The 45,349-nt window shown below is 65.3% G+C and carries 44 protein-coding genes (1 of these 44 running past the window's edge); 20 read left to right on the forward strand and 24 right to left on the reverse strand.

Annotation, left to right across the window (positions count from 1 at the left end; translation table 11 throughout):
- The 4 genes from AC4FIJ_RS08160 to AC4FIJ_RS08175 all read right to left on the reverse strand — a co-directional run.
- Positions 1-82: the 5' portion of a translocation/assembly module TamB domain-containing protein gene (locus AC4FIJ_RS08160; RefSeq protein ID WP_490336218.1), read on the reverse strand. The gene continues 4,106 nt to the left of window position 1, outside the view; 82 of the gene's 4,188 nt are visible here — the first part of the coding sequence; it begins with the start codon at positions 80-82; the stop codon falls past the left edge of the window.
- A complete protein-coding gene (locus AC4FIJ_RS08165) occupies positions 82-2,277 on the reverse strand; it encodes an autotransporter assembly complex protein TamA (protein ID WP_490336219.1) in 2,196 nt (731 codons plus the stop codon). The genes AC4FIJ_RS08160 and AC4FIJ_RS08165 overlap by 1 nt, the downstream gene beginning before the upstream one ends.
- A 58-nt stretch (positions 2,278-2,335) precedes the next feature.
- Entirely contained in the window at positions 2,336-3,196 is an 861-nt protein-coding gene (locus AC4FIJ_RS08170) for an arginyltransferase (RefSeq protein ID WP_490336220.1), read from the reverse strand.
- A gap of 320 nt (positions 3,197-3,516) precedes the next feature.
- Positions 3,517-4,773: a threonine ammonia-lyase gene (locus AC4FIJ_RS08175; protein ID WP_490336221.1), complete on the reverse strand. Its 1,257-nt coding sequence runs from the start codon at positions 4,771-4,773 to the stop codon at positions 3,517-3,519.
- Between the two features lie 71 nt (positions 4,774-4,844).
- On the opposite strand from AC4FIJ_RS08175, the gene AC4FIJ_RS08180 reads away from it, so the two are divergent.
- The gene (locus AC4FIJ_RS08180; RefSeq protein ID WP_490336222.1) at positions 4,845-6,533 is read left to right on the forward strand and encodes an amidohydrolase; all 1,689 of its coding nucleotides are present in this window, start codon (positions 4,845-4,847) and stop codon (positions 6,531-6,533) included.
- Positions 6,534-6,814: 281 nt separating this feature from the next.
- Positions 6,815-7,039, forward strand: a complete 225-nt coding sequence (locus AC4FIJ_RS08185) for a hypothetical protein (RefSeq protein ID WP_490336223.1) — start codon at positions 6,815-6,817, stop codon at positions 7,037-7,039.
- A gap of 164 nt (positions 7,040-7,203) precedes the next feature.
- Here AC4FIJ_RS08185 and tatC read toward each other — a convergent pair whose 3' ends face one another.
- The 9 genes from tatC to AC4FIJ_RS08230 all read right to left on the reverse strand — a co-directional run bounded on the left by tatC (position 7,204) and on the right by AC4FIJ_RS08230 (position 14,618).
- A complete protein-coding gene (gene tatC, locus AC4FIJ_RS08190; RefSeq protein WP_490336224.1) occupies positions 7,204-8,031 on the reverse strand; it encodes a twin-arginine translocase subunit TatC in 828 nt (275 codons plus the stop codon).
- Between the two features lie 6 nt (positions 8,032-8,037).
- Complete coding sequence (gene tatB / locus AC4FIJ_RS08195; protein WP_490336225.1) at positions 8,038-8,508, reverse strand: Sec-independent protein translocase protein TatB; 471 nt, start codon at positions 8,506-8,508, stop codon at positions 8,038-8,040.
- Positions 8,509-8,544: 36 nt separating this feature from the next.
- The gene (gene tatA / locus AC4FIJ_RS08200; protein WP_490336226.1) at positions 8,545-8,793 is read right to left on the reverse strand and encodes a twin-arginine translocase TatA/TatE family subunit; all 249 of its coding nucleotides are present in this window, start codon (positions 8,791-8,793) and stop codon (positions 8,545-8,547) included.
- A 36-nt stretch (positions 8,794-8,829) separates the two neighbouring features.
- A complete protein-coding gene (gene scpB, locus AC4FIJ_RS08205; RefSeq protein WP_490336227.1) occupies positions 8,830-9,474 on the reverse strand; it encodes an SMC-Scp complex subunit ScpB in 645 nt (214 codons plus the stop codon).
- A complete protein-coding gene (locus AC4FIJ_RS08210) occupies positions 9,471-10,289 on the reverse strand; it encodes a segregation and condensation protein A (protein WP_490336262.1) in 819 nt (272 codons plus the stop codon). Before AC4FIJ_RS08210 ends, scpB begins: the two co-directional genes overlap by 4 nt.
- 2 nt (positions 10,290-10,291) lie before the next feature.
- Positions 10,292-11,317 (reverse strand): beta-N-acetylhexosaminidase, encoded by a 1,026-nt coding sequence (gene nagZ / locus AC4FIJ_RS08215; protein ID WP_490336228.1) that lies wholly within the window; start codon positions 11,315-11,317, stop codon positions 10,292-10,294.
- Positions 11,318-11,391: 74 nt separating this feature from the next.
- The gene (locus AC4FIJ_RS08220) at positions 11,392-12,078 is read right to left on the reverse strand and encodes an SPOR domain-containing protein (RefSeq protein WP_490336229.1); all 687 of its coding nucleotides are present in this window, start codon (positions 12,076-12,078) and stop codon (positions 11,392-11,394) included.
- 3 nt (positions 12,079-12,081) lie between these two features.
- The gene (gene argS, locus AC4FIJ_RS08225) at positions 12,082-13,869 is read right to left on the reverse strand and encodes an arginine--tRNA ligase (RefSeq protein WP_490336230.1); all 1,788 of its coding nucleotides are present in this window, start codon (positions 13,867-13,869) and stop codon (positions 12,082-12,084) included.
- 86 nt (positions 13,870-13,955) lie between these two features.
- Positions 13,956-14,618, reverse strand: coding sequence for a hypothetical protein (locus tag AC4FIJ_RS08230; RefSeq protein WP_490336231.1), 663 nt, complete (start codon positions 14,616-14,618; stop codon positions 13,956-13,958).
- A gap of 193 nt (positions 14,619-14,811) precedes the next feature.
- Between AC4FIJ_RS08230 and ispH the strand changes: the two genes are divergently transcribed.
- From ispH to rnhA, 3 genes are read left to right on the forward strand one after another with little or no spacing between them, the layout of a single operon-like run.
- Entirely contained in the window at positions 14,812-15,804 is a 993-nt protein-coding gene (ispH, locus tag AC4FIJ_RS08235; RefSeq protein ID WP_490336232.1) for a 4-hydroxy-3-methylbut-2-enyl diphosphate reductase, read from the forward strand.
- A 10-nt stretch (positions 15,805-15,814) separates the two neighbouring features.
- Positions 15,815-16,801, forward strand: a complete 987-nt coding sequence (locus tag AC4FIJ_RS08240; RefSeq protein WP_490336233.1) for a homoserine kinase — start codon at positions 15,815-15,817, stop codon at positions 16,799-16,801.
- Positions 16,801-17,250: a ribonuclease HI gene (rnhA, locus tag AC4FIJ_RS08245; protein ID WP_490336234.1), complete on the forward strand. Its 450-nt coding sequence runs from the start codon at positions 16,801-16,803 to the stop codon at positions 17,248-17,250. The genes AC4FIJ_RS08240 and rnhA overlap by 1 nt, the downstream gene beginning before the upstream one ends.
- A gap of 9 nt (positions 17,251-17,259) precedes the next feature.
- Here the strand turns inward: rnhA and AC4FIJ_RS08250 are convergent, their stop codons facing one another.
- From AC4FIJ_RS08250 to AC4FIJ_RS08260, 3 genes are all read right to left on the reverse strand, one after another.
- Entirely contained in the window at positions 17,260-17,439 is a 180-nt protein-coding gene (locus AC4FIJ_RS08250; RefSeq protein WP_490336235.1) for a YegP family protein, read from the reverse strand.
- Between the two features lie 89 nt (positions 17,440-17,528).
- Positions 17,529-18,635 carry an NAD(P)/FAD-dependent oxidoreductase gene (locus AC4FIJ_RS08255; RefSeq protein ID WP_490336236.1) on the reverse strand — a complete coding sequence of 369 codons (1,107 nt, stop codon included), beginning with the start codon at positions 18,633-18,635 and terminating at the stop codon, positions 17,529-17,531.
- Positions 18,632-19,645 carry an alpha/beta fold hydrolase gene (locus AC4FIJ_RS08260; protein WP_490336237.1) on the reverse strand — a complete coding sequence of 338 codons (1,014 nt, stop codon included), beginning with the start codon at positions 19,643-19,645 and terminating at the stop codon, positions 18,632-18,634. Before AC4FIJ_RS08260 ends, AC4FIJ_RS08255 begins: the two co-directional genes overlap by 4 nt.
- Positions 19,646-19,747: 102 nt before the next feature.
- Here AC4FIJ_RS08260 and AC4FIJ_RS08265 point away from each other — a divergent pair, with 102 nt between their 5' ends.
- The 7 genes from AC4FIJ_RS08265 (at position 19,748) to AC4FIJ_RS08295 (ending at position 27,014) form a co-directional block, all read left to right on the forward strand.
- Complete coding sequence (locus AC4FIJ_RS08265) at positions 19,748-20,266, forward strand: A24 family peptidase (protein ID WP_490336238.1); 519 nt, start codon at positions 19,748-19,750, stop codon at positions 20,264-20,266.
- Positions 20,267-20,368: 102 nt separating this feature from the next.
- On the forward strand, positions 20,369-21,364 hold the full coding sequence (gene cpaB / locus AC4FIJ_RS08270) for a Flp pilus assembly protein CpaB (RefSeq protein WP_490336239.1): 996 nt from the start codon (positions 20,369-20,371) through the stop codon (positions 21,362-21,364).
- Between the two features lie 68 nt (positions 21,365-21,432).
- Entirely contained in the window at positions 21,433-22,953 is a 1,521-nt protein-coding gene (locus tag AC4FIJ_RS08275; protein ID WP_490336240.1) for a type II and III secretion system protein family protein, read from the forward strand.
- Positions 22,954-22,976: 23 nt separating this feature from the next.
- Positions 22,977-23,663: a CpaD family pilus assembly protein gene (locus AC4FIJ_RS08280; RefSeq protein ID WP_490336263.1), complete on the forward strand. Its 687-nt coding sequence runs from the start codon at positions 22,977-22,979 to the stop codon at positions 23,661-23,663.
- 24 nt (positions 23,664-23,687) lie between these two features.
- On the forward strand, positions 23,688-24,959 hold the full coding sequence (locus AC4FIJ_RS08285; protein ID WP_490336241.1) for a CpaE/TadZ family protein: 1,272 nt from the start codon (positions 23,688-23,690) through the stop codon (positions 24,957-24,959).
- Positions 24,960-25,031: 72 nt separating this feature from the next.
- Positions 25,032-26,003, forward strand: a complete 972-nt coding sequence (locus AC4FIJ_RS08290) for a type II secretion system F family protein (RefSeq protein WP_490336242.1) — start codon at positions 25,032-25,034, stop codon at positions 26,001-26,003.
- A gap of 24 nt (positions 26,004-26,027) precedes the next feature.
- Positions 26,028-27,014: a type II secretion system F family protein gene (locus AC4FIJ_RS08295; RefSeq protein ID WP_490336243.1), complete on the forward strand. Its 987-nt coding sequence runs from the start codon at positions 26,028-26,030 to the stop codon at positions 27,012-27,014.
- 104 nt (positions 27,015-27,118) lie between these two features.
- Here AC4FIJ_RS08295 and AC4FIJ_RS08300 read toward each other — a convergent pair whose 3' ends face one another.
- Positions 27,119-27,586: a MarR family winged helix-turn-helix transcriptional regulator gene (locus AC4FIJ_RS08300; protein WP_490336244.1), complete on the reverse strand. Its 468-nt coding sequence runs from the start codon at positions 27,584-27,586 to the stop codon at positions 27,119-27,121.
- A gap of 390 nt (positions 27,587-27,976) precedes the next feature.
- Here AC4FIJ_RS08300 and AC4FIJ_RS08305 point away from each other — a divergent pair, with 390 nt between their 5' ends.
- Together AC4FIJ_RS08305 and AC4FIJ_RS08310 are read left to right on the forward strand one after the other, a co-directional pair.
- Positions 27,977-31,000 (forward strand): TonB-dependent receptor domain-containing protein, encoded by a 3,024-nt coding sequence (locus AC4FIJ_RS08305; protein WP_490336245.1) that lies wholly within the window; start codon positions 27,977-27,979, stop codon positions 30,998-31,000.
- A 106-nt stretch (positions 31,001-31,106) separates the two neighbouring features.
- Complete coding sequence (locus tag AC4FIJ_RS08310; protein ID WP_490336246.1) at positions 31,107-31,388, forward strand: hypothetical protein; 282 nt, start codon at positions 31,107-31,109, stop codon at positions 31,386-31,388.
- An 83-nt stretch (positions 31,389-31,471) separates the two neighbouring features.
- Here the strand turns inward: AC4FIJ_RS08310 and clpB are convergent, their stop codons facing one another.
- Positions 31,472-34,051: an ATP-dependent chaperone ClpB gene (gene clpB, locus AC4FIJ_RS08315; RefSeq protein ID WP_490336247.1), complete on the reverse strand. Its 2,580-nt coding sequence runs from the start codon at positions 34,049-34,051 to the stop codon at positions 31,472-31,474.
- A gap of 359 nt (positions 34,052-34,410) precedes the next feature.
- Here clpB and AC4FIJ_RS08320 point away from each other — a divergent pair, with 359 nt between their 5' ends.
- Positions 34,411-37,332: a M16 family metallopeptidase gene (locus AC4FIJ_RS08320; protein WP_490336248.1), complete on the forward strand. Its 2,922-nt coding sequence runs from the start codon at positions 34,411-34,413 to the stop codon at positions 37,330-37,332.
- An 89-nt stretch (positions 37,333-37,421) separates the two neighbouring features.
- On the opposite strand, the gene gatB is transcribed toward AC4FIJ_RS08320, so the two are convergent.
- The 6 genes from gatB to rpsU form a co-directional block, all read right to left on the reverse strand.
- Positions 37,422-38,912: an Asp-tRNA(Asn)/Glu-tRNA(Gln) amidotransferase subunit GatB gene (gene gatB, locus AC4FIJ_RS08325; protein ID WP_490336249.1), complete on the reverse strand. Its 1,491-nt coding sequence runs from the start codon at positions 38,910-38,912 to the stop codon at positions 37,422-37,424.
- Positions 38,909-39,148, reverse strand: coding sequence for a hypothetical protein (locus tag AC4FIJ_RS08330; protein WP_157668111.1), 240 nt, complete (start codon positions 39,146-39,148; stop codon positions 38,909-38,911). Before AC4FIJ_RS08330 ends, gatB begins: the two co-directional genes overlap by 4 nt.
- Entirely contained in the window at positions 39,145-40,629 is a 1,485-nt protein-coding gene (gene gatA, locus AC4FIJ_RS08335) for an Asp-tRNA(Asn)/Glu-tRNA(Gln) amidotransferase subunit GatA (RefSeq protein ID WP_490336250.1), read from the reverse strand. The genes AC4FIJ_RS08330 and gatA overlap by 4 nt, the downstream gene beginning before the upstream one ends.
- A complete protein-coding gene (gatC, locus tag AC4FIJ_RS08340; protein ID WP_490336251.1) occupies positions 40,629-40,931 on the reverse strand; it encodes an Asp-tRNA(Asn)/Glu-tRNA(Gln) amidotransferase subunit GatC in 303 nt (100 codons plus the stop codon). The genes gatA and gatC overlap by 1 nt, the downstream gene beginning before the upstream one ends.
- Before the next feature lie 59 nt (positions 40,932-40,990).
- Positions 40,991-41,509, reverse strand: a complete 519-nt coding sequence (locus AC4FIJ_RS08345; RefSeq protein ID WP_490336252.1) for an FKBP-type peptidyl-prolyl cis-trans isomerase — start codon at positions 41,507-41,509, stop codon at positions 40,991-40,993.
- A gap of 130 nt (positions 41,510-41,639) precedes the next feature.
- Complete coding sequence (rpsU, locus tag AC4FIJ_RS08350) at positions 41,640-41,846, reverse strand: 30S ribosomal protein S21 (protein ID WP_066842689.1); 207 nt, start codon at positions 41,844-41,846, stop codon at positions 41,640-41,642.
- A gap of 321 nt (positions 41,847-42,167) precedes the next feature.
- On the opposite strand from rpsU, the gene crcB reads away from it, so the two are divergent.
- From crcB to AC4FIJ_RS08375, 5 genes are all read left to right on the forward strand, one after another.
- The gene (gene crcB, locus AC4FIJ_RS08355; protein WP_490336253.1) at positions 42,168-42,587 is read left to right on the forward strand and encodes a fluoride efflux transporter CrcB; all 420 of its coding nucleotides are present in this window, start codon (positions 42,168-42,170) and stop codon (positions 42,585-42,587) included.
- On the forward strand, positions 42,587-43,813 hold the full coding sequence (locus tag AC4FIJ_RS08360) for an RluA family pseudouridine synthase (RefSeq protein WP_490336254.1): 1,227 nt from the start codon (positions 42,587-42,589) through the stop codon (positions 43,811-43,813). The genes crcB and AC4FIJ_RS08360 overlap by 1 nt, the downstream gene beginning before the upstream one ends.
- Complete coding sequence (locus tag AC4FIJ_RS08365) at positions 43,810-44,472, forward strand: HAD-IA family hydrolase (protein ID WP_490336255.1); 663 nt, start codon at positions 43,810-43,812, stop codon at positions 44,470-44,472. The genes AC4FIJ_RS08360 and AC4FIJ_RS08365 overlap by 4 nt, the downstream gene beginning before the upstream one ends.
- On the forward strand, positions 44,465-44,737 hold the full coding sequence (locus AC4FIJ_RS08370; RefSeq protein WP_490336256.1) for a hypothetical protein: 273 nt from the start codon (positions 44,465-44,467) through the stop codon (positions 44,735-44,737). The genes AC4FIJ_RS08365 and AC4FIJ_RS08370 overlap by 8 nt, the downstream gene beginning before the upstream one ends.
- On the forward strand, positions 44,734-45,349 hold a 616-nt coding region (locus tag AC4FIJ_RS08375), incomplete at its 3' end, for an ATP12 family chaperone protein (protein WP_490336257.1). The genes AC4FIJ_RS08370 and AC4FIJ_RS08375, both read left to right, overlap by 4 nt.

A 45,349-nucleotide genomic window follows, 5' to 3' on the forward strand; every position in this document is an offset into this window, starting at 1 on the left:
TGCGAATGCGCCAGTACCGGCCCCAGTCGCGTTTTGGCTTGGGCGGCGGCGTTTCGCCTTGCTGTTCGACGTCCTGCGCCATCAGAACGCCTGCCCCAGCGAGATATAGACCGCGATCCGGTCATCGTCCGGCCGCGGATTGATCGGGGTCGCCAGATCGACGCGCAGCGGGCCAAAGCTGGTGTGATAGCGCACGCCGATGCCCGCGCCATATTGCATGTCCGACAGGCCGGGCGTGCTGTCGTTCGCAACCGTGCCCGCATCGATGAACGGCACGATCGAGATCGCTCCGCCCAGCAGCCCGGTGCGATAACGCGCCTCCAGCGAGAATTCGCTGAGCGAGCGGCCGCCCGTCGGATCGCCCAGATCGTCCTGCGGGCCGATCTGCTGATAGCCATAGCCGCGCACCGATCCGCCGCCGCCCGCATAGAGCCTGCGCGAGGGCGCGATATCGCTGATCCCGGTGCCGGTGATCGTGCCGAATTTCGCGCGCCCCGCCACGACCAGCCTTTCGCTGACCGGCTGGTAATAGCGGCCCTCCAGCCAGCTGCGCAGATAGGTCGAGCGGTCGCCGCCGGTGTGCGAAATCTCGGGCGATGCGAACAGCGAGACGCGCCAGCCGCGCGTGGGGTCGAGCAGATCGTCGCTCTTGTCGTAGACGATCTCGCCCGGCAGCGCGGCCACGAAATAGGTCTCGCGCGGGCCGGTCAGTCCGCCCAGCGTCCCTTCGCGTTCCTGCGTGGCGACCAGTTCCAGCCCGACCGACCATGCCAGCACTTTCTGGAACAGCAGGGTCGACACGCGCTCGATCTTGGCGACGCCCGAAATGGTGCGCGCTTCGAAGGCGTCGCGGTCGATGGTGTTGGCGAAGACATCCAGCGTCAGCATCCGGTCGCGCCCGCGCCAGTTGTTGCGCCGGAAAGTCGCGCCGACCAGCTGTTCCTGCGTGCCGGCGATGGCGTGCAATTGCAGCATCCCCTCGGGCGGGAACAGGTTGCGGTGCTCCCAGCTCACCTCGGTCCGGATGCCGCGGCCCGTGTCATAGCCGACCGCCCCCGCGATGGTGCGCAGCGGCGCCGGGGTGATGCCGACGTCGATGTCGACGATGCCCGGCTCGCCAGCGACAGGTTCGCTCGCAACGCGCGGCGTCAGCGTGAGGGAAGAGACGAGCCCGGTGCCCAGGATCGCGCGCCGCAGGTCCTCCACCCCGCTCTGGCGGTAGAGATCGCCGACGTCGAATTGCGCGATTTCCTGCAAATGCTTGCTCGACAGGAAGTCGGGATCGCTGCTGATGACGTCGCCGAACCGGTACTTGCCGCCCGGCGTGACCGAAAGCGACAGATCGCCCTCGTCGCGCGAATGGTCGATCAGCAGGTCGGGCCGGGCCGTTTCGGCAAAGGCATAGCCGGTTTCGCCCAAGGCGACCTCCAGGTCGATCCGCTCGCGCACGATGCGGTCTTCCTGGATGAAATCGCCCGTTTCGATCTCGAACGACTGGCGCAGCGGTTCATAGTCTTCGCCCGTGTCCGCAATACCGGGAAGCGTGACCTCGCCATAGCGATAGCGCTGGCCGGGATCGATGGTGAAGATGAAACGCGCATCGCCTGGCACGATCGCCCCGTCCTCGCCCGAACCCTCGCCTTCGGGCGGGGTCTGGGTGCGCTGGCGCACATCGGCGTCGTAGAAACCATAGACCGCCAGCATGTCCGACAGCAGCGCGGCGTCTTCCTCGGCCCGGTTGGCAAGCTGTGCGAAATTGTCGTCGGAATCGCGCAAGGTCTCGATATCCGATAGCCCTGCGAACCGGTCGGTAAACTCGCCGAACGCACCGAACTCGGCAAAGGATGCCGGATGGCTGAGCGTGATCCGTTTGGACAATTGCGTCTCGACCAGCGCATCCTCTTCGCCGTCGTCCTCGCCGCCGCCGCGCTGCGACATTTCGGGCAGCGCGAGCTCCTGCGCAGGGATGCCGTTCTCGCGGCTGAGCAATTGTTCGAGGCGGGGGTCGGGTTCGATATCGTCGATCTCGACGGTGAAATCGTCCTCCTCGGGCCAGTCGAGCGAGAAGCCGGTGTCGACCATCGGCGAATCGGGATCATCTTCCTCGGCAACGATGGCGGTCGCCGCTTCGGTATCCATGGCCCAGCCTTCGGGATCGGTCACCGCGGAATCGGGGATCAGTTCTTCAAGCTCCGCATCGGCGTCCATGCTCTGCGCGCGGGCCATCGGCGGCACAGCCGTCTGCGACACAAGGGCGACAGCGGCCATCGCCAGCATGCTGGCGCGCCATGACGAAAATGGAGATGGAATAAGGCGAAAGCCCCCGGCGCCCGCCTCAGCCTTCGAGGATGCGATACCGATCCTGGGGACAGGGCATGCCGTCCTTGCTGCCGCCGGCCTGCGCCTTGTCGCTATCGGCGCGCGGCTGCGCAACCGTCGCGGCAATAAGCGCATCCTGCCTGCCCGCATCGAAACGTTCCCAGCCTTCGCGACCCAGCCGCTCGAGAGGCCGGTAACGGATCTTGTATTGCATGCGCGTCGACCCCTCGATCCAATAGCCCAGATAGACATAGGGCAATCCGGCCTTCGCGGCGCGGTCAATGTGGTCGAGTATGATGTAATTGCCAAGCCCCGATCGGTCGGGATGGTGGGGATCGTAGAACGAATAGATCATTGAAAGACCGTCGTTCTGGCGGTCCGTCAGGCAGGCCCCGACAAGCCGTCCGGGCCGTCCGTCGACGTCGGGTTCGCGATATTCCACGACATAGGAGGTGACGGGCGTCTGCTCGATCATGTCGGCATAATCCATCGAATCCATCGCCGACATGCCGCCGCCCGGATGGCGCGCCTTCAGATATTGCTGGAGAAGATCGTATTGCTCCACCGTCGACCAGGGACGGCAGGCCGATGCGACCAGATCGGCGTTCTTTGCCATGGTCCGGCTCTGCGTGCGCGACGGCACGAATTCCTCCGCCACCACGCGTACCGATACGCAGGCGTTGCAGCCGGCACAGCTGGGCCGATAGGCAACTGTCTGGCTGCGGCGAAAGCCGATCCGGCCAAGGGCATCGTTGAGAGCGTCAGAATCGGGTCCGGCGAGTTCCGTGAAGACCTTCCGCTCCTGACGACCCGGCAGATATGGGCACGGAGCCGGGGCGGTCACGTAAAAGCGGGGGAACCTCACGGGTGCGGACACGAACTGAGCCTGTACCTCTCAACCGTCGATCCGGTGGTCGACTGATGTTCCGGAATACCCGGCCGGTGAAAGCCAGGGTGGGCACCGCGCGGCAGGCGGCGACCAGGAAAAGCCAGCCATGCCGCGCGTAAGCACTATATGCCTGTCGCGGCTCAAAGATTAAAGACCGTTAACTACGAATCATGCAAAAATGTCTTTTTCAGGCCCGTCAGAGACGCTCTTTCACCCTTTGAGGGTACGCGAAACCTGCAAGCGGCCTGCCGAAAAGGCACCTGCGGTCGACCAGCCGGGCGAATCGCCGGCAGGGCCATCAACCGGCGTCAGGCCAGTTCGACCGTGCTCACCTGATAGCCCTTGGACCTGAGATCGGCGATCAGCCCGTCGATCTGCGCCCCGTCGCGGGCCTCGCATTCGATGTCGGTGATCAGCCCCTTGGCAGGCAGCGTGGTGAAGATGCGCTGGTGATAGATCTCGATGATGTTGACGTTATGCTCGTCGAACGCGTGCATCACGCGGTACAGCGCGCCCGGCCGGTCCTGCAGCGTTATGCGAAGCCGCGCCAGCCGGCCCGAACGGGCAAGATCGCGCAGCAGCACATTGGCGAGCAGACGCGTGTCGATATTGCCGCCGCACAGCACCAGACCGATTTTCTTGCCTGCGAACATCTCGGGATTCGACAGCACCGCAGCGAGGCCCGCGGAACCCGCGCCCTCGACCACCGTCTTCTCGATCTGCAGCAAGAGGGAAACCGCGTTTTCCAGCGCCCCCTCGTCCACCAGCAATATGTCGTCGACCAGCTCTGCGATCACGCGCGCGGTGATCTCGCCCGGCGCCTTCACCGCGATTCCCTCGGCCAGCGTATCGCCGCCGCAGACATGTTCCTCGCCCTTGATGCGCGCGAACATCGATGGATACAGCGCCGACTGCACGCCCACGATCTCGATATCGGGATTGAGGTCGCGCGCGATGGTGGCAATGCCCGAGATCAGGCCGCCGCCGCCGATCGGCACCACCAGCATGTCGAGGTCGGGCTGGTCCTGCAGCATCTCCAGACCCACGGTGCCCTGCCCTGCCGCGACGAAGGGATCGTCGAACGGATGCACGAAGGTCAGGCCAAGCTCTTTCTCAAGCTTGCGGGCATGGGCCGAGGCGTCGTCGAACGTCTCGCCCTCAAGCACGACCTTTCCGCCGACGCTTTCGGTCTGCATGATCTTCACCGTCGGCGTGGTGCGCGGCATCACGATGGTGACGGGCACGCCCAGCCGGGTGCCGTGATAGGACAGGCCCTGCGAATGGTTTCCGGCAGACGCCGCGATGACCCCGCGTTCGCGCTGCTCCTGCGTCAGTTGCAGCAAGGCGTTCAGCGCGCCGCGTTCCTTATAGGCGGCGGTGAACTGCTGGTTTTCGAACTTCAGCCAGATTTCCGCGCCCGAAATCTGCGACAGGGTCAGCGATTTCAGCATGGGCGTGCGCACGACCTGTCCCGCGATACGCTGCGCGGCGGCGCGCACGTCATCGGCGTTGAAGGGCATGGCGGTTTCCGCGGATCGGGCGGTGCTGGTCTGAAGGTCGGACATAGGGACAGCGCCCTATCGGATATGGCGCGGCTTGCAAATGCGGTTTAGACCCCCCTTCGATGACTAGCCCCATGACCGCTTGCCCGACAGCATCCGTTTCGCGCGCCGCCCGCCTGCTGGCCGCCGCCTGTTCCGCCTCTCTGATGCTCTTTGTCCCGCCCGCTCTGGCCGACACGCTGATCGAGGATGTGAACGGCATACGTTTCGACCGCGACGGCAATGTCGAACGGTTCGAGGCAATGCTGATCGACGACGACGGCAAGGTTGCCCGGCTATACCGCAAACGCGACAAGCGCCCGAAGGAGGTCGATTACAAGCTCGACGGAAACGGCCGCACGCTAATCCCCTCCTTCATCGATTCGCACCTGCACCTGATGGATACGGGACTCGCGGCGATGATCCTCGACCTGTCGGACACGACATCTTTGCAACAGGCGCAGGCCCGGATCGCCGAATATGCGGCGCGCTTTCCCAACCGCGCATGGATCGTCGGTCGCGGATGGAACCAGGAAAAATGGGGGCTGGGCCGCTTTCCCACCGCCGCCGACCTCGATGCAGCGGTCAGCGACCGGCCGGTCTGGCTGATGCGCGCGGACGGCCACGCAGGCTGGGCGAATAGCGCGGCGCTGACGGCGGCAGGCGTGACGGCAGAGACCGCCGATCCCGACGGCGGGCGGATCATTCGCGGCACCGGCAATGCGCCCGCGGGCGTGTTCGTCGACAATGCGATGGACAGCGTCGCCTCCCTCGTCCCCGAGCCCCGACCAGAGGAACGCGATCTTGCGCTGGAAAAGGCGCAGCAGATGCTGCTGGAGCATGGCATCACCGCCGTCGCCGATATGGGCACGACCATCGACGACTGGCAGGCCCTGCGCCGCGCGGGCGACCGGGGGCGGCTGCGCATTCGCGTGATGGGCTATGCCGCCGGCATCGACGAGATGGTCACCATCGCGGGCGCGGAACCCACCATGTGGCTTTATGGCGACCGGCTGCATATGGGCGGTGTGAAGCTGTATCTCGACGGTGCGCTGGGTTCTCGCGGCGCATGGCTGCTGGAAGATTATGCCGACGCGCCAGGCGAGCGGGGCCTGCCGCTGAAGTCCGGCACCCAGCTTCGCAACATGATGAGCCGGGCCGCGATGGCGGGGTTCCAGCCCGCGGTGCATGCCATCGGCGATGCCGCCAATCGCGAGGTGCTGGATGCCATCGCCGAACTGCGCGAGACCTATGAGGGCGACCGCCGCTGGCGCGTCGAACATGCGCAGATCGTCGATCCGGCAGACCTGCCCCGATTCGCGCAGCTCGACGCGATCGCGTCGGTCCAGCCAGTGCATCAGACGTCCGACCGTCTGATGGCCGAAGCGCGGCTGGGACCCGACCGGCTGCTGGGCGCCTATGCCTGGCACTCGCTGATCGAAAGCGGCACGCCGGTCGCGTTCGGCTCCGACTCGCCGGTCGAGCCGGTCGATGTCTGGTCGGGGATCGCCGCGGCGGTGACGCGGCAGGGCGCCGATGGGCAGCCCGCGGGCGGCTGGATGCCGCAAGAGCGTATCAGCCGCCAGCAGGCGTTTGCGGGATTTACCGCGGCGGGCGCCTATGCCGGCAAGGCCGAGGGCCGATTCGGCAGTCTGGCCGAAGGTGAATGGGCCGATTTCCTGTTCGTCAGCGCGGACCCGCTGGAAATCCCGGATTCTGAAATTCGTGACCTGCGGGTGGAACAGACCTGGATCGCAGGCGTTCGCGTCTATCAGCGCGATTAGTCAGGAATTATAAAAAGCTGTTGCGCAAATGCGGCAATCCCTTGCTGCAAGGCAAAAAAATGATGTCTGCCATGTGTTTGAAGGCATTAACGGCGTTGACACAAGACGATGAAAACGTATTTTCGTGCTGCAAATCCGGGTTGGCGCGTTGCGTCGCTTGGCCGGTGTCATGAATCCGCAGCTTGGGGGACATAGCTACGGACAAGTGACTGAGGTTCGGTTCGGGGCAGGGTTATCCCGCTCGAATTCGAAAAGAATTGAGCGAACAAGGAGATAAACTAATGATCCTCCGCAAGATGGCCACTGCCGCTACTGCGCTGGCACTCGTTTCGGCGCCTGTCGCCGCCATTGCAGCCGAAGGCGACCAGCGCGCTGCTGCGCCTGCTGCCAAGACCAGCGAGATGGGCGGCGGTTCGCCGATTCTCGCCGTTCTCGCTGCCGTTCTCATCGGCGTCGGCATCTACATTGCCGTCGACGGCGACGACGACGATCCGATCAGCGTCTGATCGTTTCTCGGATTCCGAGTTCAGAAAGGGCGGGGCCGATGGCTCCGCCCTTTTCTTATGCGCGTTCGGCTTGTTGGCGGGCGGTGTGGTGGCGGACGTAGCGCACAGGCCGATGCGCGGCCATTATCGGCATGGCATGGATGTCGCGGCGGCTCCGCTGCGGATCAGGCCCCGGTGCCCTCGCCGGTAATGCTCTCGCGCTTGTCTTCTTCGACGGCCTCGTCCTCTTCCGGTTCGCTCTTCTTGCGGCGATCGGTCAGCCACATCAGGAACAGCGAGCCTTCGAACAACAGATAGAGCGGGACCGCCAACACAAGCTGCGAGCCGGGGTCCGGCGGGGTGATGATCGCGGCCAGCGCCACGATCGCGACGATCACATAGCGGCGCGCTTTCTTGAGCGATTCCCGACTGACGATCCCCGCCCGGTTGAGCAGCATGAGCAAGACCGGCAGCAGGAAGCTGATCCCGAACGCCAGGATGAACTGCATCACCAGCGCCAGATAATCGCCGGTTCCGGGCAGCGCCTCTATCTGCAGGCCGCCGGCATCGCCCTGGAACCCGATGAACCAGCGAAACGCATTGGGCATCACCACGAAATAGGCGAGCGCCGCCCCGGCGGTAAACAGGATGGGGGTCGCGAACAGGAACGGCAGGAACGCCTTTTTCTCTTTCGCATAAAGACCGGGCGCGACGAATTGCCACAGCTGGTTGGCGATGATCGGGAACGACAGAAAGAACGCGGCGAACACCGCGACCTTCAGTTCGACGAAAAACGCCTCATACAGCTTGGTATAGATCAGCCGTCCTTGCCCATCGGGAAAGGCCTGTGTCAGCGGCCTCACCAGAAAGCCGAAGATCTCGTCCGAAAACGGAAAACAGATCGCAAAGGCCACCACCAGCGTCAGCAGGCAGCGCATCAGCCGGTTCCTGAGCTCGATCAGATGGTCGAGCAGCGGCGATTCGGTTTCGTCGAGATCGGATATGCGAAACATGGCGTCCTACCGATCCGCCTGCTGCCGCTCAGGCGCAGGCTCGAGCGGTAGCTCGGGCGAAGGTTCAGCATCGGGTTCAGCCCGGGGTGCAGCCAGGGGCTCAGGCTCCATTTGCGGATCGACCGGTTTGGTGCCATCCGTATCAGGCGCTTTCGCGCTGCCGGTCGCAGACGGTTCGACCTTCGGCGCATCCGGTTCGGGCAGCGCGGCGCGCTGGCCGTCATGGGCGGGCCTTACGGCCTCGGGATGCTTGGCCATGATCTCGGCGTTGCGCTTGTTCCATTCGGCCTGCATCTCTTCCAGCTCGGCCTCGCGCACCATGGCGTCGATGCCTGACCGGAAATGTGCCGAAACGCGCCGGATCTTGCCGATCCAGCGTCCCGCCGTGCGCATGGCCAGCGGCATATCCTTCGGGCCGATGACGACCACCGCGACGATCACGATGATCAGCAGCTCGATCGCGCCGATGTCGAACATGAAAGAAGCGTCCTAACGCAGCCCCGCCAACGCGGCTCAGCTGCTCTTTTCGCTATCGCTCGTCGCGGCGGGCGCAGCGGTCGGTGCGGCCGTCTTTTCGGTCGTCGTTGGGGCGGGCGCCTGATGGTCGATCCGTTCCGGCGAACGCGATTCCTCGTTCATGCCCTGCTTGAAGCTTTTGATGCCCTTGCCGAAGTCGCCCATCATTTCCGAGATCCGTCCGCGTCCGAAGAGCACGAGGATCACGATCGCGACGATCAGCAATTGCCAGGGTCCAACATTCATTTCAAATTCTCACTTATACGAGAGTACGCTTCCCGTTTAGGCGGTTTCGTCGCCCATATCCAGAGAGGCTTCGGTGTCGCCTGCCTCCTGACGCATTTCTTTTGCGTTCTTGTGAATATCCGAGCTTTCTCTTTCCAGCGCCTCTTCCACTGGTTCCAGCAGGCCCGCGGCGCGCAATTCGGCCAAGCCCGGCAGGTCGCGGCGGGTGGCAAGGCCGAAATGGGTGAGGAATTCGGGCGTGGTCGCATAGATCACGGGCCTGCCCGGAACCTCGCGGCGGCCCGCGGCGCGAACCCATCCGGCCTCCATCAACACGTCAAGCGTGCCTTTCGCCGTCTGCACGCCGCGAATCGATTCGATTTCGGCGCGGCTGACCGGTTCGTGATAGGCGATGATCGCAAGGCATTCGGTCGCCGCACGCGACAGCCGCTTGGGCTCCTCGCGCTCTCGGCGTAGCAGATGGGCAAGATCGGGTGCGGTCTGCAGGTGCCAGCGCTGCCCGCGCCTCACCAGTTCGATGCCGCGTCCTTCGTAACGGGCGGCCAGTTCCGACAGCGCCTCGCGCACATCCGCCCCGCCCAGGTGCTCGCCGATCTCGGCCGCGGTCATCGGCTCCTCCGCCGCGAACAGCACGGCTTCGACCGCGCGGACCAGATCGTCGGGGCCAGCGTCCTGCGTCATTCGCGGGACCGCGCCCCGCCAAGCGCGCGCAAGCGTAGCGGCCCGAACACGTCCTCCTGCGCGATTTCCGCCCGGCCCTGCTTCGCCAGTTCCAGCGCAGCGACGAAGCTGCTGGCGAGCGCCGACTTGCGCAATTTCGGGTCGGCATGGGGAGGCAGGAACTGGCGCAGTTCCATCCAGTCCAGCGATACGCCCAGCATGGACGACACGCGCGACAGCGCGCTTTCCAGCGTCATAACCGCGCGGTCGCGCACCATGTGGACGACGGGTGCGGTGCGCGCCTTCACCTGTCCATAGGCCTGCACCAGATCGAACCATTCGCATTGCCATGCCCGCTTCTTCAACACGCGCAGCCCCTCTGGCGCGCCGCGCGCGAACACGTCGCGGCCCAGCCGGTCGCGCGCCATCAGCCGCGCCGCGACATTGCGCATCGCCGCCAGCCGTTCGAGCCTGAGTTGCAGGCGCAGCGCCAGTTCCTCGGGGCTGGGGTCTTCCTGCTCTTCCTTGGGCAGCAGCATCGCGGATTTCAGGAATGCCAGCCACGCCGCCATCACAAGGTAATCCGCGGCAAGTTCCAGCCGCATTTCGCCCGCGCGGTCGATGAAGGCGAGATACTGGTCGGTCAGTTCCAGGATCGAGATGCGCCGCAGATCGACCTTTTGCCGCCGCGCCAGGTCGAGCAGCACGTCGAGCGGCCCTTCCCATGTCGCGAGTTCGACATAGAGACGCTCGCTGTCGTCGGCTGGCGCGGGTGCATCGTCGGTCCAGCCGCCGGCCCCTTCCCCCCACAACGTGCCGGGTTCGGAGCCGTCGATTATCACGCCGCCACCCCTGCCGCCGCCAGCAACGCGTCACGCTTGGCGATGCATTCGGCCCGCCGTTCGGCACTTTCGAACACCGCCACCGCCTTGCCCTGCATCGCCGCGTCGAGGCGGCGGCGGGCATCGGGCGTGATATCGCCGCAGGCTTCGACGGTCGCAACCATGTCGGGCATTTTCGCCCAGCAATTGAGCACGAGGTCGCAGCCCGCCTCCAGCGCCTTCACCGAACGCTCTGCGATGGAGCCGGACAGGGCTTCCATGTCGATGTCGTCGCTCATCAACAATCCGCCAAAACCGATGCGACCGCGGATGATGTCGCCGATCACCCTGGCGGATTGGGTGGCGGGATGGTCCGCGTCCCATGCGGTATAGGTGACATGCGCGCTCATCCCGATGGCTGCGCCGCGCAGCGCGTGGAACGGGGCGATGTCCTGCTCAAGCTCCGCCTCGCTCGCGGTGACCACGGGCATTTCCTTGTGGCTGTCGGCGCAGGCGCGGCCGTGGCCGGGGATATGCTTGATGATGCCCGCGACGCCCGCTTGTTCTAGCCCGTCCAGCACGGCGCGCCCCAACGCGGCGACGCGCATCGGGTCGTGGCCCAGCGCGCGGTCGCCGATCACGTCATGCGCGCCCTCGCACCTGACGTCGAGCAGCGGGAGCGCGTCGCAATTGAGGCCGGCTTCGGCAAGGTCCAGCCCGATCGCCTCGGCATTGACCCGCGCCGCCTCTATCGCGGAGATCGGGGCGATGTCGTATAACCGGTCGAAGATGCCCTGCGGCGGATATTGCGGCCAGACCGGGGGCTTCATGCGCGCGACGCGCCCGCCTTCCTGGTCGATGGTGATCAGCAGATCGTCCCGCCCCGCGACCGTGCGCAATTCATCGGTGAGCGCGCGCATCTGCGCCGGACTTTCGCAATTGCGCCCGAACAGGATATAGCCCGCCGGATCGGCCTCACGAAAGAAGGCGCGTTCGTCGTCGGTCAGCTCGGTGCCGGAAAGGCCGAATATCGCGGGGGTCATAAGACGCGAAGATTCGCACGGAATCGCGGAAATGCGCAAGTTCGGGTGGCGGACAGCGCGCCCTTATCCCCAAATCAGCGCTTTACCTGACATTCTATGCCGTTCGCCTTCAATTCGCTGCACAGCGCATTGGCCGAAGCCGTGCTGCCCGTCACCGCCTGCAGGCGGAACACGGTGCCGATATCAGCGCGCCCCTCGATGATGCGGCGGTCGAAATCGCCCAGCCGCTGATAGCGCTGGGTCAGCGTCTGCCAGCCTTTCTGCGCCGCCGCCTCGGTCGAATAGGCACCGACCTGTACGCCGACGCCGGACACCTGCGGCGCCGGAGCGGGCGCAGGCGCAGGGGCCGGATCGGCGTCCTGCTTTGGCGCGGGTGCGACGGGTTCGGGATCGGGCTTTTTCTGGGCGATCCGCGCCTCGCGCTCGATCCCCTCGCCCACCTTGTAGCTGGTGTCGCCGGTCCCCGCGAAGGTCTTGCCGCCCGGATTTTCGGGACGGACCTTGTAGGGCGCATCTGGCGCGGCGATGACCGAACCGTCGCCCTCGGGCGGGGCAAGCTGCCAGTCGCGCAGCAGCCAGATCGCCAGCACGGCAAGCACGATCAGCCCGGCGGCAATGCCCAGGAACTTGCCCATGCGGGGCCAGTCCAGCCCCTCGTCGTCATCCTCGTCAGCCGGTTCCAGCCACGGCAGCCGCAGGTCGGCTTCGTCCAGCGCCAGTTGCGCTTCGCCGTCACCGCCTTGGCTGACCTGTGGAATCATCGCCTAGAGTCGCTCCGCTGCCTCGACACCCAGAATCGAGAGGCCGTTGCGGATAACCTGCCCGATCTGTTTCGCAAGATATAGCCGGACACCCGTGTTTACCATGTCGTCTTCCACGATAAAGCGGCGGGCCGGGTCGTCATTGCCCTGATTCCACAGCGCATGGAACGCGGCCGCCAGATCCATCAGGAAGAAGGCGATCCGGTGCGGTTCGCGCGCGCGGGCGGCTTGTTCGACCACGCGCGGGAACTGGGCGGCCTGTTTCATCAGCACCTGCTCGTCGGTGTGGAGGATGCCGTCATCGCCCCAGCTTTGGGCGCGCGCCGCCTCGGCCTTGTCGGAAAGCCCGGCTTCGGCCGCCTTGCGCAGCACCGATGCGATGCGGGCGTGGGCGTATTGGACATAGAAGACGGGATTGTCCTTCGACGCCTCGACCACCTTGGCGAAGTCGAAATCCATCTGCGCCTCGGGCTTGCGGGTCAGCATGGTGAAGCGCACCACGTCCTTGCCCACTTCCTCGACCATGTCGGCGATGGTGATGAAATTGCCCGAACGCTTGGACATCTTCACCGGTTCGCCGTCGCGCAGCAGCTGGACCATCTGCACCAGCTTGACGTCGAAAGGCTTGGATTCGGCATGCTCCGCGCCGGTCAGCGCGGCGACGGCGGCCTTGATCCGCTTGACCGTGCCCGCATGATCCGCGCCCCAGATGTCGATCAAGGCATCAGCACCTTGGGCCTTCTGGAAGTGATAGGCCATGTCCGCGCCGAAATAGGTCCAGCTGCCGTCGGATTTCCGGATCGGCCGGTCCTGATCGTCACCGAACTGGGTCGAGCGGAACAGCGGCAGCTCCACCGGCTCCCAGTCGTCAGGCGTCTTGCCCTTGGGCGCTTCCAGCAGGCCGTCATAGACAAGGCCCTTCTGGCGCAGGAAGGTCTCGGCCATCTCGGGCTTGCCCTCGGCCTGCAGCTTGGCTTCGGAAGAAAACAAATCGTGGTGGATGCCCAGCATGGCCAGATCGCTGCGGATCATGTCCATCATCGCGTCGACCGCGCGCATCCGGAACAGGTCGAGCCATTCGCTTTCGGGCGCGTCCTTGTACCCGTCGCCGAATTCCTCGGCCAAGGCCCTGCCGATGGGGACCAGATAGTCGCCGGGATAGAACCCCTCGGGAATCGCGCCGATATCCTCGCCCAGCGCCTCGCGGTACCGCAGATGCACCGACCGGGCGAGCGTCTGCACCTGCGCGCCCGCGTCATTGACGTAATATTCGCGGATCACCGCAAAGCCCGCATATTCCAGCAGCCCCGCCAGCGAATCGCCGACAACCGCGCCGCGGCAATGGCCCATGTGCATCGGGCCCGTCGGATTGGCCGACACATATTCGATATTGACCGTTTGCCCCGCGCCCATGGCGGAGCGCCCATAGGCGTCGCCCAGCGCGGCAATCGCGTCGAGCTCGGCTTCCCATGCGCTGGGCGCGATCCGCAGATTGATGAAGCCCGGCCCCGCGATCTCGGCCGCGGCGATATCGGCTTCCTTCGAAAGCTCTGCCGCCAGTGCCTCTGCCAATGCGCGCGGATTGGTCTTTGCGGGCTTGGCCAGCACCATGGCGGCATTGGTGGCCAGATCGCCATGCGCGGGATCGCGCGGCGGCTCTACCGTGACATTCGCGCGGTCGAGCCCGCCGGGCAGCGTGCCCGCCGTCTCCATCGCGTCGAGGGCCTTGTCCACCGCGGCCGAAATGGCGGCGTGGATGGTGAGGGGCTTTTCCGTGGTCTGCTCGGTCATGGCCGCGCGACTAGCGGGGAATGACGCGAGTGGGAAGTGGCCTGACGCGTCAGACCGCCTTTACCCGCGCCCGATCGCTACCCGAATCAACGCGTGGCGTTATAGGCCAGTTGGTCCTCGCTCAGCTGGAAACCCACCAGCACCTCGAACGAAGCGCGCGCGACCGCGGCCCTGACCTCAGGGTCGGCCAGCGGGTCGAGCGCGGCATCGGGGTCCCCGGGCTTGCGGCGGCGCGTGATCTGTTCGCGAACATCCTCGGGCAGGGTGGCGGCGGCTGCATCGATGAAAGCACCTGCCCGTCCGCTTGCCTGCGCGCGGTCCTGTCCCGCCGCGAAATTCACCGTCACGCTGCCGATCCGCTTCGACTGAACCGAATTGCCGCCCTGCAGCACGGTGACGAAGAAAGGCAGCTCCACGCTGCGTGCCGCGCCGGTGTCGCGCCGGGTGGCGAGGACGTCGAACGTCGCCTCGGAATAAATCTTTGCGCCGGTGTCGTCGCACGCGGCGCGCAGGTTCGTCATGGTGGCGGTGACGTCCATCGAGGCCAGCGACTTGTCGTTCGGCTGGCTGAAGGTCGTGATGTCGCCGGTATAGGCGGGGATGCCCACCGCCGGGCAGCGCGAGCGGACGGAGGTGACGCCGACGCCTTCCTGAAGCACGAGCTCACCCTCGCGCGAGCAGCCGGCGAGCAGGGCCACGCCGGACATCAGCAATGCGAAACCTGCGGCGGGGCGGAATTTCATCTTCATGGGCGGCGGAACCTTCTGCCAGTCATATGCGGCGGCCAAGACGGATGGCCGCTTTCAACGGGATGCTGCCTGCCCTAGCCGCAGCCTTTCGCAAGGGCAACGGCGCGCGAAAGGACGAACGCGGTTCCGTCATGTCCATCCGAACCTTTACCGCCGCTTTACGCCTGCCCCCTGCTGACGCTAAAGGCAGGGCATGAACACCCCCACCATGCCCGCCGCCGCCAGCGAAACCCGCGAAGCCGGGGACACGCTTCCCCATCTGCTGGTCCTGCTGGCCGCGCCGCGTGGCTTTTGCGCCGGCGTCGACCGCGCGATCGAGATCGTCGAGCGTTCGCTGCAGAAATATGGCGCGCCCGTCTATGTGCGGCACGAAATCGTGCATAACCGCTATGTGGTCGACAGCCTGAAGGCCAAGGGCGCCATCTTTGTCGAGGAACTGGACGAGGTGCCCGACGGCGTGCCGGTGGTCTTTTCCGCGCATGGCGTGCCGAAATCGGTGCCCGCCCATGCGGAGGAACGCGGCCTCGACTACCTCGACGCGACATGCCCGCTGGTCAGCAAGGTGCACCGCCAGGCCGAACGCCAGGTCGAGGCGGGGCGGCACATCATCTTCATCGGCCACGCCGGCCACCCGGAGGTCATCGGCACGTTCGGACAGGTGCCGCAAGGCGACATGACGCTGGTCGAAACGGTCGAGGACGTGGCGAAGCTGAAATTCGAACCCGGCACGCCGCTGGCGTTCCTGACCCAGACGACGCTGTCGGTCGACGATACCCATGCCATGATCGAGGCGCTGAAGCAGCGTTTTCCCGACATCGCCGGGCCGCGCGGCGAGGATATCTGCTATGCCACGTCGAACCGGCAGGCGGCGGTCAAGGTCCTCGCTCCGCAGGTCGACATGCTGCTGGTGATCGGCGGGGCCAATTCGTCGAACTCGCTGCGCCTTGTCGAGGTGGCCGAACGCATAGGCACCGATGCGCGGCTGATCCAGCGCGGCGACGACATCGATGCGGAAATGCTGGACGGCATCGGCACCATCGGCCTCACCGCCGGGGCCAGCGCGCCCGAGGTGCTGGTGCGCGAGGTGATCGACCATCTCTCCCGCTTCCGCGCGGTGGAGGAACGGGTCATCACCACGACCGAGGAAAACATGGTCTTCAAGCTGCCTCGCCAGCTGACCGACTGATCCGCGCATCATGGCTGTCTATACCCGCATCAACAGCGAGGACATGGCCGCGCTGGTTACGCAGTTCGGCGTGGGCGAGCTGGTGTCCGCCAAGGGCATCGCCGAGGGCGTGTCGAACAGCAACTGGCTGCTGGAAACGCGTGGTACCCCTGACGCGGGGCGTTTCATCCTGACCGTCTATGAAGAGCGCACAGATACGCGCGATCTGCCGTTCTTTCTGAATCTGCTCGACCATCTGGCCGCGGCGGGCTGTCCGGTTCCGCGGACAATCCACGATTCCAGCGGCTCGGCATGGCGCACCATCGACACGCCGCAGGGCGAGAAGATGCTGGCGCTGATCGAGTTCCTGCCGGGTGTCAGCGCCGACGATCCGACTCCGGCGCAGGCCGAGGCGGTGGGCGCGGCACTGGCGCAGGTGCATCTTGCGGGACAGAGCTTTGGCGACTTTCGCAGGGACGGAATGGGGCCTGAGGCGTGGCGCGGTTTCGTACGGTCCTGCGCGGGCCGCTGGTCCGAGATCGACCCGGTGCTGGATGCCGTACCCGCGCTGGTGGACGACGCGATAAAGCGCTGGCCTGCGGACCTGCCGGTGTCGACGATCCATGCCGATCTGTTTCCCGACAATGTGCTGCTGGTGGGCGACGAGGTGTCGGGCATGATCGACTTCTATTTCGCATGCACAGGTCCGATGGCCTATGACATCGCCGTGACCCATGCGGCTTGGAGCTTTACGCCCGATGGCCGCCACTTCGATCCCGCCATCGGCGATGCGCTGCTGACCGGTTACCGTTCGGTGCGCGAGCCCGATGCCGCCGAGATCGCGGCCCTGCCCGATCTGGCCAAGGCGGGCTGTCTGCGCTTCCTGCTGACCCGCGCCTATGACTGGCTGAACACCCCTGCCGATGCGATGGTGACCAAGAAGGATCCGCTGGCCTTCCTGCGCCGCCATGCGTTCTATGATGAACGGGGCGCGGTGGCGTTCGGGGTCCTGTCTTAATGGATGTCGAGATTTTCACCGACGGCGCGTGCAAGGGCAATCCCGGTCCGGGCGGCTGGGGCGCGATCCTGCGGGCGATGAAGAAGGACGGGGAAGCGACCGAGAAGGAGATGTCCGGATCGGAAGGCGCGACGACCAACAACCGTATGGAACTGACCGCCGCGATCCGCGCGCTGCAGGCGCTGAAGCGCCCTTGCAAGGTCGCGCTTTATACCGACAGCAAATATGTGATCGACGGTATCACCAAATGGGTCTTCGGCTGGCAGAAGAAAGGCTGGAAGACCGCCGCGAAAAAGCCTGTGTTGAACGAGGATCTGTGGCGCGAACTGCTGGATGCGGCGCGCCCGCACACGATCGACTGGCACTGGGTCAAGGGCCACGACGGCCATCCAGAGAACGAGCGCGCCGACCAGCTTGCCAGCGATGCGGCGCTGGCGGCGCGGGTATAGGGGTGGCGGTCAGACCGTGGTGTCGACCACTTCGGCGCCCGGACCGTTCTTGAGGATCGAATCGATCGCGTTCTGGGCGCTGGCCTTCGAACTATAGCCTTCGGTCCAGAACATGGTTTCCGAATTATAGCAGAAATAGGCGACATACTCGCCCTTCTTGTTCTGCCGGATTTCAAAGCGATGTGCCATGGCGTTGCCCCCGTTTCTGGCCGTCAGGAAATCTGTACTGCCATGGATAACAGCCTGGCCTTCGGGTGCAACCCCGGTCGCGGTGCGGATCAGAAGCGGTCGGCGCGGTAAGGCGCGGGATCGATGCCCTTGGCCGGTCCCACAGCGTCCCGGCCCAGCAGCAGAGCGACGGCCATGTCGGCGGCGGCGGGCGAGGTCTGGATGCCGAAACCGCCCTGCCCCGCGCACCAGAAAAAGCCCGGCAAATGCGCATCAAAGCCATAGATGGGCGCACGATCGGGCGCAAAACTGCGCAGTCCTGCCCATTTGCGCTCGACCGCGTCCACCCGCCAGTCGACGGCCTGTTCCAGCCGGTCGATCGCGAGCGCCACGTCCAGCTCGTCGGGCGCGGCGTCGCAGGCGGGCGACGGCGTCTCGTCATGCGGGCTGAGCCAGAGGCGGCCGCTTTCGGGCTTGAAATAGAATGTCTCGTTGATGTCCAGCACCAGCGGCAGGTCGGCGGGCGCTTCGGGGCTGCAGCGCAATTGCAGCACCGTGCGGCGTAGCGGCGCGATGCCGATGGGCTGCGCGCCCGCAATCCGCGCCACCTCGTCCGCCCATGCGCCCGCCGCGTTGACCAATATGCGCGCCGTTACGGTGCTGCCGTCCGCCAGCCGCAGCGCCCAGCCCTGCGCGCCGCGTTCCGCCGCCGCCAGCTTTGCCCGCGTTCGCAGCAAGGCGCCCCCCGCCTGTGCCCGCGACAGGAAATGCGCGTGCAGCGCGCCCACGTCGATGTCGCAGCAGCTTTCGCTCCATGTCCCGTCGACCCACTCGGGCTTCAGCCCCGGCACCAGCCGCGCCATCTTTGCTTGGTCCAGCCGCTCCATATTCGCGCCCAGTGCCGCGAACCGCGCGACATAGGCTTCGATTGCCTCGACATCGCCTGCCCTGCCGATGTGAAGCGCGCCGCGCGGCGTCAGAAATCCACCCTCGCGCAGATAGGGTCCGCTGGCGACGGTCAGCGGAAAGACCTGCGGCCCGCCATAGGTTTCCTCCCAGAACGCGGCGGAGCGGCCGGTGGCGTGATAGCCCGCGACATCCTCGGCCTCGAGCATGATGACCGATGCCTCGCCCGCAAGGCTGGCGGCAAGGCTTGCCCCCGCCATGCCCGCGCCGACGATGGCGATGTCGCAGTTTTCCGAGACCGCCCCGGTCATTGCGCTCCGTCCGCAGGCAGGCGTTGCGCAAGAAAATCGTCGATTGCCGAGAGGGCACGGCCACGCACCTCATCGCTCTCACGCAGGATTTCATGCGCCGATTCGGAGCCGAATTCCATCAGCCGCGCATCGGGTAGCAGGCGCACGGCGCGGCGGATCGCGCGCGCGCTGACCAGCCGGTCGGCGCTGGTGGACAGCACCAGCACGGGGAGCTTCACCTTTGCCAACACATCCGCTCTTGCCGTGCGGCGCATCGATTCGGCGGCGCGTTCGACCCAGCCCCAGCTTGGCGCGCCCAGCCGCAATTGCGGGCGTTTTTCGCGCCAGTACAGCTCGTCCTCATAGCGACTGACGTCATGCGTCAAAATGCCCTGCCGCGCGCCGGCGGGCTGCCCCGGCTTCTCGCCCATCTTCCACGCGGGCCGGCTGACCGGGCCCAGCGCCGCCATGACACGCGCCGCGCCGTGCCACATCCACGGGCTGAGCGGCGGCCCCGCAAAGCCCAGCATCGGCGCGACCAGCACCAGCGCATCGGGATCGGCCGCGCCTTCCGCCACGCCGCGCAGGGCAAGCTGACCGCCCATCGAATGACCGATCAGAACGTGCTTTTCTTGGGCCGGGCGATTCGCGCCCGATTCGGCTTTCCAGTCGCTCCAGAACCCGCGCAGATCGTCGATCCAGTGCGCGAAATCGCCGATATGGCCGGTGGCATCGTCATCGCCCAGCCGGCCCGATCCGCCCTGCCCGCGCCAGTCGATCGCGGTGACCGCCCAGCCCTGGCCGAACCAGTATTCCAGCGTCTCGAGATATTTCTCATACGCATCGCCGCGCCCGCCCAGAAACAGCAGCGAACCGCGCGATTGCGCGGGTCTGGGCCAGTCGATCCGGCGGATCGCGTGCCCGTCGGGGGCGTGCCACGCCGATTCGCGGGCGTGGGCCGGAATGGCGCGGCGGGCAGCGGCCGGATCGGCGGACATCGCGCCGGGAATGGCAGGGTGCAGGTCGGTCAAGAAAGCGAGTTCACTTTGGGTAACGGCATCTTCGCGGGCATGGTTACTGTTTGGTAAGTCCTGCCCTTTAGACCGGCCCCAATCAGGGGGAACCGGTTGGACATGAACACGCATCTCATCGCTTACGGATTGCTCGCCGCATTGGCAATCGCGGTGCTCTATGCAGGGATCACCGATCTTCGGCATCGCAAGATCACCAACCGGCTGACCGGCGCGATCGCGATTGCCGCGCCGATGTTCTGGTGGGCCAGCGGGCTTTCGATCTGGCCGGGCGTCGCCATCCAGATCGGCCTCGCCGTCGGCTGGTTCGTGTTCGGCGCCTTGCTGTTCAAGATCGGCCAGATGGGCGGCGGCGACGTCAAGCTGTTCACCGCGCTGGCGCTGTGGCTCGAACCCTCGCTGTTCATGATGGTCGTGCTGCTGACGATGATCGTCAACGGCTTTGCGACCCTGATCGTCTGGCGCGGCGTCCGCCGGGCCTGGCGCGAAGGCCGCCATGTCGAGGCGCGCTCGACGCCCTATGGCGTGTCCGCCGCGCTGGTGATGCTGGTGATGTTCGCCGTTCGCTACGGGCCTGCGGTCCAGACGGCATTTTCCACAAATTCGCTGAATTTTGCGTGATGAGCGGGTCGCCTTGACCTGATTTTAACCATTGCCGGTGAGTCTGGCAGCACGAATGGGGGCGAGAATCCCCGATCCGATTGACGAAGGGGCTTTGGAGCCATGGACAAGAAGAAGCTGATCCTGCTGGCAGTCGCGCTGGTCGTCGCGGTGGGGACCGCACTGATGGCGCGCAGCATGTTCGCGGGGAGCACCGCTCCCCAGGCAGAGGCCGCCGTGGCCGAACCCGAAGGTCCGCGCGTGCTGGTCGCCCAGCGTGCGCTGCCGGTCGGCACCATCATCACCGCCGATGCGCTGCAGTTCAAGATGTGGCCCAAGGAGATGGTGCAGGACGTCTATTTCGTCGAGGGCGAGGCCGATATGCAAAAGCTGCTCGGCACCGTCGCACGCTTTCCCGTGACCGCGGGCCAGCCGCTGACCAAGGGCACGCTGGTGCAGCCGGGCGACCGGGGCTTCCTGGCCGCCGCGCTTGGGCCCGGCATGCGCGCCGTGACCGTCACCGTGTCGGAAAAGACCGGCGTTGCGGGCTTTGTCTTTCCGGGTGACCGCGTCGACCTGCTGCTGACGCAGGCCATCGGCGGCGGCCGCGACGAGCCCGGCTTCAACGCCACCGAAACCGTGCTGCGCAACCTGCGCGTGCTGGCCACCGACCAGTCGACCGAAACGACGCAGGTCGAAGGCAAGACCGTGGTGAAGAAGTTCCGCACCGTCACGCTGGAAGCCACGCCGCGCATCGCCGAGAAGATCTATGTCGCACAGGAAGTCGGCACGCTGTCGCTGGCCCTGCGCTCGATCGCCGACAACCGCGCCGAACTCGACCGCGCCATCGCCTCGGGCGAGCTGGTCGTGCCCGAAGGCGCTTCGCCCGAAGAGGAAGAGGAAATCCTGCAGCTGGCGATGAACCGCCCGCAGGAAGGCCGCACCACCTTCCAGACCGGCGGCGACGTGTCGCGCTTCCAGTCGCGCTTCATGCCTTCGCCCAAGAGCAACGATCCGGCACCCAGCGTCGGCGCCGCGCCTGCCGCCGCCCGGCCCACCGGACCGACCGTGCGCGTCAGCCGGGGCAACAACACCGTCATAGTGCCGGCCGGCAAGTGACCGAAAGGGACGGGAGCAAGCCAGCCGTGATCAAGAATTGCCACATAGTGTCCAAGGGGGGACATAAGATGAACCGCCGTCTGCTTTCGGGCCTCGTGCTCGCTGCTACCGCCCTGGCGCCGATCGGCACTATGGGAACCGCGACGACCGCCGTCGCCCAGACCCTGCCCGCGCCTTCAGACCAGATCGTGCTGTCGATCGGCCGGGGCCAGCTGGTCAATGTGGGCGGCCGGATGGCCGACATCTTCATCGCCGACGAAAGCATCGCCGACGTGCAGGTGAAGTCGACCAATCAGATTTATCTGTTCGGCAAGGCCGGCGGCGAAACCACGGTCTATGCCAGCGATTCGGCGGGTGCGATCATCTGGTCGGCCAATGTCCGCGTCGGCACCAATATCGACAGCATCGACCAGATGCTGGGCCTCGCCATGCCCGAGGCCAAGATTTCGACCGCGACGATGAACAACACCGTGCTGCTGACCGGCACGGTCGCGGCGCCCGAGGATGCGGCAGAGGCGGAGCGCCTTGTCTCGGCCTTCGTTGGCGACGGGGTGAACGTGATCAGCCGTCTGAAGCTGGCGACGCCGCTGCAGGTCAATCTGCAGGTCCGCTTTGCCGAAGTCAGCCGCACGCTGGTCCGCGCCATCGGCGTGAACCTCGCCACCTTCGACGGCACCAGCGGGTTCAAGTTCGGTGTAACGCAGGGCCGCGAAGGCTTCCTTCCGCAGTGGAGCATCGGCGGCAACGTCTTTACCGGCGGCACCACGGCATCGGGCGGATCCAGCCTTGTGACGGGCGCGGGCACGGGCAGCACCATCGCCGGTTTCGGCAAGTTCCTCGGCCTCGACCTTGCAGGCGCGCTGGATCTGGGTGAGCAGGACGGCCTCGTCACCACGCTGGCGCAGCCGAACCTGACCGCGCTGTCGGGCGAAACGGCCGAGTTCCTCGCGGGCGGCGAATTCCCGATCCCGATGAGCCAGGGTCTGGGCACCGTCGCCATCGAATACAAGAAATACGGCGTCAGCCTGGCCTATACGCCGACCGTACTGGCAAACGGCCGCATCTCGATCCGCGTTCGTCCCGAAGTGTCGGAACTGTCGAGCGCAGGGGCGGTCACGATCGAAGGCTTCGAGGTTCCCGCCCTCACCACCCGCCGCGCGGAAACGACGGTGGAGCTGGGTTCGGGCCAGAGCTTCATGATCGGCGGGCTGCTGTCGAACTTTTCGAACCAGACCATCGAAAAGACGCCGGGCGTCGGCGACCTGCCGATCCTGGGCAATCTGTTCCGCTCCACCAGCTTCCGCCGCGGCGAGACCGAGCTGGTGATCGTGGTGACGCCCTATCTGGTGAAGCCGGTGGACGCGAACCAGATCGCTCTCCCCACCGACGGATACAAGAACCCGACCATCATGGGCCAGCTGCTGGGCATGCAGTCGGACGGCGAAACGGGCGGCGCGCGCCGTCCCATGCCGCGCGCCAGCGAGGCGGCCCCGACCGGCCCCGTCGTCGGCATGAACGAGGTTCCGCAACAATCCGCCCCGGTTCGCAGCGCCGATGCCGGCGACGCGAAGCCCGGCTTCAACTTCTGATCGGGAGCAGCAAGGTGACCAAGATGATCAAGACCATCACTGCCCGCCTGACCGGGCACAGGGCTGCCACCGCCGCGCTTCTGCTCGGCGCAGCGGCGGGCCTTTCGGGCTGCGTTGGCGGGGTTTCCGACAATCGCACGCTCAATTCGGTGCATCAGCCGGTCGTGTCGCGCACCAATTACGTGTTCGACGTGATGACCAGCTCGTCCGGCATCCCGATCGGCGAACAGAGCCGTCTGGCCGGATGGTGGGACGCCATGGACATTTCCTATGGCGACCGCGTTTCGGTGGATACCGCCAATATCGGCCCCGCGGCCCGCGCCGATCTGATGGCGCTGGCCGACCGGCAGGGCATCATCCTGGCCGAGACGGCCCCCGTCACTGAAGGCGCCGCAGGCCCCGGCGTGGCACGCGTCGTCGTCACCCGCAGCACCGCCGCGGTCGAGGATTGCCCGCGCTGGACCGACAAGACCGATTTCAACCCGAACAATGCCACCAGCGACGGCTTTGGCTGCGCGGTGAACGCCAACTGGGCCGCGATGGTCGCCAATCCCGAGGATCTGCTGACCGGCCAGAAGGGCACGGGCGAGACCGTCGTGATGAGCTCGACCAAGGCCATCGACAGCTATCGCCAGCAGGCGCCCACGGGCGAAGGCGGCTTGCCGACCGTCTCGACCCAGCAGGGCGGCGGCGGCGGCGGCAGCAACTAACGGATCCGCGAAGGAGATGCTTTGATGAACCAGATGTCATCCGGAATGGGCGAACGCGACTCGTTCGCCGCCTTCGTCAGCGACGAGGCCACGATGGAAGTCGTGCGCACCACCGTCTCGAACCTCAACATGCCGCATGAAAAATGCAACATGGGCGGGCTTCGCAACGCGGTGCAGACGCTGTCGGTGTCGGCCAGCCCGCAGATCCTGCTGGTCGACCTGTCTGAATGCGGCGATCCGCTGTCCGACATCAACGCGCTGGCCGAGGTGTGCGAACCCGGCACGGTGGTGATCGCGGTCGGCCAGATCAACGACGTGCGCCTGTATCGCGACCTCACCGCCAGCGGGCTGCAGGATTATCTGCTCAAGCCGCTGAGCGAGGAAGCGCTGCGCGATTCGCTGCTGCAGGCGCAAAGCGTGCTGAGCGCGCCGCGTCACAATCCCGATGCGGCGGCCGCGCGCAACCATGTCATCACCGCCGTCGTTGGCACGCGCGGCGGCGTCGGCGCCTCGACCATCGCGACCTCGCTCGCATGGCTGTTCAGCGGCGAGCACAAGCTGCCGACCGCGCTGCTCGACCTCGACGTGCATTTCGGCACGGGCGCGCTGACCATGGATCTCGAACCGGGCCGCGGGCTTTCCGACGCGATCGAGAACCCCTCGCGCATCGACGGGCTGTTCATCGAACGCGCGATGGTGCGGGCGAACGACAATCTGTCGGTCCTCTCGTCCGAAGCGCCGATCCATTCGCCGCTGATGACCGACGGCAGCGCCTTCGTGCAGCTCGAGGAAGAATTCCGCCAGGCCTTCGACATGACCGTCGTCGACCTGCCGCGCAACATGCTGATCAATTTCCCGCATGTGCTGGCCGACGCCGACGTGTTCGTGCTGGCGACCGAGCTGTCGCTGGCGGGTGCGCGCGATGCGATCCGCATTCTTTCGTGGGTGGCGACCAATGCCTCGCACATGCGGCCCATCGTCGTCGCCAATCGCGTGACCAGCGGAACGGGCGAAATCAGCAAGGCGGATTTCGAAGCCTCTATCGAGCGCAAGATCGACTTCCTGATGCCGATGGACGTCAAGACCGCGACGCAGGCGGCCAAGGTCGGCCAGGTGTTCGTCGAGGCGAACCGCGCCAGCAAGGCATCCGCCGTGCTGCGCGATCTGGCCCGCAGCATCATGTCGACCAATGGCGACGAAAAGGCGCCGGCCGCCGCGAATGCAGCGGGCGGCGGGTCGCTGATGGAAAAGTTCGGGCTTGGCGGGATGAAGGCCAAGACCAGGCAAAAGGCCTGATGTGCAACCTCCCTGCCCCGATGAGGGCGGGGACATGCCATCGGATTGATTAGGGTACCGGAGGTTCAGGCGATGCAGTTTGCGCAGATTTTCATTGTCGTGATCGGCATGATGCTGGTGTTGGGCATCGCCTTTTTCGCCCTCTACGGCTCGACCGCGTCGCGGCATCAGGCCAAGCGGCTGCAGCAGATCCGCTATCGCCACTCGCAAAGCGCCGAGGCGCGGGTCGAGGCGCAGCTGAAAAAGGCGATTTCGGCGCGCAAGCCGCGTGCGCGCCATGCGGCGGGCTCCGATTCCAAGATCGCCGCGCTCGCGCTGCGCCTGCACCGCACGGGCAAGGGCTGGACGGTCGCCAATTATTTCTACGTGTCGGGCGGGCTGGCGCTGGGCATCGCGGTGCTGGTGCTGCTGAAGACCGGCGCGCCGCTTTTCGCGCTGGCCGGCGGCGCGGTCGTCGGGCTGGGCCTGCCGCATTTCATCGTGGGCCGCCAGATCAAGAAGCGGCTTGCGATGTTCAACGCCCGCTTTCCCGACGGGATCGAGCTGCTGGTGCGCGGTCTGCGCTCCGGTCTTCCCGTGACCGAGACCTTGGCGGTCGTCTCGACCGAGATCCCCGGCCCGGTGGGCGAGGAATTCAAGGCGATCACCGACCGCGTCAAGGTCGGCAAGTCGCTCGACGATTCGCTGCAGGAAACCGCCGATCGGCTCGACATTCCGGAATTCAAGTTCTTCTGCATCTCGCTTGCCATCCAGCGCGAGACGGGCGGCAACCTTGCCGAAACGCTGGCGAACCTTGCCGAAGTGCTGCGCAAGCGCATCCAGATGAAGCTGAAGATCCGCGCGATGAGCTCGGAAGCCAAGGCATCGGCCTATATCGTCGGCGCCCTGCCCTTCCTGGTGTTCACCATCGTCTACATCCTGAACCCCGCATACCTCGGCGGCTTCTTCACCGACGACCGCCTGATCGTGGCCGGCCTGTTCGGCATGTGCTGGATGAGCATCGGCGCCTTCGTCATGTACAAAATGGTCAGCTTCGAGATCTGATCGGGGAAAGGCACGAGAACTATCATGCAGACAACCGGCCCCACCCTTCTTGGCGTTGACGTCATTCTCGTCGGATCGATCCTTGCCGGGATCGCGGCGCTTGCCACGCTGATGGCGATCTATGCCGCGCTGACCGTGCGCGATCCGATGGCCAAGCGCGTCAAGTCGCTGAACGCCCGGCGCGAAGAGCTGAAACTTGGCCTGATGACCGAGGCGCAGGTCAAGCGCCGCACCCTGCGCCGCAAGACCGATCTGACTGACAAGGTCCGCGACTATCTGTCCAAGTTCTCGATGCTGCAGGACAGCCAGATCAAGGAGATCGAGCAGAAGCTGATGCAGGCGGGCATCCGCCGCAAGGAACTGGCCTATGTGGTGGTCGCGGCGCGCGTGGTGCTGCCGATCTTGTTCGGCTTTATCGCCGCGGTGCTGGTTTACTGGACCGACACCTATCCCGAGTGGGGCCCGATGAAGCGCCTCGCGGTATTCGCGGGCAGCCTTGCCGCGGGCTATTACGGTCCGGGCACCTATCTGAAGAACAAGGTCGGCAAGCGCACCGACGCGATCCGCAAGGGACTTCCCGACGCGCTCGACCTGCTGGTCATATGCGCCGAGGCGGGCCTGACCGTCGATGCCGCCTTTGGCCGCGTCGCCAAGGAACTGGGCCGCGCCTATCCCGAACTGGCCGATGAATTCGCGCTCACCTCGATCGAGCTGTCCTTCCTGACCGAGCGCCGCATGGCGTTCGAGAACCTGACCTATCGCGTCGATCTGGAAGCGATGAAGGGCGTCACCACGACCATGGTGCAGACCGAACGCTACGGCACCCCGCTCGCCTCGGCGCTGCGCGTGCTGTCGGCCGAGTTCCGCAACGAGCGTATGATGCGCGCCGAGGAAAAGGCCGCGCGCCTGCCCGCCATCATGACCGTTCCGCTGATCCTGTTCATCCTGCCGGTGCTGTTCATCGTGATCCTGGGCCCTGCGGCCTGCTCGATCTCGGACGCGCTGCTTTAGCAGGCGAAGGACCGACACAAGAAAGGGCGGCGCCGGATTTCCGGGGCCGCCCTTTTCCTTTGCGCATACCGAACGGGACGATTGCCCGCACGGCATCGCATGCTTCAACCTTCAGGGCACGATTCGGCGTCCATGTCCCGCACCTGCGCAAACAGCTTGTCGAGCGTTCTGCTGAATTCCTTGCGCTCCTTTACGGAAAGGCAGCTGAGGATCTCGGATTCCATCTGCAGCGCAAGCGGCATGACCCGCGCGTGAACCTCTTCGCCCTTCTCGGTCAGCTCCAGCAGATGGGAGCGCCCGTCGTCGGTGTTGCGATTGCGCATGATCAGGCCGCCATCGACCAGCACCTTGCACGCGCGGTTGACCGCCACCTTGTCCATGAACGTCGCCCCGACCAGCTGCCGCTGGGTCAGCGGGCCGACATCGCCGAGCACCGCCATGACGCGCCATTCGGTCTGCTTGAGATCGAAATGGGCACGATATTCGACCGCAATACGCTGGCTTACCGCATTCGAAGTGATCGAGAGCCGATAGGGCAGAAAGGCCGCAAGACGCGATTTCTCACCTGCCATAAAGCGGCTCCCGCCTGCCCGGCAGGTTCGGGGCAAAGCCGCCCCTAGACAAATCGTCACGTCTCTGACCCGTCATCGTCATCAAGACCCCATTCCCGCTTGCCCGCCGCGTCCTCAATGCTCATCAGCCCACCGTCAATGGCCACGCGGCTATTGTCCGGCCTTCGAACAAAAAGGCTGGCGGGTCCCAAAATCCGCCTGCCACACCCGATGTTGCGAATGTGCAACGCTGTATTTCAAAAACGTTACTCCTGATACCATCGCTTTTGCAATCACAAAGCGAATGGTCAATCAACGCGTAACTTCAGGTCGCACACGGGCGGGTTGGAGTTGGAATACTGGGGCCGACAGCAGCCGAAGCCCCGGGGCCATCTTATAGGGACTGCTTTTATGAAACTCACTCACATCCGGAAGCCCGCGCTTCGCGCCGGCACGGCCCTCGGGGTCGTGGCGCTTCTCGGCTCCACCACCGCATTCGCACAGGTCGAGCCGCAAGCCGAAGCCGAGGCAGAAGCCGCCGCCGCACCGGTCGAGACCATCGTCGTCACCGGTTCGCGCATCAGCAACCCCAACCTTGAACAGGCCAGCCCTGTCGCGGTCGTTTCCGAAGAGGAACTGGAACTGCGCCAGGCGACCGTCGTCGAAGACGTGCTTCGCCAGATCCCGGGCGTCGTCCCCAGCGTTGGCGCGCAGGTCAACAACGGCAACGGCGGCAACACCTATCTGAACCTTCGCGGCATCGGCGAACAGCGTAACCTGACGCTGCTCAACGGCGTGCGTATCGTTCCGGCCAACCTCGAAGGCCTCACCAACGTCGACGTCATTCCGGTCGCCCTGCTTGAGCGTACCGACGTCCTGACCGGCGGCGCCGGCGCCACCTATGGTGCGGACGCGGTTTCGGGCGTGGTGAACTTCATCACCAAGACCGATTTCTCGGGCGCCGAAATCTCGGCCACCCAGCAGCTGACCGAAGAAGGCGACGGCAAGATCTTCCGCATCGACGGAACGCTTGGCGCGAACTTCGACGACGGCCGCGGCAACGCGGTCCTCAGCCTCGGCTACACCAGCCGCGACGAAGTGTTCCAGGGCGACCGCGCCTTCGGTGCACAGAACATCAGCTCGGCCACCGGCAACCCCGGCGGTTCGTCGACGACCGTTCCCTCGGTCATCACCGTTCCCGGCACCACCAGCGGCACGCTGCAGGTTTCGCCTGACGGCAACTCGCTGCAGCCGTTCTATTCGCCGTTCAACTTCAACCCGTTCAACCTCTACCAGCTGCCGCTTGAGCAGTACCGCATGTATGGTGCGGCCCGGTACGAAGTAGCCGACAACATCGAACTCTACGGCGAAGGCCTGTTCGTCCAGAGCACGGTCACGACCAAGATCGCGCCCTCGGGCACCTTCCGCAACGTGCTGACCACGCCGCTGTCGAACCCGTTCCTGAATGCGGGCATCCGCAACCAGATTTGCGGTCTCGACACCGTCGCCGACGACGAGGAAGATCCGACCACGCTCGGCGTGCAGCGCCTGCTCACCCAGGCCCAGTGCGACGCGGCAGCCGTGGCCACCGACCCCAACGATCCGAACTACCAGACGGTCGACATCGACTATGGTCGCCGTTTCGTCGAGTTCGGCACCCGCGACAACGAATACCAGACCCAGCTCTTCCAGATGAAGGGCGGCGCTCGCGGTGCCCTGACCTCGTCGCTGGACTGGGAAATCCTCGGTGCCTATGGCGAGAGCAAGAACAGCTCGCGCCAGTCGGGTAACGGTACGCTTTCGCGTCTGCAGCAGTCGGTTCTCTCGACGAACCCCGACACCTGCCTCGACACCACCAACGACTGCGTTCCGATCGACCTGTTCGGTCCGCTCGGCAGCCTGACCCCGGAAGTGCAGCGCTTCCTCGACGTCGGCAACAGCGGTTCGGAAAGCACCTCGCTGACCCAGGCGCAGGCGTTCATCAGCGGCGACCTCGGCTTCGGCCTTCCGTCCGCAGCCGATCCGATCGGCATCGCGGCCGGTGTTGAATACCGCAAGTACACCGCCGAGACCCGTTCGGACCTGCTGACGCAGACCCCGGGCGAAGTCCTTGGTAACGGTGCGGCCAACCCCGACGCGCAGGGCGAATACGACGTCAAGGAAGTGTTCGGCGAACTCGTCGTTCCGCTGCTCACCGACATGGCGTTCGCCGAAGAGCTCACGCTCGACCTCGGTGCCCGTTATTCGGACTACTCGTCGACGGGCGGCGAATTCACCTGGAAGGCCGGCGGTACCTATACCCCCGTCTTCGGCTTCCAGCTGCGTGGCGGTTATCAGAGCGTGACGCGCGCTCCGAACATCGGCGAGCTGTTCAACCCGCAGGTTACCGGTCTCGACAACTTCGATACCGATCCCTGCTCGGGCGCTGCTCCGTTGAACAACGCGACCCTGCGCGCCACCTGTCTTGCACAGGGCGCTCCGGCCAACTCGATCGGCAACATCATCGTCGATCCGGCCGGTCAGGTTAACGTAACCACCGGTGGTAACCCGAACCTCGACGCCGAAACGGCCAAGACCTGGACCGTCGGTCTCGTTCTGCAGCCCGACTTCCTGCCGGGCTTCAGCGCAACGGTCGACTACTACAACATCACCGTTAAGGACGCGATCACCGAGCCGAACATCGGCGACGTGTTCGGGGCCTGTTTCGACCAGAACGGCGGTGCTGGCGACGCAAGCGATCCGGCCTGTACCGCGATCCGTCGTAACCCGGCCACCGGCAACCTGTTCGGCTCGGTCGCGACGACTGCGGGCCTCCCGCTGGTTTCGACCAACCAGGGCCGGATCTTCACCGATGGTATCGATCTGGTCATGAACTACCAGACATCGTTCTCGGGCATCGACCTCGGCTTCAACTTCCAGGGCAACTGGACGATGAACAGCGAGTTCAAGGCCAACCAGGACGATCCGGAAGGTCTGAACCGCGAGTGCGTTGGCTATTACAGCATCAACTGCTCGTCGATTCAGCCGGAGTTCTCGTTCAACCAGCGCACCACGCTGGGCTTTGGCAACATCGACGTGTCGCTGCTTTGGCGCTTCGTTGACGGCGTAGATGTTGAGCCGCTTGCCAATCCGGCCGAAGAGCCGCTGGAGACCGGTGAATGCGATAGCGGAAATCTCTATGAAGACGGGCTTTGCCGTCCGTTTCTTGAGGGCTTCGATGAGATCGGTGCAGAGCACTACTTCGATCTCAGCACTCGCTTCCAGGCGACCGACAACCTGACGCTGATCGCGACCGTCCAGAACATTCTGGACAACAAGCCGAAGATCGTCGGCAGCACGATCGGTTCCACCGCCTACAACAGCGGTAACACCTATCCTTCGACCTACGATCCGCTTGGCCGCCGTTATGGCATCACCGCCAAGCTGACCTTCTGATCGAAGTCAGTAGAACCGGAGAGGGCAGCGGAAACGCTGCCCTCTTTTTTTTTGCGCATTCTTCAGGTAACTTGCAGACGAACTGAAATCACTTAACGGGGTCGTTATGATTGTATCACTTTTCGCAGCAGCACTACTTCAAAGCGCCGCGCAGCCTGCGCCCGCACCTGCCACGCCACCTGCCCAGGAAAAAACTGAGCAGGGTGAGAAGCTGGCCAGCAACGAGAAGATCTGCCGCACGCACCGGGTCACCGGATCGCGCGTAAAGCGCGAGAAAATGTGCATGACGGCCCACGAATGGGAACTGTATGACGAGGCGCACCAGAACAAGGGCGCCGCGATTATCGGCAATGGCGTATGCACCGGCGGCGAATGCACGGGCACCTGATCGGCCCTCAGTTCTCCAATCAGTAAATTCACAAGAAGGGCGGCAATGCAATTTGCCGCCCTTCTCTTTTCCGGCGCTGAACGTCAGGCCACGACGATGTTGAGCGCTCCGTCCCCCTCGTCGATCTTCACCGTCGATCCGTCGGGGATCTGTCCGCCCAGCAGCATATCGGCCAGCGGATCCTGCAGGTAACGCTGGACCGCACGCTTGAGCGGACGCGCGCCATAGACCGGATCGTACCCGACCCGCCCCAGCCAGCGCTTCGCCGCATCGGTCAGGTCCAGTACGATCTTGCGGTCCTTCAGCAGCTTCTGCACGCGCTTGACCTGGATCTCGACGATCGGCGCCATGTGCTCGGCGGCAAGTCGGTGGAACAGGATGATCTCGTCCAGCCGGTTGAGGAACTCGGGGCGGAAATGCCCGCGCACCACGTCCATCACCTGCGGCTCGACATCGGCAACCTTTTGCCCGTCGTCCATATTGGCAAGGTACTGGCTGCCCAGGTTCGAGGTCAGGATGATCAACGTGTTCGAGAAATCGACCACGCGGCCCTGCCCGTCGGTCAGGCGTCCGTCGTCCAGCACCTGCAGCAGCACGTTGAAAACGTCGCTGTGCGCCTTCTCAACCTCGTCGAACAGCACCACCTGGTACGGCCTGCGCCGCACCGCCTCGGTCAAGACGCCGCCTTCCTCGTAGCCGACATAGCCCGGGGGCGCGCCGATCAGACGGGCGACCGCATGCTTCTCCATGAACTCCGACATGTCGATGCGGACCATGGCGCTGTCGTCGTCGAACAGGAATTCGGCCAGCGCCTTGGTCAGCTCGGTCTTGCCGACGCCCGTGGGGCCCAGGAACAGGAAGCTGCCCAGCGGCCGGTTCGGATCCTGCAGACCCGCACGCGCACGGCGCACCGCCTTGGATACCGCCTGCACGGCCTGCTCCTGCCCGATGACGCGGGTGCCGATCACCTCCTCCATCTTGAGGAGCTTCTCGCGCTCGCCCTCCATCATCCGGTCGACCGGTACGCCGGTCCAGCGGCTGACGACGCCGGCGATGTCATCCTCGGTCACTTCCTCGCGCAGCAGCGCGTTCTCGCTCTGCGCGCTGGCTTCGGACAGCCGTTTCTCCAGAGCCGGGATCTTGCCGTATGACAGCTCGCCCGCCTTGGCGAGATCGCCCGCGCGCTGCGCCTGCTCCAGCTCGATGCGGGCCTGGTCCAGCTCTTCCTTAATCTTGCCTTCGGCCGCGATCTTGTCGCGCTCGTTCTGCCAGCGGGTGGTCAGCTCGCTCGACTGCTGCTCAAGGTTCGCCAGCTCCTCGCGCAGCGCGGCCAGCCGGTCCTGCGACGCGGAATCGGTCTCCTTCGACAGCGCCGATTCCTCGATCTTCAGCTGGATGATCCGGCGGTCGAGGTTCTCAATCTCCTCGGGCTTGGACTCCACCTCCATGCGGATGCGGCTGGCGGCCTCATCCATCAGGTCGATCGCCTTGTCGGGCAGGAATCGGTCCGAGATATAGCGGTTCGACAGGGTCGCGGCCGCGACGATCGCGCCATCGGTGATGCGCACGCCGTGGTGAAGCTCGTATTTCTCCTTCAGCCCTCGCAGGATCGAGACCGTGTCTTCCACGGTCGGCTCGCCTACGAACACGGGCTGGAAACGGCGCTGCAGCGCAGGGTCCTTCTCGACATATTTCTGGTATTCATCCAGCGTGGTCGCGCCGATGCAATGCAGCTCTCCGCGGGCCAGCGCAGGCTTCAGCAGATTGCCCGCATCCATCGCGCCTTCGGATTTGCCCGCGCCGATCAGCGTGTGCATCTCGTCGATGAACAGGATGATCTCGCCCTCGGCGCCCTTCACCTCGTCCAGCACGCTCTTCAGCCGTTCCTCGAACTCGCCGCGATATTTCGCGCCCGCGATCAGGCTGCCCATGTCGAGCGCCATCAGGCGGCGATCCTTCAGCGAATCGGGCACGTCGCCATTGGCGATACGCAGCGCCAGCCCCTCGGCAATGGCCGTCTTGCCGACGCCGGGTTCGCCGATCAGTGCGGGATTGTTCTTGGTGCGGCGGGCCAGGATCTGCACCGTGCGGCGGATTTCCTCGTCGCGCCCGATCACGGGATCCAGCTTGCCCTCGCGCGCGGCCTCGGTCAGGTCGCGGGCGTATTTTTCCAGCGCGTCATAGCTTTCCTCGGCGCTGGCGGTATCGGCCTTGCGCCCGCCGCGCAGCTCGGTAATCGCGGCCTCCAGCGCCTGCGGCGTGAGGTTCGCAGCCTTCAGCGCCTGCCCCGCCGGGGTCGTCGTCGCCAGCGTCAGCGCCAGCAGCAGCCGTTCGACCGTGACATAGCTGTCGCCCGATTTGGTCGCCAGCTGCTCGGCCTGGTCCAGCACGCGCACGGCGTCGTTATCGAGGCCGGGCGTCTGCTGCGCCCCGCCGCCCGACACCGCCGGGATCTTGCCCAGCGCGACATCGACCTCTGCCTGCGCGAAGCCGGGATTGCCGCCCGCGCGCTGGATCAGGCTCGATGCCATGCCTTCGCCGTCTTCCAGCAAGGCTTTCAGAATATGGGTCGGGCTGATCCGCTGATGGTTCATGCGGATCGCGACGGTCTGCGCGGCCTGCAGGAAGCCCTTTGCGCGGTCGGTAAACTTTTCGAGATTCATGGGTTTTGCCCCTCACTGCCCTTATGGCCAATTGCCGCCAAAGGCCCATCAAGCGGCACCTTCGGCAAGCAGCTAGATAGTGTTGCCAATTTGCAACACAAGGGCCGGCCGGTGGAATTTTGTCGGCGCATCCAGACCCCTTGGCAGATTTTGGCGGATCGCCTTCGATTTCAAGAGCCGATTGCAGAGAGCGGATCGACAAAACGCCGATTCCGTTCGACGGGCGACCGCTATTGGCTGGAATCCGCCGGTTCTTTTGATAACAGTAGATACTAATCGCACAGCGCACATCTCCGGCCGATCCGCGACCGGCGTCTTTGCGAAACCATGCGTGCGCGTGACATTGGACTGGAGAAACCATGCGTCTTACCAACAGGCTGCTTGTCGCCGCCTCTGCCCTGTCAATGATGGCCGCGTCATCCATGGCCGTACCGGGCGCCGCCATTGCGAAACAGGCCGCGCCCGCCGCAGCCCCGCAAAGCGAGGTCCAGCCCGCGCCCCTGTCCGAACTGATCGCGGGCGTCGATATTCCCTATGACATGTTCAAGCTGGCGAACGGGCTGACCGTCCTGGTGCACGAGGATCGCTCGACCCCGGTGGTGGCGGTGTCGGTCTGGTACGGCGTCGGGTCCAAGCACGAGCCAGAGGGCAAGACCGGTTTCGCGCATCTGTTCGAGCATCTGATGTTCAACGGATCCGAAAACGCGCCGGGCGATTTCTTCGAACCGCTGGAGCAGGTCGGCGCCACCGATTACAACGGCACGACCTGGTTCGACCGCACCAACTATTTCGAAACCGTGCCGACCGGCGCGCTCGACCGCGCGCTGTTCCTAGAAAGCGACCGCATGGGCCATCTGCTGGGCGCGGTGACGCAGGAAAACCTCGATAACCAGATCGGCGTGGTCCAGAACGAGAAGCGGCAGGGCGACAACCAGCCCTTCGGCCTCGTCGAATATGAGCAGCTTGAGACGCTTTATCCCTCGGGCCATCCGTATCACCATTCGACCATCGGCTCGATGGAAGACCTGTCGAGCGCGACGCTGGACGATGTGAAGAGCTGGTTCACCGGCCATTACGGCCCCAACAATGCCGTGCTTGTGCTGGCGGGCGACATCGATACCGCCACCGCCAAGCAGAAGGTGAACACATGGTTCGGCGCGATCCCTGCAGGACCGGCGATCGAAGATGTCGAGGCCCCGGTGCCAACGCTGGACGCACCGGTGTCGAAGGTGATCTACGACCAGGTGTCCACCCCGCGCGTCTATCGCATGTGGGCGATTCCCGGCCTTAACGACAAGGACACCGTCCCGCTGGAAATGGCGGCGCGCGTGCTGGGCGGGCTGGCATCTTCGCGCCTCGATAACGAGCTGGTGCGCGGCAAGCAGCTGGCCGTCAGCGTCGTCGCGCAGGCCAGCAATTTCGCGCAGGCCGGTCAGTTCGAGGTCTATGCCGATCTGAAACCCGGCGTCGAACTTGCCGATCTTGAGGCCGCTCTGGATGCCGAGATCGCCAAACTCGTACTCGAAGGGCCGACGGCCGACGAGTTGCAGCGCGCGGCGACGCAATTCGCCGCCGTCGAGATCCGCGGGCTGGAATCGCTGGGCGGTTTCAACGGCAAGGCGCCGACGCTGGCGCAGGGCCTGCTCTATTCGGACGACCCGGAATTCTACAAGAAGCGGCTTGCCCGCATCGCCTCGGTTACGCCCGCAGAAGTGCAGGACGCGGCGCAGCGCTGGCTCGACCGGCCGGTTTTCCGCCTGACGGTCATGCCCGGCACGCGCAAGGAAGGCGGCGAGAACCGGGGCGGCTATCTCACCGGCAAGGCCCCGCCGATGCGCGCGCCCGAATATTACTGGCAGCCCGGCAGCCTGACGGGCCCGGTCGTCGCCGCGCCCAGCGCCGAGCCCGACCGGTCGTCGATGCCGGCGATGGACGATCTGGCGCCGCTCGACTTCCCCGATATCCAGCGCGCCGTGCTGGACAATGGGATGCAGATCTATCTGGCGCAGCGCGAAGGCGTTCCCGTTGTCACCGCGCAGCTCAGCTTCGATGCGGGTATTGCCGCCGATCCCAAGGATGCGCTGGGCACCCAGTCGCTGATGCTGCAGACGATGGAGGCGGGCACCACCTCGCTCGACGCCACCGAACTGGCGATCGCGCAGGAACGTCTGGGCGCATCGATCAGCGCCAGCGCCAATCGCGACAACACGATCTTTACGCTCTCGGCGCTCGAACCCAACCTCGGTCCCAGCTTCTCGCTGCTGGCCGATTACGTGCGCAATCCCGCGTTCGACGCCAGCGAGCTTGAGCGCGTGCGCAGCCAGCAGCTGAACCGCATCAATGCGGAGAACACGCAGCCGCTGTCGATCGCGCAAAAGGTACTGATGCCCGCGATCTACGGCCCGGCGCATCCCTATGGCGTCCCGCCGAGCGGACTTGGCGAGGCCGATATCGTGGCGGGACTGACCGCGCAGGACCTGCGTGCATTCCACGCGACCTGGCTGCGTCCGGACAAGGCGCGGCTCTATGTCGTGGGCGATGTGTCCATGGCGGAAGTGACGACGCTCGCCAATCAGGCCTTCGGCAATTGGGCGCGTCCGGCGGCGCCCGCTCCGACCAAGTCGTTCGAAGTGGCCATTCCCCAGCCGCAGCCGCGCGTGATCTTGGTCGACCGTCCGGCCTCTCCGCAGTCTATGATCTTCGCGGGCAAGGTGATCGACAAGAAGGGCACCGACGATCTCGTCGCGCTGGATGCGGCGAACAATGTGCTGGGCGGCAGCTTCCTGTCGCGGCTCAATTCGGACCTGCGCGAGACCAAGGGCTGGTCCTATGGCGTGAGCAGCATCCTGTTGAGGCCGGAAGAGCAGGTTGCCTTTGCGCTCTATGCGCCTGTTCAGGCGGACCGCACGGGCGATTCCATCGCGGCGCTGCGCGACGGGGTGAACAGCTTCCTGACCAGTGACGGGGTGAAGCAGGACGAACTAATCCGCACGGTGAACAGCGAAGTGCGCGGCCTGCCCGGCACGTTCGAGACGAGCGCGGGCGTGCTGGCCGGCCTCGTCAACATCATCGAGCTGGACCGGCCCGATAATTACTATGAGCTGCTGCCCGCGAAATATGACGCGCTGACGCCGCCCTTGCTCGACCAAGTGGCGCGGGAGCAGAAGCTGTCGGACGGGCTCGTCTGGGTCGTGGTGGGCGATGCCGCCACCGTTCGGCCGCAGCTCGACCAGCTTGGGCTGACTGTGGAAACCGCGACGGTGGGAAGCGAGGAGGAATAACCCCCCTCGCCCCGGCGGCATAAACAAAAGGGGCGCCGGTCGGACATGACCGGCGCCCCTTTTCGATTGGCAGCGTCGTGGCGCGAAAATCAGCCCAGCTTGGTCTTCAGCACCTCGTTCACCACGGCGGGATTGCCCTTGCCCTTCATGGCCTTCATCGTCTGTCCGACGAAGAAGCCGAACAGCTTGTCCTTGCCGCCGCGATATTCGGCGACCTTGTCCTCGTTCGCGGCCAGCACCTCGTCGATCACCGCCTCGATCGCGCCGGTGTCGCTGTTCTGCTTCAGCCCCTCGGTCTCGGCAATCTCGTCCGGTTCGCGGCCGGTCTTCAGGACGATCTCGTAGATCTCCTTCGCCTGCCCGCCCGACACGACATTGGCCGCCGCCAGCGCCAGGATGCCCGCATTGGCCGCGGTGGTATCGTTCGCCTCGACCGCGCCTTCGGTGGCGTTCTTCACGCCCGGCGCGACCGACAGCACCCAGTTGGCCACCTGCGTCGCGACATCCTTTTCAGGCTTGCCGGTCCTGTCGGCGGTTGCCGCCAGCACATCCTCGAACCGTTTGTAGACATCGACGTCGGCGGTCAGCTGGTTCGCGTTATAGGCGGTCAGCCCCAGCTCGCTTTCGTAACGGTGGCGCTTGGCGTCGGGCAGTTCGGGCAGCGATTCGCGGCAATCGTGCAGGAACGCATCGTCCAGCTCCAGCGGCAGCAGGTCCGGATCGGGGAAATAGCGATAGTCATGCGCGTCTTCCTTCGACCGCATGGTGCGCGTGGTGCCGGTGTCGGGATCGAACAGGCGTGTTTCCTGATCGACCTTGCCGCCCGATTCCAGCACGTCGACCTGCCGGTTCGCCTCATACTCGATGACCTGCATCACGAAGCGGACGGAATTGACGTTCTTCGTCTCGGTCCGCGTGCCGAATTCCTCGCCCGGCTTGCGGACGGACACATTGACGTCGGCCCGCATCGAGCCTTCCTCCATGTTCCCGTCGCACGAACCAACGTAACGCAGGATCGAGCGCAGCTTGCGCACATAGGCCCCGGCCTCTGCCGGAGAGCGCATTTCTGGCTTCGACACGATCTCCATCAGCGCGACGCCGCTGCGGTTGAGGTCGACATAGGACATGGTCGGATGCTGGTCGTGCATCAGCTTGCCCGCGTCCTGCTCGACATGGATGCGCTCGACCCCGATGCGCTTGGTGTTCTCGGGATTCTTGTCGTCCAGCGCGATGTCCAGGTGCCCCTCGCCCACCAGCGGGTGATAGAGCTGGCTGATCTGGTAGCCCTGCGGCAGGTCGGCGTAGAAATAGTTCTTGCGGTCGAACCGGCTCCACTTGTTGATCTGCGCGTCGATCGCCATGCCGGTGCGCACCGCCTGCCGGATGCATTCGCGGTTCGGCACGGGCAGCATGCCCGGCATCGCGGCATCGACAAGGCTGACCTGCGTATTGGGCTCCGCCCCGAACGCGGTCGCGGCGCCGGAAAACAGCTTGGCCTGCGAAGTGACCTGCGCGTGGACCTCAAGGCCGATCACGACCTCCCACTCGCCCGTTGCGCCGTGAATACGATATTCGCTCATTCTTCGTCCCAGTTCAGTTCGGCAGCGCGCTTGATCGCGGCGAATTGCTTGTCGAGGATCGGCATGATCCGCGACGAGAGTTCGTCCGGCAGATGCTCCAGAGTCCGGGCCACGCCCTCCAGCGACACATCGACGTCGCGCGGCGAGACGAGGCCCGTGCTCGCGATCATCCGGATCGACTGCAGCGAGGCGTTCAGCGATGCCATCGCCAGAGTATATTCCGGCGAGACGTTCACCACCACCGATCCGGCGTCGCCACGAAACCAGCCGCCTTCTCGATCGCCAGACCTGCGTTCAGCACGCCCTGCTCGTCGAAGGCCCTGCCGATGATCTGCAGGCCCAGCGGCAGACCCTCGCGGTTCATGCCGGCCGGAACGCTCATCGCCGGCAGCCCGGCCAGCGACGCGGGCACCGCGAACACGTCGTTCAGATACATCGCCAGCGGATCGCTCGTCTTCTCGCCCAGCGCGAAGGCCGCGGTGGGGCAGGTCGGGGCCAGAATCACGTCGCACTGCTCGAAAGCCTTGGCGAAGTCCTGCGCGATCAGCGTGCGGATCTTCTGCGCCTGGTTGTAATAGGCGTCGTAGAAGCCCGCGCTCAGCACATAGGTGCCGATCATGATACGGCGCTTGACCTCGGGCCCGAAGCCGTCGGCGCGGGTCGCGGCATACATGTCCTGCAGACCGGCGCCATCGGGCAGGTCGCGCAAGCCGTAACGCACGCCGTCATAGCGCGCGAGGTTCGAGGACGCCTCGGCCGGCGCGATGATGTAATAGGCGGGCAGCGCATATTTGGTATGCGGCAGCGAGATATCGACGATCTCGGCGCCTGCGTCCTTCATCCACGCAATGCCGTCGTCCCAGCTTTTCGCGACATCCTCGTCCATCCCGTCCATGCGGTATTCGCGCGGGATGCCGATGCGCTTGCCCTTCATGTCGGGGTTCAGTCCCGCTTCCCATTCGGGCACCGGCATGTCGAGCGAGGTCGCATCCTTGGGATCGAATCCCGCCATCGCCTCAAGCATGATCGCACAGTCGCGCGTGTCGCGCGCCATCGGCCCCGCCTGGTCAAGGCTGGACGCGAACGCCACCACGCCCCAGCGCGAGCAGCGGCCATAGGTCGGCTTGATCCCGGTGATGCCGGTAAAGGCCGCGGGCTGGCGGATCGAACCGCCGGTATCGGTGCCGGTCGCCGCAGGGGCCAGCCGCGCCGCCACCGCCGCTGACGAACCGCCCGACGAACCGCCGGGGGCCAAGGCAGCATTGCCGCCATCCTTGCGCCGCCACGGGCTGATCACATTGCCGAAATAGCTCGTCTCGTTCGACGATCCCATCGCGAACTGATCCAGGTTCAGCTTGCCCAGCATGCCCGCGCCCGCGTCCCACAATTTCTGCGACACGGTCGATTCGTATTGCGGGGTGAACCCCTCCAGAATGTGGCTGGCCGCGGTGGTCTGCACGCCCTTGGTGGCGAACAGGTCCTTCATGCCGATCGGCACGCCGCCCATCTTGCCCAGCGGCTCGCCCTTGGCGCGCTTGGCATCGACCGCCTTGGCCGCATCGACCGCCACTTCGGGGGTCGCCACGATAAAGGCGTTGAGGCTGCTGGCCGCCGCGACATTCGCGTTGAACGCTTCGGCCACCTCGACTGCGGTGAATTCGCCGCCCGCGACACCGTCGCGGATCGCCGCGACACCCAGTTCGGTCAGATTGGTCATTATTCGATCACCTTGGGCACGCCAAAGAAACCGTGCTCGGCGGCGGGCGCGTTGGCCAGCACGTCATCGCGCCGGTTGCCGCCGGTCAGCGGGTCGGCATCGACCACGTCGTCGCGCAGGCGCAGCGTGTTGGGAATGACCGCGGTCATCGGCTCGACGCCGGTCACATCGACCTCGCCAAGCTGTTCGACCCAGTCGAGGATCTGGTTGAGTTCGGGAACGAACGCCTCGGCTTCCCCGTCGCGCAGGGCGATGCGGGCCAGCGAGGCGATCTTTTCGACCGTTGCTTTATCGACAGACATGGCAGCGCGATTAGCTTGCCATCGCGCCCATGCCAAGCATGTCTTGCAGGGTTGCGGCGTTATTCTCCGGCGGGAACGGCACCCTGCGGCGGCGCCATGCCGCCAAGGCCCATCTGCTGCATCTGCTGCTGGATCGCACGCAGCTCTGCCTCGGAACGGAAATCGATCAGCTCGACGGTGAAGGTCAGGTCGGCATTGGGGGGAATGCGGTCGCCCGCGCCCTGCGCGCCATAGGCCTGATCCGACGGGATAAAGACCTCGTAACGGCCGCCGCGCTTCATCTGCTGCAGCGCCTGGCCGAAGCCGGGGACCACGCCCGACACGGGGAAGATCGCACCCTCTGCCGAATCGAAGACGGTGCCATCGGCCAGCCTGCCTTCGTAATTGACGTTCACGACGTCTTCCATCGTGGGCGATCCGCCGGTGCCTTCGGACAGGGTGGTGACTTCCAGCCCCTGATAGCGGGTTGCCCATGCGGCGCCCGCGGCCAGCAGAACCGCGATGGCGATACCGATCCAGAGCTTGGAGAGGATACCCTTGCCAATCGGCTGGAGCGGGACGCGGGTAATTTCCGTCATGTTTCGATGCGCTTTCGTCAATGGATGCAAAAAGGGCGCGGGAAGGATGTTCCCGCGCCCCTTTGGCGTATGCGGCGACAAGGTTCAAGCGGCTAGCGACATCATCGCATCACCGCGCGAACCGGTGTTCTTAGCGAACGCCGTCGCGTTCCATCCGCTTGCGCTCCAGCTTGCGGGCGCGGCGAACGGCAGCGGCCTTTTCGCGGGCGCGCTTCTCGCTAGGCTTTTCGAAGTGACGACGCAGCTTCATTTCGCGATAAACGCCCTCACGCTGCAGCTTCTTCTTGAGAGCCCGGAGAGCCTGGTCGACATTGTTATCGCGAACGATGATTTGCATAAAACGCTGCTACCTCGGTTTCTGTCATGGCACCTGCCGGCAGCGAATCGCCCGCGAGTACCTATTGAACTGATTAAAATACTGTAGGGGCCGAATCCCGACGGGACCGGCCTGAACCGGCGGAGCCGCTACCAGCACCCACCTTGTAAAGCAAGCGCGCTTAACAAGGGAATCGGCCCGATGCGTCCACCAACTGTTGTCTTACTACCACAAAAGGGGCATCGGGCGCAAATCCACAGCAATGCGGACTCGCTGCGCAAGGTCTTTCGCGGCGACTTAACCCAAGTTACACCCTACACCCAAGTCACACCCAGGGGCTCAATGCCAACGCCGATTTCACAACTGGCCGCTTCGCTGATCGTCGCCCTTGGCGGCGGGACGGGGGCGGTGCTGCGTTATCAGCTGGGACGGCTGGTGTCGCATCTGGCACCGGGTCAGGCGCTGAGCTTTCCGTGGGCGACGCTGGCGGCCAATGCGCTGGGCAGCGCGGCGATGGGCGTGCTGATCGCATGGCTCGCCCGTCACGACGCCGCGGGGGCAGGCGGCGGAGAGCAATGGCGCCTGCTGCTCGGCGTCGGCCTGCTGGGCGGTTTCACCACATTCTCCAGCTTCTCGATGGAAACCGTGCTGCTGTGGCAGCGCGGCGAAGCGGGACTGGCACTTACCTATATCGTCGCTTCGCTGGTGCTTGGTCTTGCGGGACTCGTCGCGGGACTGACACTTGCACGAGGGACCCTCTAATGCCCGCTCCGGAAGATACCATCCGCCGCTTCACCGTCAGCCATGACGACGATGGCGCGCGCCTCGACCGCTGGTTCAAACGGCATCTGCCGCAGATCGGCTTCAACACCATCTCGCGCTGGGCGCGCACCGGCCAGATCCGCGTCGACGGCAAGCGGGCCAAGCCCGAAGACCGCGTCGAGGCCGGGCAGGAAATCCGCGTGCCCCCCGGCGGCGAAAGCCTGTCCAAGGGCCCGCAGCGCCAGCGTATCCAGCTGACCGAGGACGAGCTGGCCGAGGCGGATGCCATGGTGCTCCACCGCGACCGCGCCGCCATCGTGCTGAACAAGCCGCCCGGCCTTGCCACGCAGGGCGGTACCGGCACCAAGCACCACGTCGACCGCCTGCTTGAGGCTTTCGTGCCGGAGGAAGACAGCAAGGTGCCCCGCCCGCGCCTCGTCCACCGGCTCGACAAGGATACCTCGGGCGTGCTGCTGACCGCCGCCACGCCGGGCAGCGCGGCATTCTTTTCCAAGCGCTTTTCGGGCCGCAGCGCCAAGAAGATCTATTGGGCGTTGGTGACGGGCGTGCCCGATATCTCGGCCGGCACCATCGACCTCGCGCTGGCGAAACAGCCCGGCACCGGGGGCGAAAAGATGATGCCCGATCCCGAAGGCCAGCCCGCACGCACCAAATATCGCGTGGTCGACCGCGCGGGCAACAAGGCCGCCTGGGTCGAGCTGGAGCCACTGACGGGCCGCACCCACCAGCTGCGCGTGCATCTGGCCGCGATCGGCCATCCCATCGTGGGCGACGGCAAATATGGCGGGCAGGCCGCGTTCCTGACCGGCAGCATCAGCCGCAAGATGCACCTGCATGCCCGCCGCCTGATCATCGATCATCCCGACGGCGTGCCGCTGGATGTCACGGCCCCGCTGCCCGACCATTTCGCGGCCAGCATGGAGCAGCTCGGTTTCGACGAGAGCGCCAGCGATGCCTTGCCCGAGGAAGGCCCTCCGCCCCCTTCGCGCGAGGAAAAGAAGATCGCCGCGCGCCGCCATGCCAAGGATGTGCGCAAGGAACGCCGGGGCGAGCGGCGCCAGCGCACGATGGGTTCGCCCAAGGCGGGCAAGCCCACGACCAAGCGCTCCGCCGCCCCCGCGCCCAAGAAGGGCGGCGTGAAGAAGGGCAAGGGCAGTCCCCGGCCGGCAGGGAAACCCGCGCCCCGAAAGCCCGGTAGCAAATGAGCCGGATCGCGATCTTCGATTGCGACGGCACGCTGGTCGACGGGCAGGCCAATGTCTGCCTTGCGATGGAGGAAGCCTTTGCCGCCGCTTCGCTGGAAGCGCCGTCGCGCGCGCTGATCCGCCGCGCGGTCGGCCTGTCGCTGCCGCAGGCCATGGCGATGCTGTTGCCGGGGAGCACGCCTGCCGAACAGGAAATGCTGGCCGAAAGCTACCGCCTGGCCTTTCGCGAGCATCGCCGACTGGGACAGGTGGACGAACCCCTGTTCGACGGCATAGCGCCGCTGCTGCGCCAGCTTCACGCCGAGGGATGGCAGCTGGCGGTCGCCACCGGCAAGTCGCGGCGCGGGCTGCGCCATTGCCTCGCCACCCATGGCGTGTCCGACCTGTTCAGCAGTCTGCAGACCGCCGACGACCATCCGTCGAAACCCGATCCCGCGATGATCGCCGCCGTGCTGTGGGAAACCGGTATCGACGCCAAGGACGCGGTGATGATCGGTGACACCAGTTTCGATATGCTGATGGCCAGTGCGGCGGGCGTGCGGGCCATCGGGGTCGACTGGGGCTATCACCATGCCGAGGAATTGCTGGCAACCGGCGCCGAACGCGTCGCCGAAACGGTCGAGGAACTGGCCGGCATGCTGGAGGTGACCAGTGGCTGATCCGGCGGCAGGGCGTTATTTCGCGATGCAGGCGGTCCGCATCCTTGGCATGGGCGTCGCGGTCTATGGCCTGCTGGCGGCGACGGCCGATGTGTCCTGGCCCGATGCGCTGCCGCGCTGGCTGGGGTTCGTGCTGTTCGCGATCGGTCTGGCCGATGCGCTGGTTGTCCCGCGCATGATGGCGCGCGCCTGGAGCAGCGAGGGCATGGCGCGGCGCGGCGCGGCGGCGGACGCGATCAACAGGAAGGATGACGGGCATCCATGAAGCGTTTCTACCGCGAGGTAACCGTCAGCGAGCAGGATCACGGCTGGCAGGTGGCGCTGGACGGGCGCGGCTTGAAGACGCAGGGCGGCACGCCGCAGATCGTCCCGACCCGCGCGCTGGCGGACGCGCTGGCGGCGGAATGGGACGCGCAGGGCGATCTTATTGACCCGAAGAGCCTGCTGCTGCGCGACCTCACCGATTACGCCATCGACCGGGTCGCGCCCGATCCGGCTTCCGCCATCGCGGCGATCATGCCTTTCGCCGAGACCGATACGCTCTGCTATCGCGCCGATGACGGCGAGGCGCTGCGCGATCGGCAGGAGGAAGCATGGGAACCGCTCGTCGCCGCTGCCGAAAGGACGCTGGGCGTCGATTTCTCGCGCGTGGCGGGCATCAGCTATACGCCCCATCCCCCCTCCACGCGCGCGCGGATCGTCGAGGAGCTGGAGGAGATGGACAGCTTTACACTGGCCGCCCTTCAGAACCTCGCCAGCCTTGGCGCGTCGCTGATCGCGGGCCTTGCCGCGCTGGATGAGGGACAGGATGCCGACGCTTTGTTCGCCCTTGCCAATCTGGAAGAAGACTGGCAGTCGCAGCAATGGGGCTGGGAAG

The organism is Croceicoccus sp. (assembly GCF_983967925.1).

Bases quoted from the DNA above. Each gene is read 5' to 3' on its own strand.
- AC4FIJ_RS08165 (WP_490336219.1), bottom strand. From the start codon at position 2,277: ATGCTGGCGATGGCCGCTGTCGCCCTTGTGTCGCAGACGGCTGTGCCG.
- AC4FIJ_RS08175 (WP_490336221.1), bottom strand. From the start codon at position 4,773: ATGTCCGACCTTCAGACCAGCACCGCCCGATCCGCGGAAACCGCCATG.
- AC4FIJ_RS08180 (WP_490336222.1), top strand. From the start codon at position 4,845: ATGACCGCTTGCCCGACAGCATCCGTTTCGCGCGCCGCCCGCCTGCTG.
- AC4FIJ_RS08185 (WP_490336223.1), top strand. From the start codon at position 6,815: ATGATCCTCCGCAAGATGGCCACTGCCGCTACTGCGCTGGCACTCGTT.
- tatC (WP_490336224.1), bottom strand. From the start codon at position 8,031: ATGTTTCGCATATCCGATCTCGACGAAACCGAATCGCCGCTGCTCGAC.
- tatB (WP_490336225.1), bottom strand. From the start codon at position 8,508: ATGTTCGACATCGGCGCGATCGAGCTGCTGATCATCGTGATCGTCGCG.
- tatA (WP_490336226.1), bottom strand. From the start codon at position 8,793: ATGAATGTTGGACCCTGGCAATTGCTGATCGTCGCGATCGTGATCCTC.
- scpB (WP_490336227.1), bottom strand. From the start codon at position 9,474: ATGACGCAGGACGCTGGCCCCGACGATCTGGTCCGCGCGGTCGAAGCC.
- nagZ (WP_490336228.1), bottom strand. From the start codon at position 11,317: ATGACCCCCGCGATATTCGGCCTTTCCGGCACCGAGCTGACCGACGAC.
- AC4FIJ_RS08220 (WP_490336229.1), bottom strand. From the start codon at position 12,078: ATGATTCCACAGGTCAGCCAAGGCGGTGACGGCGAAGCGCAACTGGCG.
- argS (WP_490336230.1), bottom strand. From the start codon at position 13,869: ATGACCGAGCAGACCACGGAAAAGCCCCTCACCATCCACGCCGCCATT.
- AC4FIJ_RS08230 (WP_490336231.1), bottom strand. From the start codon at position 14,618: ATGAAGATGAAATTCCGCCCCGCCGCAGGTTTCGCATTGCTGATGTCC.
- ispH (WP_490336232.1), top strand. From the start codon at position 14,812: ATGAACACCCCCACCATGCCCGCCGCCGCCAGCGAAACCCGCGAAGCC.
- AC4FIJ_RS08240 (WP_490336233.1), top strand. From the start codon at position 15,815: ATGGCTGTCTATACCCGCATCAACAGCGAGGACATGGCCGCGCTGGTT.
- rnhA (WP_490336234.1), top strand. From the start codon at position 16,801: ATGGATGTCGAGATTTTCACCGACGGCGCGTGCAAGGGCAATCCCGGT.
- AC4FIJ_RS08250 (WP_490336235.1), bottom strand. From the start codon at position 17,439: ATGGCACATCGCTTTGAAATCCGGCAGAACAAGAAGGGCGAGTATGTC.
- AC4FIJ_RS08255 (WP_490336236.1), bottom strand. From the start codon at position 18,635: ATGACCGGGGCGGTCTCGGAAAACTGCGACATCGCCATCGTCGGCGCG.
- AC4FIJ_RS08265 (WP_490336238.1), top strand. From the start codon at position 19,748: ATGAACACGCATCTCATCGCTTACGGATTGCTCGCCGCATTGGCAATC.
- cpaB (WP_490336239.1), top strand. From the start codon at position 20,369: ATGGACAAGAAGAAGCTGATCCTGCTGGCAGTCGCGCTGGTCGTCGCG.
- AC4FIJ_RS08275 (WP_490336240.1), top strand. From the start codon at position 21,433: ATGAACCGCCGTCTGCTTTCGGGCCTCGTGCTCGCTGCTACCGCCCTG.
- AC4FIJ_RS08280 (WP_490336263.1), top strand. From the start codon at position 22,977: ATGATCAAGACCATCACTGCCCGCCTGACCGGGCACAGGGCTGCCACC.
- AC4FIJ_RS08285 (WP_490336241.1), top strand. From the start codon at position 23,688: ATGAACCAGATGTCATCCGGAATGGGCGAACGCGACTCGTTCGCCGCC.
- AC4FIJ_RS08290 (WP_490336242.1), top strand. From the start codon at position 25,032: ATGCAGTTTGCGCAGATTTTCATTGTCGTGATCGGCATGATGCTGGTG.
- AC4FIJ_RS08295 (WP_490336243.1), top strand. From the start codon at position 26,028: ATGCAGACAACCGGCCCCACCCTTCTTGGCGTTGACGTCATTCTCGTC.
- AC4FIJ_RS08300 (WP_490336244.1), bottom strand. From the start codon at position 27,586: ATGGCAGGTGAGAAATCGCGTCTTGCGGCCTTTCTGCCCTATCGGCTC.
- AC4FIJ_RS08305 (WP_490336245.1), top strand. From the start codon at position 27,977: ATGAAACTCACTCACATCCGGAAGCCCGCGCTTCGCGCCGGCACGGCC.
- AC4FIJ_RS08310 (WP_490336246.1), top strand. From the start codon at position 31,107: ATGATTGTATCACTTTTCGCAGCAGCACTACTTCAAAGCGCCGCGCAG.
- clpB (WP_490336247.1), bottom strand. From the start codon at position 34,051: ATGAATCTCGAAAAGTTTACCGACCGCGCAAAGGGCTTCCTGCAGGCC.
- AC4FIJ_RS08320 (WP_490336248.1), top strand. From the start codon at position 34,411: ATGCGTCTTACCAACAGGCTGCTTGTCGCCGCCTCTGCCCTGTCAATG.
- gatB (WP_490336249.1), bottom strand. From the start codon at position 38,912: ATGAGCGAATATCGTATTCACGGCGCAACGGGCGAGTGGGAGGTCGTG.
- gatA (WP_490336250.1), bottom strand. From the start codon at position 40,629: ATGACCAATCTGACCGAACTGGGTGTCGCGGCGATCCGCGACGGTGTC.
- gatC (WP_490336251.1), bottom strand. From the start codon at position 40,931: ATGTCTGTCGATAAAGCAACGGTCGAAAAGATCGCCTCGCTGGCCCGC.
- AC4FIJ_RS08345 (WP_490336252.1), bottom strand. From the start codon at position 41,509: ATGACGGAAATTACCCGCGTCCCGCTCCAGCCGATTGGCAAGGGTATC.
- rpsU (WP_066842689.1), bottom strand. From the start codon at position 41,846: ATGCAAATCATCGTTCGCGATAACAATGTCGACCAGGCTCTCCGGGCT.
- crcB (WP_490336253.1), top strand. From the start codon at position 42,168: ATGCCAACGCCGATTTCACAACTGGCCGCTTCGCTGATCGTCGCCCTT.
- AC4FIJ_RS08360 (WP_490336254.1), top strand. From the start codon at position 42,587: ATGCCCGCTCCGGAAGATACCATCCGCCGCTTCACCGTCAGCCATGAC.
- AC4FIJ_RS08365 (WP_490336255.1), top strand. From the start codon at position 43,810: ATGAGCCGGATCGCGATCTTCGATTGCGACGGCACGCTGGTCGACGGG.